The 57,541-nt window shown below is 72.2% G+C and carries 48 protein-coding genes and 1 pseudogene (2 of these 49 running past the window's edge); 24 read left to right on the top strand and 25 right to left on the bottom strand.

The genetic code is table 11. The features are described from left to right. A protein-coding gene (locus tag ACY34J_RS04515; protein ID WP_462725163.1) for a citrate synthase 2 crosses the window boundary here: on the top strand, positions 1-369 show its end. Its footprint begins 735 nt before the window's first position; only the last 369 of its 1,104 coding nucleotides appear in the window; its start codon lies off the left edge, out of view; the stop codon is at positions 367-369. A 55-nt stretch (positions 370-424) separates the two neighbouring features. Here the strand turns inward: ACY34J_RS04515 and ACY34J_RS04510 are convergent, their stop codons facing one another. From ACY34J_RS04510 to ACY34J_RS04485, 6 genes are all read right to left on the bottom strand, one after another. Next, a complete protein-coding gene (locus tag ACY34J_RS04510; protein WP_462725162.1) occupies positions 425-1,048 on the bottom strand; it encodes a TetR/AcrR family transcriptional regulator in 624 nt (207 codons plus the stop codon). Continuing rightward, entirely contained in the window at positions 1,036-1,824 is a 789-nt protein-coding gene (locus ACY34J_RS04505) for an enoyl-CoA hydratase family protein (RefSeq protein ID WP_462725161.1), read from the bottom strand. The genes ACY34J_RS04510 and ACY34J_RS04505 overlap by 13 nt, the downstream gene beginning before the upstream one ends. Positions 1,825-1,866: 42 nt before the next feature. Beyond that, a complete protein-coding gene (locus tag ACY34J_RS04500) occupies positions 1,867-3,036 on the bottom strand; it encodes an acyl-CoA dehydrogenase family protein (RefSeq protein WP_462725160.1) in 1,170 nt (389 codons plus the stop codon). A 505-nt stretch (positions 3,037-3,541) separates the two neighbouring features. Further along, a complete protein-coding gene (locus ACY34J_RS04495; RefSeq protein ID WP_462725159.1) occupies positions 3,542-5,764 on the bottom strand; it encodes an acetyl/propionyl/methylcrotonyl-CoA carboxylase subunit alpha in 2,223 nt (740 codons plus the stop codon). 11 nt (positions 5,765-5,775) lie between these two features. After that, complete coding sequence (locus ACY34J_RS04490; RefSeq protein ID WP_462725158.1) at positions 5,776-7,374, bottom strand: acyl-CoA carboxylase subunit beta; 1,599 nt, start codon at positions 7,372-7,374, stop codon at positions 5,776-5,778. Then, positions 7,371-9,071: an acyclic terpene utilization AtuA family protein gene (locus tag ACY34J_RS04485; protein ID WP_462725157.1), complete on the bottom strand. Its 1,701-nt coding sequence runs from the start codon at positions 9,069-9,071 to the stop codon at positions 7,371-7,373. Before ACY34J_RS04485 ends, ACY34J_RS04490 begins: the two co-directional genes overlap by 4 nt. A gap of 153 nt (positions 9,072-9,224) precedes the next feature. Here ACY34J_RS04485 and ACY34J_RS04480 point away from each other — a divergent pair, with 153 nt between their 5' ends. After that, positions 9,225-9,512, top strand: coding sequence for a hypothetical protein (locus ACY34J_RS04480; protein WP_462725156.1), 288 nt, complete (start codon positions 9,225-9,227; stop codon positions 9,510-9,512). A gap of 193 nt (positions 9,513-9,705) precedes the next feature. Continuing rightward, positions 9,706-10,377, top strand: a complete 672-nt coding sequence (locus ACY34J_RS04475; RefSeq protein ID WP_462725155.1) for a DUF4389 domain-containing protein — start codon at positions 9,706-9,708, stop codon at positions 10,375-10,377. Positions 10,378-10,598: 221 nt separating this feature from the next. Here ACY34J_RS04475 and ACY34J_RS04470 read toward each other — a convergent pair whose 3' ends face one another. Both ACY34J_RS04470 and ACY34J_RS04465 read right to left on the bottom strand, forming a co-directional pair. After that, the gene (locus ACY34J_RS04470; protein ID WP_462725154.1) at positions 10,599-11,525 is read right to left on the bottom strand and encodes a S1 family peptidase; all 927 of its coding nucleotides are present in this window, start codon (positions 11,523-11,525) and stop codon (positions 10,599-10,601) included. 254 nt (positions 11,526-11,779) lie between these two features. Next, a complete protein-coding gene (locus tag ACY34J_RS04465; RefSeq protein ID WP_462725153.1) occupies positions 11,780-14,656 on the bottom strand; it encodes an FAD-binding and (Fe-S)-binding domain-containing protein in 2,877 nt (958 codons plus the stop codon). A gap of 134 nt (positions 14,657-14,790) precedes the next feature. Here ACY34J_RS04465 and serC point away from each other — a divergent pair, with 134 nt between their 5' ends. Next, the gene (serC, locus tag ACY34J_RS04460) at positions 14,791-15,909 is read left to right on the top strand and encodes a phosphoserine transaminase (RefSeq protein ID WP_462725152.1); all 1,119 of its coding nucleotides are present in this window, start codon (positions 14,791-14,793) and stop codon (positions 15,907-15,909) included. Between the two features lie 259 nt (positions 15,910-16,168). Here the strand turns inward: serC and ACY34J_RS04455 are convergent, their stop codons facing one another. Next, positions 16,169-17,173 (bottom strand): hypothetical protein, encoded by a 1,005-nt coding sequence (locus ACY34J_RS04455; RefSeq protein WP_462725151.1) that lies wholly within the window; start codon positions 17,171-17,173, stop codon positions 16,169-16,171. A 128-nt stretch (positions 17,174-17,301) separates the two neighbouring features. Next, positions 17,302-18,468 (bottom strand): helix-turn-helix domain-containing protein, encoded by a 1,167-nt coding sequence (locus ACY34J_RS04450; RefSeq protein ID WP_462725150.1) that lies wholly within the window; start codon positions 18,466-18,468, stop codon positions 17,302-17,304. A 163-nt stretch (positions 18,469-18,631) separates the two neighbouring features. Between ACY34J_RS04450 and ACY34J_RS04445 the strand changes: the two genes are divergently transcribed. After that, positions 18,632-18,859, top strand: a complete 228-nt coding sequence (locus ACY34J_RS04445; RefSeq protein WP_462725149.1) for a hypothetical protein — start codon at positions 18,632-18,634, stop codon at positions 18,857-18,859. Positions 18,860-19,088: 229 nt separating this feature from the next. Here ACY34J_RS04445 and ACY34J_RS04440 read toward each other — a convergent pair whose 3' ends face one another. Continuing rightward, a complete protein-coding gene (locus tag ACY34J_RS04440; RefSeq protein ID WP_462725148.1) occupies positions 19,089-19,436 on the bottom strand; it encodes a hypothetical protein in 348 nt (115 codons plus the stop codon). A 312-nt stretch (positions 19,437-19,748) separates the two neighbouring features. Between ACY34J_RS04440 and ACY34J_RS04435 the strand changes: the two genes are divergently transcribed. Further along, positions 19,749-20,450, top strand: coding sequence for a GDSL-type esterase/lipase family protein (locus ACY34J_RS04435; protein WP_462725147.1), 702 nt, complete (start codon positions 19,749-19,751; stop codon positions 20,448-20,450). A gap of 82 nt (positions 20,451-20,532) precedes the next feature. Then, on the top strand, positions 20,533-21,555 hold the full coding sequence (locus tag ACY34J_RS04430) for an aldo/keto reductase (protein WP_462725146.1): 1,023 nt from the start codon (positions 20,533-20,535) through the stop codon (positions 21,553-21,555). Between the two features lie 194 nt (positions 21,556-21,749). On the opposite strand, the gene thpR is transcribed toward ACY34J_RS04430, so the two are convergent. From thpR to ACY34J_RS04415, 3 genes are all read right to left on the bottom strand, one after another. Then, complete coding sequence (thpR, locus tag ACY34J_RS04425) at positions 21,750-22,313, bottom strand: RNA 2',3'-cyclic phosphodiesterase (RefSeq protein WP_462725145.1); 564 nt, start codon at positions 22,311-22,313, stop codon at positions 21,750-21,752. A 95-nt stretch (positions 22,314-22,408) separates the two neighbouring features. Beyond that, a complete protein-coding gene (locus ACY34J_RS04420) occupies positions 22,409-23,779 on the bottom strand; it encodes an MFS transporter (RefSeq protein ID WP_462725144.1) in 1,371 nt (456 codons plus the stop codon). 39 nt (positions 23,780-23,818) lie between these two features. Further along, entirely contained in the window at positions 23,819-24,253 is a 435-nt protein-coding gene (locus ACY34J_RS04415; protein ID WP_462725143.1) for a MarR family winged helix-turn-helix transcriptional regulator, read from the bottom strand. A gap of 139 nt (positions 24,254-24,392) precedes the next feature. Here ACY34J_RS04415 and ACY34J_RS04410 point away from each other — a divergent pair, with 139 nt between their 5' ends. After that, positions 24,393-24,575, top strand: a complete 183-nt coding sequence (locus ACY34J_RS04410; RefSeq protein ID WP_462725142.1) for a ribbon-helix-helix protein, CopG family — start codon at positions 24,393-24,395, stop codon at positions 24,573-24,575. A gap of 3 nt (positions 24,576-24,578) precedes the next feature. Here the strand turns inward: ACY34J_RS04410 and ACY34J_RS04405 are convergent, their stop codons facing one another. Beyond that, entirely contained in the window at positions 24,579-26,042 is a 1,464-nt protein-coding gene (locus ACY34J_RS04405; protein WP_462725141.1) for an NCS2 family permease, read from the bottom strand. Positions 26,043-26,989: 947 nt separating this feature from the next. Between ACY34J_RS04405 and ACY34J_RS04400 the strand changes: the two genes are divergently transcribed. Further along, positions 26,990-27,277, top strand: a complete 288-nt coding sequence (locus tag ACY34J_RS04400; RefSeq protein ID WP_462725140.1) for a DUF2530 domain-containing protein — start codon at positions 26,990-26,992, stop codon at positions 27,275-27,277. Between the two features lie 313 nt (positions 27,278-27,590). Here ACY34J_RS04400 and ACY34J_RS04395 read toward each other — a convergent pair whose 3' ends face one another. After that, positions 27,591-30,959: a sacsin N-terminal ATP-binding-like domain-containing protein gene (locus tag ACY34J_RS04395; protein ID WP_462725198.1), complete on the bottom strand. Its 3,369-nt coding sequence runs from the start codon at positions 30,957-30,959 to the stop codon at positions 27,591-27,593. A 738-nt stretch (positions 30,960-31,697) separates the two neighbouring features. Further along, positions 31,698-32,627, bottom strand: coding sequence for a DUF3027 domain-containing protein (locus ACY34J_RS04390; protein ID WP_462725197.1), 930 nt, complete (start codon positions 32,625-32,627; stop codon positions 31,698-31,700). Positions 32,628-33,012: 385 nt separating this feature from the next. On the opposite strand from ACY34J_RS04390, the gene ACY34J_RS04385 reads away from it, so the two are divergent. From ACY34J_RS04385 to ACY34J_RS04370, 4 genes are read left to right on the top strand one after another with little or no spacing between them, the layout of a single operon-like run. Then, the gene (locus ACY34J_RS04385) at positions 33,013-34,488 is read left to right on the top strand and encodes an MFS transporter (protein WP_462725139.1); all 1,476 of its coding nucleotides are present in this window, start codon (positions 33,013-33,015) and stop codon (positions 34,486-34,488) included. A gap of 26 nt (positions 34,489-34,514) precedes the next feature. Further along, complete coding sequence (locus tag ACY34J_RS04380) at positions 34,515-35,036, top strand: hypothetical protein (RefSeq protein WP_462725138.1); 522 nt, start codon at positions 34,515-34,517, stop codon at positions 35,034-35,036. 35 nt (positions 35,037-35,071) lie between these two features. After that, complete coding sequence (locus ACY34J_RS04375; protein ID WP_462725137.1) at positions 35,072-35,905, top strand: futalosine hydrolase; 834 nt, start codon at positions 35,072-35,074, stop codon at positions 35,903-35,905. Beyond that, on the top strand, positions 35,902-36,783 hold the full coding sequence (locus ACY34J_RS04370) for a 1,4-dihydroxy-6-naphthoate synthase (protein WP_462725136.1): 882 nt from the start codon (positions 35,902-35,904) through the stop codon (positions 36,781-36,783). The genes ACY34J_RS04375 and ACY34J_RS04370 overlap by 4 nt, the downstream gene beginning before the upstream one ends. A gap of 21 nt (positions 36,784-36,804) precedes the next feature. On the opposite strand, the gene ACY34J_RS04365 is transcribed toward ACY34J_RS04370, so the two are convergent. Beyond that, a complete protein-coding gene (locus tag ACY34J_RS04365) occupies positions 36,805-37,188 on the bottom strand; it encodes a cold-shock protein (RefSeq protein WP_462725135.1) in 384 nt (127 codons plus the stop codon). Positions 37,189-37,357: 169 nt separating this feature from the next. Between ACY34J_RS04365 and ACY34J_RS04360 the strand changes: the two genes are divergently transcribed. Continuing rightward, entirely contained in the window at positions 37,358-37,606 is a 249-nt protein-coding gene (locus ACY34J_RS04360; RefSeq protein ID WP_462725134.1) for a hypothetical protein, read from the top strand. On the opposite strand, the gene ACY34J_RS04355 is transcribed toward ACY34J_RS04360, so the two are convergent. Then, positions 37,585-38,229 (bottom strand): HAD family hydrolase, encoded by a 645-nt coding sequence (locus ACY34J_RS04355; RefSeq protein ID WP_462725133.1) that lies wholly within the window; start codon positions 38,227-38,229, stop codon positions 37,585-37,587. The two genes, ACY34J_RS04360 and ACY34J_RS04355, sit on opposite strands and share 22 nt — an antisense overlap. 34 nt (positions 38,230-38,263) lie before the next feature. Then, positions 38,264-39,322, bottom strand: coding sequence for a hypothetical protein (locus ACY34J_RS04350; protein WP_462725132.1), 1,059 nt, complete (start codon positions 39,320-39,322; stop codon positions 38,264-38,266). Between the two features lie 197 nt (positions 39,323-39,519). On the opposite strand from ACY34J_RS04350, the gene ACY34J_RS04345 reads away from it, so the two are divergent. The 3 genes from ACY34J_RS04345 to ACY34J_RS04335 all read left to right on the top strand — a co-directional run bounded on the left by ACY34J_RS04345 (position 39,520) and on the right by ACY34J_RS04335 (position 46,901). Next, positions 39,520-42,255: a helicase-associated domain-containing protein gene (locus tag ACY34J_RS04345; RefSeq protein ID WP_462725131.1), complete on the top strand. Its 2,736-nt coding sequence runs from the start codon at positions 39,520-39,522 to the stop codon at positions 42,253-42,255. Between the two features lie 181 nt (positions 42,256-42,436). Beyond that, complete coding sequence (locus ACY34J_RS04340) at positions 42,437-45,163, top strand: hypothetical protein (protein ID WP_462725130.1); 2,727 nt, start codon at positions 42,437-42,439, stop codon at positions 45,161-45,163. An 88-nt stretch (positions 45,164-45,251) separates the two neighbouring features. Then, positions 45,252-46,901 carry a DNA repair helicase XPB gene (locus ACY34J_RS04335; protein ID WP_462725129.1) on the top strand — a complete coding sequence of 550 codons (1,650 nt, stop codon included), beginning with the start codon at positions 45,252-45,254 and terminating at the stop codon, positions 46,899-46,901. Between the two features lie 12 nt (positions 46,902-46,913). On the opposite strand, the gene ACY34J_RS04330 is transcribed toward ACY34J_RS04335, so the two are convergent. Together ACY34J_RS04330 and ACY34J_RS04325 are read right to left on the bottom strand one after the other, a co-directional pair. Continuing rightward, positions 46,914-48,137 (bottom strand): glycosyltransferase 87 family protein, encoded by a 1,224-nt coding sequence (locus ACY34J_RS04330; RefSeq protein WP_462725196.1) that lies wholly within the window; start codon positions 48,135-48,137, stop codon positions 46,914-46,916. A gap of 175 nt (positions 48,138-48,312) precedes the next feature. Continuing rightward, entirely contained in the window at positions 48,313-48,504 is a 192-nt protein-coding gene (locus tag ACY34J_RS04325; RefSeq protein ID WP_462725128.1) for a hypothetical protein, read from the bottom strand. Positions 48,505-48,762: 258 nt separating this feature from the next. On the opposite strand from ACY34J_RS04325, the gene ACY34J_RS04320 reads away from it, so the two are divergent. Beyond that, entirely contained in the window at positions 48,763-50,847 is a 2,085-nt protein-coding gene (locus tag ACY34J_RS04320; RefSeq protein ID WP_462725127.1) for a HelD family protein, read from the top strand. Positions 50,848-51,123: 276 nt separating this feature from the next. On the opposite strand, the gene ACY34J_RS04315 is transcribed toward ACY34J_RS04320, so the two are convergent. Then, entirely contained in the window at positions 51,124-51,804 is a 681-nt protein-coding gene (locus ACY34J_RS04315) for a copper homeostasis protein CutC (protein ID WP_462725126.1), read from the bottom strand. A 70-nt stretch (positions 51,805-51,874) separates the two neighbouring features. Here ACY34J_RS04315 and ACY34J_RS04310 point away from each other — a divergent pair, with 70 nt between their 5' ends. Both ACY34J_RS04310 and ACY34J_RS04305 read left to right on the top strand, forming a co-directional pair. Continuing rightward, a complete protein-coding gene (locus ACY34J_RS04310; protein ID WP_462725125.1) occupies positions 51,875-52,531 on the top strand; it encodes an HD domain-containing protein in 657 nt (218 codons plus the stop codon). A gap of 72 nt (positions 52,532-52,603) precedes the next feature. Then, the gene (locus tag ACY34J_RS04305) at positions 52,604-53,818 is read left to right on the top strand and encodes a Cmx/CmrA family chloramphenicol efflux MFS transporter (RefSeq protein WP_462725195.1); all 1,215 of its coding nucleotides are present in this window, start codon (positions 52,604-52,606) and stop codon (positions 53,816-53,818) included. 118 nt (positions 53,819-53,936) lie between these two features. Here the strand turns inward: ACY34J_RS04305 and ACY34J_RS04300 are convergent, their stop codons facing one another. Continuing rightward, positions 53,937-54,197: a DUF4031 domain-containing protein gene (locus ACY34J_RS04300; RefSeq protein ID WP_462725124.1), complete on the bottom strand. Its 261-nt coding sequence runs from the start codon at positions 54,195-54,197 to the stop codon at positions 53,937-53,939. A gap of 2 nt (positions 54,198-54,199) precedes the next feature. Then, positions 54,200-54,565: a hypothetical protein gene (locus ACY34J_RS04295; RefSeq protein WP_462725123.1), complete on the bottom strand. Its 366-nt coding sequence runs from the start codon at positions 54,563-54,565 to the stop codon at positions 54,200-54,202. 138 nt (positions 54,566-54,703) lie between these two features. Here ACY34J_RS04295 and ACY34J_RS04290 point away from each other — a divergent pair, with 138 nt between their 5' ends. The 4 genes and pseudogenes from ACY34J_RS04290 to ACY34J_RS04275 form a co-directional block, all read left to right on the top strand. Continuing rightward, positions 54,704-55,624 carry a MurR/RpiR family transcriptional regulator gene (locus ACY34J_RS04290; RefSeq protein ID WP_462725122.1) on the top strand — a complete coding sequence of 307 codons (921 nt, stop codon included), beginning with the start codon at positions 54,704-54,706 and terminating at the stop codon, positions 55,622-55,624. Positions 55,625-55,697: 73 nt separating this feature from the next. Then, complete coding sequence (gene murQ / locus ACY34J_RS04285) at positions 55,698-56,636, top strand: N-acetylmuramic acid 6-phosphate etherase (RefSeq protein WP_462725121.1); 939 nt, start codon at positions 55,698-55,700, stop codon at positions 56,634-56,636. 50 nt (positions 56,637-56,686) lie between these two features. Then, a pseudogene (locus ACY34J_RS04280) lies at positions 56,687-56,853 on the top strand (PTS transporter subunit EIIB); the annotation flags it as partial. Between the two features lie 127 nt (positions 56,854-56,980). Continuing rightward, positions 56,981-57,541, top strand: partial view of a hypothetical protein gene (locus ACY34J_RS04275; RefSeq protein WP_462725120.1) — the 5' portion only. Its footprint extends 276 nt past the window's final position; 561 of the gene's 837 nt are visible here — the first part of the coding sequence; its start codon is at positions 56,981-56,983; its stop codon lies off the right edge, out of view.

The raw sequence follows: 57,541 nt of genomic DNA, 5'->3' as shown, positions 1-57,541 counted from the left end.
CGCGTCTACCGCGCCGAGGACCCGCGGGCGCGCGTGCTGCGGCGTACGGCCAAGGAGCTGGGCGCCCCGCGCTACGAGGTCGCCGAGGCGCTGGAGAGGGCGGCGCTGGAGGAGCTGCACAACCGGCGTCCGGACCGCGTGCTGGCCACGAACGTGGAGTTCTGGGCGGCCATCACGCTGGACTTCGCCGAGGTCCCGGCGCACATGTTCACCTCGATGTTCACCTGCGCCCGCACCGCCGGGTGGAGCGCGCACATCCTGGAGCAGAAGCGCACGGGCCGTCTCGTACGCCCCTCCGCGCGCTACGTCGGCCCCGGGCCGCGCAGCCCGCGCGAGATCGAGGGCTACGAGGACATCGTCCGCCGCTGAGCCCCCGCCTCAGTCCGCGCCTCGGCCTCCAGGGTCGGGGCGCGGTTGGTGTCCGCTACCGCAGGACGCCGTCCAGAATGCGCGCCCACTGCTCCACCACGCCCGCGCGGCGCGGGCCGTCGTCCGTGAGCAGATTCGCCAGCCCCAGGCCGCGCGCCATGTCCAGCAGCCCCTGCACGGTCTCCCGCACCCCCGGCACGCTCTGGTCCGCGCCGAGCAGCTCCACCGCCATGCGGTGGGTCTCCCGGCCGATCCGCGCCTCCAGGTCCGTCACCCGCGGACGCAGCTGCGGCTCGTTCGAGGCGGCCACCCACAGGTGCAGCGCCGCCCGGAACAGCGGGCCGGTGTAGAGCCCGACCAGCGCCTCGACGACCGCCCGGGTACGGGCCGGGGACGGGGATTCGGGCAGCGTCCCGACCAGTTCCCGCAGCGCCGCCGAGCGCTCCTCCGCGACGTGCTCGACCGCTGCGGTGAACAGGTCCTCGCGGGTCGGGAAATGGTGCTGGGCCGCGCCGCGCGAAACACCGGCCCGTTCGGCGACCACCGTGACCGTACTGCCGCTCCAGCCGTGCTCGGCCAGGCAGGCCACGGCGGCCTCCAGCAGCCGCCGCCGGGTGGCGCGGCTGCGGTCCTGCTTGGGGGCCGACCCCCGGGCGGGCCCGGCGGTCACCGCGCCCATACGGGGTCCCTCCGCTCCAGGAAGGCCGTCATCCCCTCGCGGGCCTCACCGGAGGCGAACAGACGGGCGGACAGTTCGGCCAGGGCCTCGGTGTCCCGGTCGAAGACCCGCAGCACCTCGCCGGTGACCAGCCGCTTCGACTCCGCCAAGCCCTGCGGGGAGCCTTTGCGCAGCCCGTCGAGGACCGGCTCCAGCGCCTCGTCGACGGCGCCGTCCGTCGCGATCGTCACCAGTCCGATCCGGGCCGCCTCCGCCGCCCCGAACCGCTCGCCGGTCAGGTAGTAGCGGGCGGCGGCCCGCGCATCGAGGCGGGGCAGCAGCGGCATCGAGATCACAGCGGGCGCGAGACCAAGGCGCGCCTCGGTGAAGGCGAAGCTCGCGCCCGGTCCGGCCACCGCGATGTCGCAGGCACCGAGCAGGCCCAAGCCGCCCGCCCGTACGTGCCCGGTGACGCGCGCGACCACCGGCTTCGGCAGCTCGACGATGGTGCGCAGCAGCCGGGCGAGCCCCAGCGGCGCGTCCGTCGGGCCGTCCGACGCACTCACCTCCGACAGGTCGGCCCCTGCGCAGAAGGTGTTTCCGGTGTGGGTGAGCAGTACGGCCCGGCTGCCAGGGTCCTCGGCGGCCTCGGCCAGCGCCTCGTACAGCTCGCCGACGAGCCGCGCCGACAGCGCGTTGCGATGGTGCGGAGAGTCGAGGGTGAGGGTGGTGATGCCGCGCTCGGCACTGCACCGCACCACGCGTCCGCTCTGCTCTGTGGCTGCTGCTTCGTGCATATGGCTGGAACTCCCTTCGCGCGCCTTACCGTACTGGCCTGGTCAGTAGGACTTGGGCAGGCCCAGGGACTGGTGCGAGACGTAGTTGAGGATCATGTCGCGGCTCACGGGCGCGATGCGGGCGACCCGGGCCGCGGTGATGAGGGAGGCGAGGCCGTATTCACGGGTGAGGCCATTGCCGCCGAGGGTGTGCACGGCCTGGTCCACGGCCTTCACGGCCGCCTCGGCGGCCGCGTACTTCGCCATGTTCGCGGCCTCGCCCGCGCCCATGTCGTCGCCGGCATCGTAGAGGTGGGCGGCCTTCTGCATCATCAGCCGCGCCAGTTCCAGCTCGATGTGGACCTGGGCGAGGGGGTGGGCTATGGCCTGATGGGCACCGATCGGGTCCTTCCACACGGTCCGGGTGCGGGCGTAGTCCACGGCGCGGGAGAGGGCGTACCGGCCCATGCCCAGCGCGAAGGCGGCCGTCATGATGCGCTCGGGGTTGAGCCCCGCGAACAGCTGCAGCAGACCGGCGTCCTCGTCGCCGACGAGCGCCGGAGCGGGCAGCCGCGCATCATCCAGCGTCAGCTCGAACTGCTTCTCCGGAGCCGCGAGTTCCATGTCGATCGGGCGGCGGCCGAAACCCGGCGTGTCGCGGGGGACGATGAACAGACACGGCTTGAGCTTGCCCGTCCTGGCGTCCTCGGTACGGCCCACGATCAGGGTCGCGTCGGCGATGTCGACACCGGAGATGAAGACCTTGCGCCCGCTGAGGATCCAGTCCTCGCCGTCGCGGCGGGCGGTGGTGGTGATGCGGTGCGAGTTGGAACCCGCGTCGGGCTCGGTGATGCCGAAGGCCATGCGGAGGCTGCCGTCGGCGAGACCGGGCAGCCACTGACGCTTCTGCTCGTCGGTACCGAAGCGGGCGATGACGGTGCCGCAGATGGCAGGCGAGACGACGAGCATGAGCAGCGGGCAGCCGGCGGCGCCGAGCTCTTCCAGCACGATGGACAGCTCGGCGATGCCGCCGCCTCCGCCGCCGTACTGGGTGGGCAGGTTGACGCCGAGATAGCCGAGCTTGCCGGCCTCGGCCCACAGCTCGTCCGGGTGCTTGCCGTCGTGGACGACATCGACGGCGTACTGGCGGCCGTAGCGACTGCCGAGCGCGGCGACGGCGGCGCGCAGGGCGCGGTGCTCGTCGGATTCGATGGTGGTGGTGACGGGGGGCATGTGCGGCTCCTTTTGTTGGACGGGCGGTGCCGGGCCGTACGGGACGCCGTACGTGGACGGCAAGCGGGCCGTGCCGGGCCTGGCGCGGAGCGGGGCGTTCGTACGCCGAGCCGCGGCCGTCTGCAGCTCGGCTGCTTGCGGGGCCGTGCCCGGCCGTACCGGACGCCGTACGTGGACGGCGAGCGGGCGCTGCCGGGCCTGGCGCGGAGCGGGGCGTTCGTACGCCGAGCCGCGGCCGTCTGCAGCTCGGCTGCTTGCGGGGCAGTGCCGGGCCGTACGGGACGCCGTACGTGGACGGCGAGCGGGCCGTGCCGGGCCTGGGGCGGAGCGGGGCGTTCGTACGCCGAGCCGCGGCCGTCTGCAGCTCGGCTGCTTGCGGGGCAGTGCCGGGCCTGGGGCGGAGCCGGGGCCTCCGGGGTGGGGGTCCTGGACTGCGCGCCCTCGGGCCTGGCGGCCCTGGACACACTTTTACGTCCAGGACCCCCACCCCTACGACCCCGTCTCCTCAAGTCCATTGCCGGGTGCCGGTCTGTTCCGGCGAGGCATCGTCGGCTACGACCGCGAGCAGGGCGCCGACCTCCACCTGTTGGCCGGGGGCAGCGTGCAGGGCGGTGAGCGTGCCGGCGGCGGGAGCGGAGACGCGGTGCTCCATCTTCATCGCCTCCAGCCAGAGCAGTGGCTGCCCGGCCTCGACCCGATCCCCCACGGCCACGTCCGCGACCCGGACCACCGTGCCGGGCACCGGCGCGAGGAGGGACCCGGGCTCGGTACGGGCGGTGGGGTCAGGAAAGCGGGGTAGGGCAGTGAACGCATACGCCCCAAGTGCCGAATCCACGAACACCTGCGGATGCTGAGTACCGGGGTATGCGGCGACGTCGAAGGCCCTGCGTATCCCTTCGACTTCAAGGACCACGTGGGCTGGATGGGCCTCCAGGAGCCGTACGTCCGGGAAGTCGTCGGTCACCAGACGGTCTCGGGTGAGGCGATAGCGGACCTCGAGCTCGGTGCCGTCCGGCTCGGAGCGATATCGCTTCGACTGGGGTCGGGAGGGCACGTTGCGCCAACCGCCGAGCCGGGAGACCGCGCGGGTGGCACTCATCCGCGTCGCCGCGTCCGCAAGGGCCGCGGCCAGGGCCACGATTCGCTCGGCGGACTCGTGTCCAGGGGCCGTCAGCTCCGAAAGGTTGCGGTCGTAGAAGCCGGTGTCCAGGCGGTCCGCCGCGAACTCCGGGTGGCGCAGGGAGCGTACGAGCAACTCCCGGTTGGTGACCGGGCCATGGATACGGGCCTTCTCCAGGGCTTTGGCCAGGCCGCGGACCGCCTCCGCGCGCGTGGGTGCCCAGGCGATGACCTTGGCGAGCATCGGGTCGTACTGGGGACCGATGACGTCCCCGTCGCCGTAACCGGAGTCCACCCGCAGTCCCCCGGCATTCAGCGAGTCGATCGACATCCCGCCATCCCCACCCGCCGGATATGCCCCAGAACCACCGTGAACCGGGTCGACCGGCCCGCCACCCCGGACGGCCGGGTGGCTACGGGAGGAGTCGGGGTCGTAGGGGGTGGGGTCCTGGACGTAAAAGGGTTTGCAGGGCCGCCAGGCCCGAGCAGGCCCAGTCCAGGACCCCACCCCCGGAGGCCCCGGCTCCGGCACCACACCCCAGCCCGCACCCGGAACTCCCGGGAAATGAAACCTCCGCAGCACCCCCGTCTGCGGTTGCCACTCCCGCGAGGGATCCTCCGCATACAGGCGGGCCTCTACCGCATGGCCATGCGGAGACGGCCGCTCCGGGGCCAGCCGGTGCCCCTCGGCCACCCGCAGTTGAAGGGCCACCAGGTCAACGCCGTACACGCACTCCGTGACGGGATGCTCCACCTGCAGACGGGTGTTCATCTCCAGGAAGTACGGCCGCCCGTCCCGCGAGAGCAGGAACTCCACCGTTCCCGCGCCCACATAACCGATCGCGCGGGCAGCCTCTACGGCAGCGCCGTGGAGTTCGCTCCGCAGCTCCTCGGAAAGCCCCGGTGCCGGGGCCTCCTCGATGACCTTCTGGTGGCGGCGCTGGAGGGAGCAGTCGCGCGTCCCCAAGGCCCAGACCGTGCCATGGGCATCGGCGAGGATCTGCACCTCCACGTGCCTGCCGCGTTCGACGTACGGCTCGACGAAGACCTCGCCGTCACCGAAGGCCGACGCCGCCTCCGAGCGGGCAACGGCCAACTCGGCTGGCAGGTCTGCCAGTTCTCGCACAAGCCGCATGCCGCGTCCGCCGCCGCCCGCAGCCGCCTTCACGAGCAGGGGCAGGTCCCGGGCCGTGGCCCGGTCGGGGTCCACCGGTGCCAGCAGCGGGACCCCGGCCGCGGCCATGATCTCCTTGGCCCGCGTCTTGGACGCCATCACCTCGACAGCCTCCGGCGGCGGCCCGATCCAGACCAGCCCGGCGTCGCCGACGGCACGGGCGAAGTCCGCGTTCTCGGAGAGGAAGCCGTAGCCGGGGTGAACGGCGTCCGCGCCGGCAGCCAGGGCAGCCTTGATGATCAGGTCGCCGCGCAGATACGTGTCGGCCGGAGCGTTGCCGGGGAGCCGTACGGCCGCGTCCGACTCCCGTACGTGCAGGGCATCCGCATCGGCGTCCGCGTGGACGGCCACGGTGGCGATGCCCAGTTCGCGGCAGGTACGGAAGACGCGGCGGGCGATCTCTCCGCGGTTGGCGACAAGGACAGACTCGATCACGGGTGATCCCCTCACATCCGGAAGACGCCGAAGCCGCCCCGCGCGCCCTGGATCGGCGCGCCGTGGACGGCCGACAGGCACAGGCCGAGGATGGTGCGGGTGTCGCGCGGGTCGATGACCCCGTCGTCGTACAGCCGCCCCGACAGGAACATCGGCAGCGACTCCGCCTCGATCTGCTGCTCGACCATGGCGCGCAGCGCCGCGTCCGCCTCCTCGTCGTACGGCTGCCCCTTCGCCTCCGCCGCGGCGCGGGCCACGATCGACAGGACGCCCGCGAGCTGCTGCGGGCCCATGACCGCGGACTTGGCGCTGGGCCAGGCGAAGAGGAAGCGGGGGTCGTACGCGCGGCCGCACATGCCGTAGTGCCCTGCGCCGTACGACGCGCCCAGCAGGACGGAGAGATGGGGAACGCGGGAGTTGGAGACCGCGTTGATCATCATCGCGCCGTGTTTGATGATGCCGCCCTGCTCGTACTCCTTGCCGACCATGTAGCCGGTGGTGTTGTGGAGGAACAGCAGGGGGATGTCGCGCTGGTTGGCGAGCTGGATGAACTGCGCGGCCTTCTGGGACTCGGCGCTGAACAGGACGCCCTGGGCGTTGGCGAGGATGCCGACCGGGTAGCCGTGGATGGCCGCCCAGCCTGTCGCCAGGCTGGTGCCGTACAGCGGCTTGAACTCGTCGAAGTCCGAGCCGTCGGCGATCCTCGCGATCACTTCGCGCGGATCGAAGGGCACCTTGAGGTCGTCGGGAACGATGCCCAGCAGCTCGTCCTCGTCGTACTCCGGCGGCTGGGCGGGGGCTGGATCGGGGTGCGCCTTGCGCCAGTTGAGGCGGGCGACCACGCGGCGGGCCTGGCGCAGCGCGTCGGGTTCGCCGAGCGCGAAGTAGTCGGCGAGCCCGGAGGTACGGGCGTGCATCTCGGCGCCGCCGAGCGACTCGTCGTCGCTGGTCTCTCCGGTGGCCATCTTGACCAGCGGCGGGCCGCCGAGGAAGACCTTGGAGCGCTCCTTGACCATGATCACGTGGTCGGACATGCCCGGTACGTACGCTCCGCCCGCCGTCGAGTTGCCGAAGACGACGGCGATGGTCGGAATTCCGGCCGCGGAGAGGCGGGTGAGGTCTTTGAAGAGGGCCCCGCCCGGGATGAAGATCTCCTTTTGGCCGGGCAGGTCGGCGCCGCCCGATTCGACGAGGCTTACGACGGGCAGGCGGTTGGCGTAGGCGATCTCGTTCGCGCGCAGCGCCTTCTTCAGCGTCCAGGGGTTGCTGGCTCCGCCTCGTACCGTCGGGTCGTTGGCGGTGATCAGGCACTCCACGCCCTCGATCACCCCGATACCGGTGACGATCGAGGCGCCGACGGTGTAGTCGCTGCCCCAGGCGGCGAGCGGCGACAGCTCCAGGAACGGGGTGTCGGGGTCGAGCAGCAGCTCGATGCGCTCGCGGGCGAGGAGCTTGCCGCGCTCCCGGTGCCGTGCCACGTACTTCTCGCCGCCTCCGCCGATCGCCTTGGCGTGCTCGGCCTCGAGTTCGGTCAGCTTGGCGAGCATCGCGCCCCGGTTCGCGGCGTACTCGGGGCTCGCGGTGTCGAGGACGGACGCCAGCACGGTCACAACAGCACCTCCGGTATCTCCAGATGACGGGAGCGCAGCCACTCCCCGACGGCTTTGGCCTGGGGGTCGAAGCGGGCCTGCGAGGCGACGCCCTCGCCGAGCAGCCCTTCGACGGTGAAGTTGAGGGCGCGCAGGTTCGGCAGGACGTGGCGGGTGACCGGCAGGTCGGCGGTCTCCGGCAGCAGTTCGCGGAATCGTCCGACGGTCAGGTCATGCGCCAGCCACCGCCATGCCTCGGCCGTACGCGCCCAGACGCCGACGTTCGCGCTGCCTCCCTTGTCGCCGCTGCGGGCCCCGGCGACCAGGCCGAGCGGCGCGCGGCGAGTGGGGCCGGGCGGCAGCGGCTCGGGCAGCGGCGGGGGCTCCACCTCGGCCGGCGGGCGGGTGCGCGGGGCGGCCGGAACGGGGATGCGGCTCCCGTCGGGCAGGACGGCCGTGTGCGGGACGCGCGCCGGGTCCACGTACACCGCCTCGAACACCCCGTACGGCGCGCCCTTCTCGGGCGGGGCGGTGAGATGGAAGCCGGGGTAGCCGGCCAGGCCGAGTTCGACCGCCGCGCTGCTGACCGCGCGGCCCACGGGATCCGGGTCGGGGTCGCGGACGACGAGCCGGAGCAGCGCACTGGCCTCTTCCTGTACGGGCGCGTCGGCGCGGTCGGTACGGGCCAGGGTCCACCGCACCTCGGCCGGGCGCCTGCCGCGGGCCAGAGCGGCCTCCATCTGGTCCCGTACGAGCGCCGCCTTGGCCTCGATGTCGAGACCGGTGAGGACGAACACGACTTCGTTGCGCCAGCCGCCGAGCCGGGTCAGGCCGGCCTTGAGGGTTGGAGGCGGGGCCTCCCCACGGACGCCGGCGACCCGTACCCGGTCGGGGCCCTCCTGGGTCAGGCGTACGGAGTCCAGCCGGGCCGTGACGTCGGGCCCGGCGTAGCGCGCGCCTGCCGTCTCGTACAGCAGCTGTGCGGTGACGGTGCCGACGGTGACGGCGCCCCCCGTGCCGGGGTGCTTGGTGATGACGGAGCTGCCGTCGGGGTGGAGTTCGGCTACGGGGAAGCCGGGGTGGCGTACGTCGTGCTCGGTGAAGAAGGCGTAATTGCCGCCGGTGGCCTGGGCGCCGCACTCCAGGACGTGCCCGGCGACGACGGCGCCGGCAAGGGCGTCCCAGTCGTCGGCTGCCCAGCCGAAGCGGGCGGCCGCGGGGCCGGTGACAAGCGCGGCGTCGGTGACGCGGCCGGTGATGACGACGTCGGCACCGGCGCGCAGACACTCGGCGATGCCCGCGCCGCCCAGGTAGGCGTTGGCGGTGAGGACGCTGTCGCGCGCCGGCAGGGGGGATCCGGGCTGGAGCAGGTCGTCGCCCTCGACGTGGGCGACGCGTACGGGCACGCCGACTTTCTCGGCGAGTTCGTGTACGGCGCCGGCGAGCCCGGCCGGGTTGAGACCGCCGGCATTGGTGACGATCTTCACGCCCCGGTCGGCGGCGAGTCCGAGGCCGTCTTCGAGCTGGCGCAGGAAGGTCTTGGCGTAGCCGCGGCTGGGGTCCTTCAGGCGGTCGCGGCCGAGGATGAGCATGGTCAGCTCGGCGAGGTAGTCACCGGTGAGGACATCCAGCGGCCCGCCGGTGAGCATCTCGCGGACGGCGTCGAAGCGGTCTCCGTAGAAGCCGGAGGCATTGCCGATGCGCAGCACCTCGCTCATGTCGCTCCCCTCTGGGCGTGGCTCGCGCCGAGAACGCGGCGCGTTGACGAGCTGTCAGCGTGCCGGGCGTCCGACAGCGTGGCAGCCCCGCAAGAAACAAGCAAGCGTGCTTGCATGATTTTTTGAGCCCGCGGCTGCTTCACGCCAAGGTGTGTGATTACATCGCCTCTGACTCTTGTCGAGGCGTACGACGGCCGGGTCTCCGAGCGACGCTGGGACTGGGTCATCTCCCGCATCCGTGTTGCGGAGATCGGAAAAGAAGAGGCCCGTCGAGCCCGCAGGCTCCTGGCCGACGTGGGTCTGCACGGCCACAAGTACGCCATCGATGCTCTGCTGGCGGTCGTCGCCCTCCAACAGCCCGGACACGTCACCGTCTTCACATCGGACGTTGACGATCTGGAGAAGCTGCTGCCGAAGACCGTGCTCGTTCGGGCGGTCTGACCTTGGGCGGGGCACGCCTGTCGGTGCGGGCTGCGGCGTCGCGGGATGGCCGGCTGCCGGCCGTGAGCTGAGTGGTGGGGTTCGGCACTGCGTGCCAACCTGGATTCGTGGTCGGGCATCGCCGGGCGACCCCGCCGGCCACGATGATCGCCGCGTGCCCACGGCGTCTTCTCGGACCGCTCCGCGGAAGGAGATGGCCGCGATGAATCCCGCTCCCACCTACCCGCTGCGCGTCGAGGCGGCGCTGGATCCCCGGCTGTCCCGCTGGCTGTGGCTGGTGAAGTGGATCCTTGCCCTGCCGCACTACATCATTCTGTTCTTCCTGTGGATCGCGTTCCTGCTCGTCAGCATCGTCGCGTTCTTCAGCATCCTGATCACCGCCCGCTATCCCCGGCCCCTCTTCGACTTCAACGTCGGCGTCATTCGCTGGAGCGCACGTGTCAGCTACTACGGCCGCGCGGTGCTCGGGACCGACAAGTACCCGCCGTTCACACTCGGCGATGTGCCCGACTATCCGTTCCACCTCGATGTCGAGTACCCCGAGCGGCTGTCCCGGCTGCTGGTCCTGGTCAAGTGGTGGCTGCTGGCCATTCCGCACTATGCGGTCGTCGCGATATTCGTCGGCACCGGCTGGGGGCACCACCACCACTTCGGGCTGATCAGTCTGCTGTCCCTGATCGCGGTGGTGATTCTGGCCGTCACGGGAAGCTATCCGCGGGCCCTGTACGACTTCCTCATGGGTCTTGTCCGCTGGACGCTGCGGGTGCTCGTCTACGCGGCCCTGATGACCGACCAGTATCCGCCGTTCCGGCTGGACATGGGCGGCCGGGAGCCCGTCGCCGAACAACCCCCGCCCGGCGCTTGAGTTCCAGCGATCATCGCAACTCCAATCTTGGGGGACCGATGCTTGAGGCAGTGGCTGCGGCTTCGTCGCGCTGGTGCTGCCGATGCGCCGCAGGCGATCGGCAGGACGGTGAGGCGCGCCCATGCACCCGTCGAGCGGCGTGAGCCACCCAGCCAATCGGGGCCGGGTGGCTCACGCACAGGACGTCAGCGGCAACCGCCGGTCAGCCGCCCGGCCGCCGGTCAGCGGCCCAGCTTCGCCTTCAGCTTCTTGCCCTCCGGCGACTCGCTCAGGGTGTTCCACAGCTTCGCGGAGCTGGTGGAGGTGTACACACCCGGGGCACCCTGCGCCGCGCAGCCGTCGCCGTAGGAGACGACGCCGATCTGGATGCGCTCCTGGCGGCCGGGCACCGTACGGAACATCGGGCCACCGCTGTCACCCTGGCAGGAGTCCTTGCCCTCGACGCCCGCACAGATGTTGACCTTGGAGTTGTACTCGCCATAGCTCACCTTGCACTCGGCGTGGGAGAGCAGCGGCACCTTCACCTCGCGCAGCCGGTCGGGGAAGTTCGGCATGTCGGTGTCGGTGTTGCCCCAACCGGTGACGGTGGCCTTCGCGCCGGGCCGGATCAGCGCGTCGGTGCCCGGCGTCGGGAGCTTGATGGGCGCAATGCCCGTGACCGGCCGGGCCAGTTCGAGGAATGCCACGTCATAGGCGTCCTGCCCCTTGAGATAGCGGGGGTGGACGACAATGCCGCCGGGGTCGCCCTCGCCGAAGGACTTTCTGACGTTCCGCACCTGGCCCTGCCGGGAGTTGGACAGCACGGTGCGGCCGACGGCGACCTGAATGTCCTTCGGGTCGGTGTCCACGACACAGTGAGCGGCGGTCATGACCACGTCCTGGCTGATCAGGCTGCCACCGCAGAACTGCCGCTTGAGCGCGCTGCCGGGCCCCTTGGTGAGCAGTGCGGTCATGAACGGGTACGCGTCGCTCGACACGTCGCCGCCGCCGATGATGCGGGCGCTCGGACGCGAACGGTCGGCGGACGGCGCCGCCTGTCCGGCCTGGGCCGCCGGGGCGGCCGCCGCGAGCAGGGCGACGGCCGCGCCCGAGGCAAGGCCGGCGGCAGCTATTCGCTGCACGCGACGCCGGGAGAGAGAAAGCCGCATGGGGGGTGATCTCCTCTGGTAGGAAATGAGACTCCGACAGGCGTAATCGGGCGCACCCGTTCAACCCAACTTGCCTGCGCAGTAGCGACGTTGGCCCACGATAGAAGTCATATCGAGATCACGTCAAAGAATTCCGAAGAATTTTCGGCAGGCATGGTTTGGGAATTGACGGAATGCAACCCACGCCAATCGTTCAGACGTCGAATCCGCCGCCGAGGTTTATCGCGACCCGCAGTTTCTTTCGCGAGCCGGCATCACAGCCCGTCGGAGGTACGGCCGGTCAGCCCCTCGGCCAGGACCTCGGCCAGATGACGTGCGCGCCGCCCCGCCAACTGGTCCAGCTGCGTACGGCAGGAGAAGCCGTCCGCCAGCACCTCCGTGCCCTGTGCCGCGGCCCGTACGGACGGCAGCAGCTGCTCCTCCGCGCAGGCCACGGAGACCTCGTAATGCCCGTGCTCGAAGCCGAAGTTACCGGCCAGGCCACAGCAGCCGCCGCTCAACTCGCCCGTGAGGCCCACTCGCTCCCGCAGCTTGCGTTCGGCCGCGTCGCCGAGGACCGCGTGCTGGTGGCAGTGCGTCTGTCCGGCCACCGGGCGTTCGATGCGCGGCGGTTGCCAGCCCGGCGCGTACTGGTCCAGCGACTGGGCGAAGGTGACGACGGCACCGGCGAGGCGTTCCGCCCGCGGATCGGCCGCGCCCAGCAGCTCGGGCAGGTCAGTGCGCAGGGTGGCCGTACAGCTCGGTTCCAGCCCGACGACCGGCAGGCCGGCCTCGAGCGCCGGCGCCATGACGTCCAGGGTGCGGCGCATGACCGTACGGGCCCGGTCCAGCTGTCCGGTCGACACCCAGGTGAGACCGCAGCACACCGGGCGCGGCGGCAGGAGGACCCGCAGCCCGGCAGCCTTCAGGACTGCTGCCGCCGAGTGGCCGACCGACGGCGAGAGGTAGTTGGTGAAGGTGTCCGGCCACAGCACGACGGAGCCGCGGGCATCCATGTCCGAGGGCCAGGAGGCACGGTTCCGGCCGCGGGTGAACGGCTCGGTGGCGAGCGCCGGGATCGACCGCTCCGGAGCGATCCCGGCCAGCCGCTTGGCGACCGCGGCGGCCGGCCGGATCCGCACGGCCGCGCCCAGCAGCGGCGTCAGGCGGGCCGCGGCCGCGGCCCGCAGCCAGACCGGCAGCCATCCCATCGCGTAGTGCGCGGCGGGCCGCACCCGGCCCGCGTAGTGGTGGTGCAGGAACTCGGCCTTGTACGTGGCCATGTCGACCCCGACCGGGCAGTCGCTGCGGCAGCCCTTGCACGACAGGCACAGGTCGAGCGCCTCCCGCACCTCCTCCGAGCGCCAGCCGTCCGTCACGACCTCCCCGGCCAGCATCTCGTGCAGCAGCCGCGCCCGCCCGCGCGTGGAGTGCTGCTCCTCGCCGGTCACCCGGTACGACGGGCACATCACGCCGGTACCGACCGTGGGATTACGGCACTTGGCGACACCGACGCACCTGCGCACCGCGGCGGAGAAGTCCCCGCCGTCGTGCGGGTAGCCGAACTCGACATCCACCGGCTGCTTCGGCAGCACCGCGAAGCGCAGGTTCTCGTCCAGCCGGTGCGGGCGGGCGAGCATCCCCGGGTTCAGGCCGCCCGCCGGATCCCACAGGTCCTTGAACTCCTCGAAAGCCCGGACCAGTTCCGCCCCGTACATCCGCGGCAGCAGCTCGGCCCGCGCCTGACCGTCTCCGTGCTCCCCCGACAGCGAGCCGCCGTGGGCGACCACCAGGTCGGCCAGGTCGGTGGAGAACTCCCGGAACCGTCGGATGCCCGCGTCGCTGAGCAGGTCGAAGTCGATCCGGACGTGGATGCAGCCGTCGCCGAAGTGCCCGTACGGCGTCCCGCGCAGCCCGTGTTGCGCCAGCAGGCCGCGGAAGTCGCGCAGATACGCCCCCAGCCGGGCGGGCGGCACCGCGCAGTCCTCCCAGCCCGGCCAGGCCTCGCTGCCGTCGGGCAGGCGCGTCGCCGTGCCCGAGGCGTCCTCGCGCAGCCGCCACAGGGCGCGCTGCCCTGCGGGGTCGGTGACCAGGGCGTGGTCGGTGGTGCCGTCGGCGGCGGCCCGGCACAGCTCCTCGGCACGCGCCCGCGCCTCCTTGGGGCTCTGCCCGCCGACCTCGGCGAACAGCCAGGCGCCGCCCCTCGGCAACCGCGCCGCCGCGGCCCCCGGAACCAGGTCCGTCGCCATGCCCTCGACCGTCAGCGGCCGGAACGGGAGCAGCGTGTGCGCGGCATCTGCGGCGGCGCTCTCGTCGGCATAGCCGAGGACGGCGAGGACCCGGGCACCGGGGACGGGTACGAGCCGTACGGTCGCCTCGGTGAGCACGCCGAGCGTGCCCTCGCTGCCGGTGAAGGCCCGCGCCCAGTCCGCGCCCTTCTCCGGCAGCAGCTGGTCGAGTGCGTAACCGGAGATCCGGCGCGGCAGATCGGGGAACCCGGTGCGCAGCAGGGCCAGCCGCCCGGCGACCAGGGCCTCGGCGCCCTCCCGCAGCCGCTCCGGCAGGCCCTCCGTGCGGTTGCCACGGCCGAGCCGGGCGCGCTCGCCGCCGTAGGTCAGCACCTGGAGCTCGTGCACATTGTCGGCGGTGGTTCCCCAGGCGACCGAGTGGGAGCCGCAGGAGTTGTTGCCGATCATGCCCCCGAGGGTGCAGCGGGCGTGCGTGGACGGGTCGGGACCGAAGGTCAGCCCGTGCGCGCCGGCCGCCGCGCGCAGATCATCGAGGATCACACCGGGCTGGACTACGGCCGTCCGCGCCTGCGGGTCCACGGAGACGATCCGGTCCATGTGCCGGGTGAAGTCCAGCACGACCCCGACGCCGGTGGCCTGCCCGGCGATGGACGTGCCGCCGCCGCGCGGCACCACCGGGACACCGTGCTCGCGGCACACGGCGAGCGCGGCGGCCACGTCGTCGGCGTCGCGCGGGGTGACGACCGCGTCCGGAACCCGCCGGTAGTTCGACGCGTCCATGGTCATCAGCGCCCGGCTCGCCGAGTCCGTGCGGACCTCGCCCCGTACGGCCGCCCGCAGCGCCCGCTCCAGCGCCGGGGCATCCGGCCGCGTGTCCCGCTGTGCGTCCCGAAGATCAGCCATGCGCATAGCCTGCCCACTGCCCGGCGGCCCATCGCAACCCCTGGCGCCGCGTATCCCGGGACCCGACGGCGACATCTGTCTCACCCGGTGGACCCGCACCCGGATGCCCCGCCCGGACGGATTACGCTGCATCCGTGGCTGAGATCCAGATTCCCGCTGACATCAAGCCCGCCGACGGTCGATTCGGCTCGGGCCCGTCCAAGGTGCGTACGGAGGCGCTCAGCGCCCTGGCTGCCACCGGTACCTCGCTGCTCGGCACCTCCCACCGCCAGGCCCCGGTCAAGAACCTGGTCGGCCGGGTCCGGGACGGTATCCGCGCACTGTTCGCCCTGCCCGACGACTACGAGGTGGTCCTCGGCAACGGCGGCTCCACCGCCTTCTGGGACATCGCGACCCACGGCCTGATCGCCCGCAAGTCGCAGCACCTGTCCTTCGGCGAGTTCTCGTCGAAGTTCGCCAAGGCCGCGAAGCTCGCGCCGTGGCTGGAGGAGCCGACGGTGATCTCCTCCGACCCCGGTACGCACCCGGAGCCGCGGGCCGAGGCGGGCGTGGACGTGTACGGCTTCACGCACAACGAGACCTCGACCGGTGTCGCCGCGCCCATCAAGCGGGTGGCGGGCGCCGACGAGGGGGCGCTCGTCCTGGTGGACGCCACCTCGGGCGCCGGCGGCCTGCCCATCGACATCACCGAGACGGACGTCTACTACTTCGCACCGCAGAAGTGCTTCGCGGCGGACGGCGGCCTGTGGCTGGCGGCCTTCTCCCCCGCCGCCCTGGAGCGCGCCGCCCGCGTCCACGCCTCGGGCCGGCACATCCCCGAGTTCTTCTCGCTGCCGACCGCGATCGACAACTCGCGGAAGAACCAGACATACAACACCCCGGCGCTGGCCACGCTCTTCCTGCTGGCCGACCAGCTGGACTGGATCAACGGGCAGGGCGGCCTGGAGTGGGCCGTGCAGCGCACCGCGGACTCCTCCGCGCGGCTGTACGGCTGGGCGGAGAAGTCCTCGTTCGCGACCCCGTTCGTCACCGACCCGGGCAAGCGCTCGCAGGTCGTCGGCACGATCGACGTCAACGATGACATCGACGCCGCCGCCATCGCCAAGACGCTGCGCGCGAACGGCATCGTGGACACCGAGCCGTACCGCAAGCTGGGCCGCAACCAGCTGCGGGTGGCGATGTTCCCGGCCGTCGACCCGGCCGACGTCGAGGCGCTGACCGCTTGCATCGACTACGTCGTCGACCGCCTCTGACGGATCTGTAGGTATGTGACTCCGCTCCCCCACCACCGGCTGAAGCCGCTGGTCCCAGACTGATGGGCGCGGCCCCGGCGGCATGCCGGGGCCGCGTCTTCGCTCTCGGCTCGCCTCCGGGCTCCCCCTGGGGGCACTTCCCCAGCTCCTCCTGGAGGTATCCCCACCCGGGCCGTCAGGGCCCAGGAGGACGACCGCTGGGGGATTTCGACACCGGCGCGCCCTTCTGGCTCGCTCGCTGGTACGCGCTGTTCGGCCGTCAGCGGCGGCGGAGCGCCCTGCGGGCGCCCATGATGAGCAGGGCCGCCGCGGCAATCGTCAGCACACCGACGGAGAGGTTGTGCTGCCCGAAGACGGACTCGTCACCGGCGCCTCCCGCATGCGCCGGGCGGTTCCGCTCCCGGTCCTCCTTCGCCGCCGAGTCCGGGAGCAGATCGTGCGGCAGCGACACCCGCGTCACCTGGCCGCGCACCCCCTCCGTCCCGTACATCAGCGCCCGCCCGTCGGTAGTGAAGGTCACCGACTCGCCCTGCGGCTGCACCGGCATGTTCGGCTGGCCGATCCGCTGCGGCTTCCCGTCCTGCCAGCGGTACATGGCGGCGGAGAAGTAACTGCGGACCACCAGCCTGCTGCCGTCGGGTGAGAAGGCGCCGTCGGTCGCCCACAGGTCGATGTCGGCGATCCGCCGGAAGGTGTTGATCCCGGAGCTGGACAGCGACGCCGGGCCCTCGTACAGCGCGCCGCCCTTCTCGTTCTTGCTGACGATGTAGACCCGGCCGGTCTTCGGATGGACCATCAGCGACTCGGCGTTCCGCGGGCCGCCGTCGTAGCGGACGGTGTAGCGCTCCGGGGTGACGGTGGTGTCCCGCAGCTCCCCCGGCTCCGGGAAGCGGTAGATCCACACCTCCGGCCAGCGGCCGCCGAGGTTGTCGCCGATGTCGCCGACGTAGACCTGGCCGTCCGGGCCGACCGAGATCGCCTCGATGTCCCGCGGCTCTACGCCTGCGAGGGTGACGGTCGCGACCGTACGCCCGGTACCGCTGTCGACGGCGTAGACGTACGGGCCGTCGTCGCTGTCGTTGTGCGTCCAGAAGATGCCGGGGTGCGCATGGCTCGCGGCCAGCCCGCTGGACTCCTTGATCCGCGGGTCCGTCATGGTGAAGGAGTGCGCGGAGCCGCCGCCGGCGGACGTCGGTGGTGCGGGGGCAGCGGCCGGGAGCAGAGCGAGGGCGGCGGCACCGAGGCCGTGAGCTAGCGAGCGCATGACCCCAGCCTGCCACCGGTCGGAGTGCGGAGCGTCACGTCGTAGTCCAGCCGCGTCACGACCCTCCGCCGTGTACCTGATCCCCGGCCGGTGACGGCCCTCCCGGAAGAGGGGCCCGGGTGAATGGATCAGAGGCTGATGCCGGCCTTCTTGGTGAGCCTGGTGAGCCTGGGATTGCTCCTCTTGTGGAGGGAAGTGAGCACCCGAAGCAATTCCTGGCTGGTCGGATGGACCTTCGCCATCTGCGGGGCGGCTTCCCAAGCATCATCCAAGGAGTCCAGGGCACCTTCCCTGTCATGCAGGGCCAGCTTGGCCCTGGCGACATTCATGTGCAGGGGACCGATCCGAGTCGCAGGAAGTGTCAGACCCTGACGAGTGAGGTCTTCCGCCGTTCCGAGTGCTTCCCTGTTCTGCTCAAGGTCCACGTCGGTGGCGACAGCGTGAATGGCGGTGTTCTCGGGCCCGAAGTGGATGCCGTGGTCGTCCGTATCGGCGTCGAACTGCTCTGCGGCTTTCCAAGCCGCCTTCTTGTGCCGCTTGGCCTCCGCCTTGTCCCTCAGGCGCCCGGCGAGGGTCAGGCCCCGGAGATGGAGCAGGCCCAGGCCCAACGCTTTGTCGCGCCCTGCGAGGTCCGCTTCGGCCTGCACAATGGCCCGATCGACGATGGCGAGGCCGCCGAGGAAGTCTCCGCCGTTGAGGAAGGTCCCGGCTTCGTCACGGGCCGCGATCGCCGCCATCAAGGGAGTCGCTCGCTCGGCGGCACGGGCCTGCTTCATCACGGCCAACTCGGCGAGCACCATCCAGCGGTGCCGGGCAGCCAGCCAGTAGACCGTGCTGTACACGTCGGCGACCACGCCCCAGTCCTCAGGTCGGCCGGTGGCGTGAGCATGGTTCTGCGCTTTCGAGAGCAGCCCGGGGAGCTTGTACATCACCCCGCGTAGATCAGCCTCGCCACGGAGCCTGAAGATTTCCGCCAGCTCGAACCTCAGAGTCTCCGGGGCAGCGGGAGGCTCGCCAGGGAGGTCGAAACGCCGGATGACCTGGCCCAGCTCGTGAAGCTGTCCCTCTTCATCGGGCCGTACGGGTGCTTTGCCGAGAAGCTCGTCCAGGGTGATGCCCATAGCCGTGGCGAGTGCGGCAGCTACACCCTGGCTGAGTGCCCGGTCTCCGACTTCCATCTTGCTCAGCAGAGACGTAGACACACCAGCCTTGCGGGCCAGCTTCTCCTGACTCATGTCGCGGGCCTTGCGCAGGAGGGCGACGTTCCTTCCGGGTCCAGGGGTCTTCGTCGTCATAGGTCAAGTCTTCCCTGAGGCGGTTCCCTTACAGCCATGGTCGCAGGACGGCGTGCAGTGCGCTGTGCGTGTGTGCAAGAACTGTGCAAGTCCACCTGGACTCACCGTAGTTGACTGTGCAGCAGGCAGTGAACGAGCCATTCACAACACAGGGGAGTCGAGAATGCCCGGCACCGCAGACAGCCGCACCAAAGCGGAAAGCGGCGAGGTGATCGCCGCGAACGCGGCGAAGGAACTGCGAGAGAGCCTGTCGCTCATCGGAGTGAAGTTCCCGTCCCTGCGTGGTGATGGGGTCGCTGGTGGCGATTCGCCCATGGTGTGGCTCGGCGGCTGCAGGGCCGAAGAGGCCTTCACTCTGTCGAACTGGATCAGAAGGAAGCTCACCGGATAAGCCGCACTCCATGGTCCGCCCTCCTCGCGCGGAAGGCCCGACCGGCCTCACACCGTCGGGCAGTGGTCCCCCGTCCCTGCGCGGGGAGGGCTCTCAAGTCCCGTGCCCGGTCGTGCCCCCCTGAGAGGACAGGTCGAGCGGCCGGGGGCGGCCGGCACGGTCCAATCGCCCTCAACCAGGAGAACCCGCCCGAAATCTCCTCGGTGAAGATAATCGCTGTCGGCATACGTCAGCCCGAACGAGAATGAAAACGTCCCCATTGGTCTGCGATGAGCGGATCCGCTCCTACCCAGCGAACCGGCAGCGGAAAGGGATCCTGCAATCTGCGAAATCTCTCCTCGGCGCGCCACTGCTCCCGCACTGCCGCTGCCAGGTCTTCGGTGGCCTGGCTCAAGCGATCAGAGAATTCCTGGGCAGGCGCCTGAGGCTCAGTATGCACGAAGCTTGGAAGCAAGCCGATGAGGCCGACGAACAGAGCCAAAGCGCTGGCCCACTTGTCGATCCTGTCCAATTCTCTGAGCGAGAAGAAGAATATGGTCGTGCCCAATACGGCGCAGATCCGTACGGCCTTGACCACTCGTGGCGTCCACCGCCATCTCATGGGATCACTCCGTCACGCCACAGTTCGCTGCTGTCAGCAAGCCTCCACCAGGGCATCGGTTGATGTCCCACGAAGACCAGAAGTGACCGCCCTTTGCTGGATATGACAAGGCGCCCTCCCGAGCCTGAATTCGATCGCATGCCGGAGCCACTGACGCAAGGCCGCTCGAGCGGATCCCAGTCCGTACGGCGCTGGGCACATCGGGCACCGTCACCGAGGCCGGCGGCATCAAACGGAGTGCGGAGCGTCACGTCGTAGTCCACCCGTGTCATCGGCGATGATGTGCGGATGCGGATCACGCTCGTCGGCGACTCGATGACGATCGGAAGTGCCGGTGAGCACACCTGGCGCTATCGGCTGTGGCAGCACCTGGGCCGGGTGCCCGGCGGACCGTACACGATCGTGGGCCCGCGGTCCGGGCTGTACGACAGCGGCACCGGCGCGCCGTCCTCCCATGACTACGCCGACCCCGCCTTCCCGGCCGACGCCCGCCGCCATCTCGCGGGCTGGGGCGAGGGCTGGCTGCACATGGCGCCGCTGATCCGCGAGGCGGTCGCGGAACACCAGCCCGATCTGCTGCTGATCTCGCTCGGGCTGATCGACCTGGGCTTCTACACCGACGCCGCGCAGACCGTGGCCAACGTCCGTCGCTTCATCGCCGAGGCGCGCGAGGCCAACCCGCGGATCCGGATGGTGCTGCTGCCGGTGATCCTCAATATCCGCGCCGAATCCGACGCGCCGTTCGCCGCGGAGTGCGAGCGCTTCAACGAACTGCTCGCCAAGGCCGTGGCCGACCTCGACACTCCCGCGTCGCCCCTGCTGCTGGCGTCCCGTCCGGCCGGCTACGACATCCACCGCGACACCTACGACGGCACGCACCCGAACGCCTCGGGCGAGCACCGGCTGGCAGCGGCCTTCGCCGACGCGATGCACCAGGCGTGGGGCCTGGGCGGACCGTACGAGCTTCCGAGCGACGCAGCAGCCCGCTGACCAACCGGCCGGCTGGCGGTGCCTACGGGCAGCGCCCCAATCCCTTGCTTCGAGCGCGCTCCAAGGCGTTGGCTAAGTCTCCATGGAGTACACGCAGCTCGGACGCACCGGACTCAAGGTCAGCCGACTGGTCCTGGGAACGATGAACTTCGGCCCCCGGACGGACGAGGCCGACAGTCACGCCATCATGGACGCCGCGCTCGCCGCGGGCATCAACTTCTTCGACACCGCCAACGTCTACGGATGGGGCGAGAACAAGGGCCGCACCGAGAAGATCATCGGATCGTGGCTCGCGCAGGGCGGCGGGCGCCGCGAGAAGGTCGTGCTCGCCACCAAGGTGTACGGGAACATGGGCACCGAAGGTGAGCCCTGGCCCAACCAGGACAAGCTCTCCGCGCTCAACATCCGCCGCGCCGTCGATGCCAGCCTCAAGCGGCTCGGCACCGACTACATCGACCTCTACCAGTTCCACCACGTCGACCGGGACACCCCCTGGGACGAGATCTGGCAGGCCATCGACGTCCTCATCCAGCAGGGCAAGATCCTGTACGTGGGCTCGTCCAACTTCGCCGGCTGGAACATCGCCCAGGCCAATGAGACCGCCGGCCGCCGCGGCACCTACGGGCTGGTCAGCGAGCAGTGCCTGTACAACCTCGCCGAGCGGCGCGCCGAGATGGAGGTCATCCCGGCCGCACAGGAGTACGGCCTCGGGATCATCCCCTGGTCGCCGCTGCACGGCGGGCTGCTCGGCGGCGCGATCCGTAAGGTGGGGGCAGCTCCCGGCGGTAGCCGGGGGAAGGAGGGCGGCGGCGACCGCAGCGTGACCGGACGGTCGGCGGACGCCCTGCAGAACACCCGGCAGCGCGAGCAGGTCCAGGCGTACGAGGACCTGTTGGAGAAGCACGGGCTGGAGCCCGGCGAGGTCGCGCTCGCCTGGCTGCTGACCCGCCCCGGCGTGACCGGCCCGATCGTGGGGCCGCGCACCGTCGGTCAGCTGGACTCGGCGCTGCGCGCATCCGAGCTGGAGCTGTCGCAGGAGCTGCTGGCCGCGCTGGATGAGATCTTCCCGGGACCGGGGCCCTCGCCGGAGGCCTTCGCCTGGTAGTGCCCTTCCGGCAGGAAACTGTGCCGGGGACGGTGCATCCAGTGCACCGTCCCCGGCACAGTTGCGGCGGGCTCAGCCGAGCGCGGCAGCCACTGCTACAACGATGAGCATCAGCACGAGCGCGCCGCTCACAATCCGGGTCCTGGTCTTCGCGTCCACCCTTCGAGGTTAACCGGGCGCGTCGGAGCCGCCTTTCACGCCCCCAGTCGCCAGGTCGTCAGCGTCTCGTACCTGGGCCGCTCGCCCGCCACCCCCGGCGTCGGCAGATTGCTGCGTATCAGGCACAGCTCCCCCGCGGTCCACTCGCTGCCCGCGAAGTCCGCCAGCGCGGCGACGTAAGGGCGCAGATTCACGGTCGTACGGTTGCGGGCGATCGTCAGATGCGGGGTGTAGCGACGGTGCTCCTCCATCTCGAGGCCGGTCCGGCGGCCGGCGGCGCCGGCTGTGCCGGCCAGCCGTTCCATCCCGCGCACCGCGCCGTCGGCTCCCACCCACAGCGCCCGGCCGCCGAAGTGCCCGCCGCCTGCCAGCCGCAGGTCGTACGGCTCGTGGCGGTGGGCCCCGCGCTCCAGCCGCTCCTGGAGCTCGGGGACCACCTCGTCCGGCACCTCGCCGTAGAAGGCGAGGGTGAAGTGCCAGCCGTCATGGCCGGTCCAGCGCAGCCGGTCCGCGCCCGACAGCTGGTGCAACGCCTTGACCTCGGCGGCCAGCTCGTTGAGCGCTGTCTCGGGAGGCAGCACAGCGGCGAAGAGTCTCATGCGGTCAGTGTCCCGCACCGAAAGATCGGAAACCGGCGATAAGAACGGGGCTCGGGCGGAAAACGCGCCGGGCCCCGGAACGGCCCAGGGCCCGGTTACCCCACCGACGCCAGCTGCTCCTGCTCGGCCGGGGTACGGGGGACGACCGACAGATGCCGGTGCCCACGGCGCAGGTCGATCTTGATCCGAAGGCCGCCCGCCCGGACCAGCATCAGCCCGACGCCGATCGCCGCGGCCGCCGCGATGAGGCCGCCGGCCAGGAAGCCGACCCGGGCACCGAAGGCGTCGGTGACCCAGCCGACGATCGGTGCGCCCAGCGGCGTACCGCCCACGAAGACCATCATGAACAGGCTCATCACACGCCCGCGCATCGTCGGATCCGTGGCGAGCTGGATGCTCGAGTTGGCCGTGACGTTGATCGTGAGGCCGAACATCCCGATCGGCACCAGCAGCACCGCGAACAGCCAGAAGGCGGGCGAGAGGGCGGCCGCGATCTCCAGCACACCGAAGACCAGCGCCGCGCCGACCAGCAGCCGCAGCCGGGAGGTGCCGCGGCGGGCGGCGAGCAGCGCGCCGGACAGCGATCCGGCGGCCATCAGGGTGTTGAGCAGGCCGTAGGTGCCGGCGCCCGCGTGGAAGACGTCGTCGACAAAGGCGGTCAGCCAGATCGGGAAGTTGAAGCCGAAGGTGCCGATGAAGCCGACGAGGACGATCGGCCAGAGCAGGTCGGGGCGCCCGGCGACGTACCGCAGGCCCTCGCGCAGCTGGCCGGCGCTGCGCGGTGCGCGCTCCACCTGGTGCAGCTCGCTCGGGCGCATCATCAGCAGGCCGATGATCGGGGCGAGGAAGGACAGACCGTTGAACAGGAACGCCCAGCCGCTGCCGACAGCCGTGATCAGCACACCGGCGACGGCCGGGCCGATGAGCCGGGCGGACTGGAAGTTGGCGGAGTTGAGGCTGACGGCGTTGCGCAGGTCCTTCGGCCCGACCATCTCGGTCACGAAGGCCTGGCGGGCCGGGTTGTCCACGACCGTGAACAGGCCCAGCAGAAAGGCCATCAGATACACGTGCCAGACCTGGACGCTTCCGCTGAGGGTCAGTGCGGCGAGGGCGAGGCCGGTGAAGGCCATCGCGGACTGGGTGATCAGCAGGAGCTTCCGCTTCGGGAAGCGGTCGGCGATCACGCCGCCGTACAACCCGAAGAGCAGCATGGGGAGAAACTGCAGCGCGGTGGTGATACCGACGGCGGCGGAGGAGCCGGTCAGGCTGAGCACCAGCCAGTCCTGGGCGATGCGCTGCATCCAGGTGCCGGTGTTGGAGACGACCTGGCCGGTCGCGAACAGCCGGTAGTTACGGACCCGCAGCGAGCTGAATGTGCCACGCCGGGGCTCGGTGTGTATGGGTGCGGTGGTGTCGTCGTCGGGGTTCGGTGCGGGTGCGGAGTCTGCTCCGGGTCCCGTACTCAAAGGGGTTCGCCTCCTTGTCGTGGCGTTATCGTCCGTTTCTCACATGTGCGCGAGCTTCTCCAGGACGGGGGCGGCGGCGCGCAGTGCGGCCCACTCTTCATCGTCGAGCCCGCTCACCAGTTCGGCCAGCCAGGCATTACGGCGGCGCCGGCTCTCCTCGAGCATGGTCTCGGCCCGCTCGGTGGGGGTGACCACCTTCTGGCGGCGGTCCTCGGGGTGCGGCTCGAGCCGGACCAGCCCCTTGGCTTCCAGCATGGCCACGATGCGGGTCATCGACGGCGGCTGGACGTGCTCCTTGCGGGCCAGCTCACCCGGGGTTGCGGAGCCGCACCGGGAGAGGGTGCCGAGCACGGCCATCTCGGTGGGGCTGAGCGATTCGTCGACCCGCTGGTGCTTGAGCCGTCGCGACAGGCGCATCACGGCGGACCGAAGGGCGTTGACGGCGGCAGCGTCGCCGCCGGACAGTTCCGGCATGTTTCTTAGGATATCTCATTACCCTGCCTAAAGACCATTCGGGGTCGGGTGGGCAGGGCAAACGTGAGATCACCCGTACGAGTGAGGTAAGTCCGGAAAGCGGCCCGCGCGGGCCCAGCCGCCGGGGACCGTACGGGGCATGGGATCGACAGTGCTGAGCCTGCGGATAGATGGTGAGCTTCTCGACCGCATCCGGCAGCATGCCGCCAGACGCGGAATGAGCGTCCAGGACTATGTGGTCCGGACGCTCATTCGCGACGACTTCGACGAGCGCTTCAAGGCAGCGGTCGACGAGACGGAGAAGTTTTACGGGGTCGCGTAGTGGTCACTTGACCCCGAGCACCTGCTCGATCGGGCCGAGCAGGAAGTACACGAGGAAGGCCGCGCCGACCACGTTCAGCAGCCACGGCACCGTACGGATCCGGCCCGTCGCCGCACGGAGCAGGATGAAGAACAGCACGCCGATGCCGATGCCATTGGTGATGCTGTACGTGAACGGCATCGAGATCATGGTCAGGAACGCCGGGGCGGCCAGCGTGGGGTCGCTCCAGTCGATGCCGGTGACGTTGGACGCCATGATCAGGAAGCCGACGACGACCAGTGCCGGAGTGGCCGCCTGCGAGGGGACGACCGTCGCCAGCGGGGTGAAGATCAGGGCCAGCATGAACAGCCCGCCGGTCACGAGGTTCGCCAGACCCGTACGGGCGCCCTCGCCGACGCCGGCCGTGGACTCCACGAACGCCGTGGTCGCCGACGCCGAGCCGAAGCCACCGGCCGCGACTGCCGCGCTGTCGACCATCAGGATCTTGCCCATGTTCGGCAGCTGGCCCTGCTCGTCGGTCAGGCCCGCCTCCTCGCCGACGCCGATGATGGTCCCCATCGCGTCGAAGAAACCGGACAGCAGCACGGTGAAGACGAAAAGGCAGCCGGTCAGGAAGCCGACCTCGTGGAAGCCCCCGAAGAGGCTGACCTTGCCGATCAGACCGAAGTCCGGGCTGGACACGATCTTGGTCGGCAGCTCCGGGACGGTCAGACCCCAGGCCGCGCCGGGGATCTTCACGGCCCCGTCGATGATCATCGCAAGGCCGGTCGTCGCGACGATGCCGATCAGGATCGCGCCCCGCGTCTTGCGGATAACCAGGACGAAGGTCAGGGCGAGGCCGACCACGAACACGAACACGGGCCAGGTCTCGAGCCTGCCGCCGGTGCCGAGGCCGAGCGGAACGGTGGTGTGGGCCTGGTCCGGGTTACGGGTGACGAAGCCGGCGTCGACCAGACCGATCAGCGCGATGAACATGCCGATACCGATGGCGATCGCGCGCCGCAGGCTAGCGGGGATCGCATCGAGCACACGTTGCCGCAGCCCGGAGGCGACGAGGATCATCAGCACCAGACCGGCCAGAACCACCATGCCCATCGCGTCCGGCCAGCTCATCTTGGGCGCGAGCTGCAGCGATACGACGGCGTTGATGCCCAGCCCGGCGGCGAGCGCGATCGGGACATTGCCGATGACGCCCATCAGGATGGTCGTCAGACCGGCGAGCAGGGCGGTGGCGGTGACCAGCTGGGCGGTGTCCAGGTGGTGGCCGTACTTGTCCGCGCTGGAGCCGAGGATGATCGGGTTCAGCACGATGATGTAGGCCATCGCAAAGAACGTGGCCAGTCCTCCGCGGATCTCGCGGGGAATGCTGGACCCCCGCTCGGAGATCTTGAAGAACCGGTCAAACGCGTTTATGGGCGATGACGGCGGCTGCTTGGCGTCGACCGGAGCGGTGGCCGAGGAGGGCATGAACGTTGGACCTCAGTCGTGGGGAGCCGGGAAGGCCGGGGTGGCCTCACGGCAGCGAACAGAACTACTGGGTCGGATTGGATATTCAAACGAAAGAATCCAGTCAGACCCAGACCGATTCAGTATGAATGTATGAGCCAAAGATCACCAATCTCCGCGCGTAGACCGTCCGCTCGCCGCGGGGCCGCTCCGCGCAAGGGCCGCCCCGGGCGGGGCGGGCGCGCCCCGGTTGGCGGTCGGCGGGCTTCCAGCCCCCTGCACGCAGACCGGTCCGCCCAGCCCGGGGCCGCTCCGCGCAAGCGCCGCCCCCGGGCGGGGCGGGCGCGCCCCGGTTGGCGGTCGGCGGGCTTCCGGCCGCGCCGGGCGGTCGCCGGGAGGGCGTCCGGCTCCACCGGCCAGGGGCCCGCTTCGCCGGCGCCCAGGGCGACCTGGCCACTTCAGTACGGGAAGAGGGGCGTGGAAGAGGCGAAGCTGCGCGCCACCAGAGCCACCCGGGGGCAGGGCTTCTGAGTCTGGACGCGGCGGGTCGCGCCTGCGCGGCGTGGTGGTGGGTGCCGGGGGCCCGGGGGCCTCGGGGGTGGAGGTTCTGGACTGCGCATTCTCGGGCCTGGCGGCCCTTGGGGCACCTCCTGGGGGCACCCCCAGCAGTCCCCCCTGGGCCTGGCGGCCCGGGTGGGGGTACCCCAGCGGTAGCTGGGGAAGTGCCCAAAGCGCCCTTCGCGCCGTCCTCCTGCGGGCGCCCGACGCTTGCACCGCCGCAACGGGCGCCGGAGGGGATAGGGCGCGGCGGGCTTCCGGCTGGCGCGCAGGGGAGGCCATGGGAGCGGGTTGCGGTGACGGCGCCAGGGACGACGCGTGGAGCAGGCTCCGACCAACCCGTATCGAAAGCCGAGGGGGCGGGGCGCCTAAGCTGTCGGGGACGGGGATCGAGGGAAAGGCCGGGGACGATGGGTAAGTGGACCCCCACACACGAAGCACCGGAGCCCCTCGAGGGCAATGTCGTCGCCACCATCACCGGCGGCACCATCGTGTGGTTCGCCCTCTTCCTTCTCCAGCTGCCCTTCTACGGCTGGTTCGACGCCCACGGCCACCTCTGGTGGCTGTGGACCTGCCTGACCGGGGGCGGACTCGGCCTCATCGGCATCTGGTACGTCCGCCGGCGGGACGCCGCCCTCAAGCGCGAGGCCGTAGCCGAAGCTGCCGCGGTGAAGCCCGAGCCGGGCAGCACCGTCTGACCGCCACTCCCCCAGCCGAAGGCCAGGGGCGCGTGGGGGTCCTGGACGTCAAGGCATACCCCGCAGCCGCCGACGGGACGGGAGGGGGCCGGGTGTCGTTGGGGTTCCCCATGCCGAAGGCCAGGGGCGGGTGGGGTCCTGGACGTAAAGGCGGATTCAGGGCCGCCAGGCCCGAGAATGCGCAGTCCAGAACCCCCACCCCGGAGGCCCCGGCCCCCGGCACCCACCCACCGGGCCGCGGGGCGAGGCCAACGCGCGCCCACGCGCCTGCGGCGCGCCGACAACGGAGCGGAGCGGCCCGGCCGGCGAGGCACTAGTCGAACCAGCGGGCCTCGGCCAGTTCCTCCGTGCGGGACAGGTCCTCCAGCAGCGCCGCCACTTCGAAGCGCCGCGGCCACGCACCCGCCGCCCACGCCAGGCCCGCCGCGACGCCCTCCAGGGTCGCCGCGTGCAGCACCCCGTCCGGCGTCCGGCGCCAGTCCACCTCAACGCCGTCGACGCGCAGATCCTCGTACTCGACGTACATCGTCGGCGTGTTCGGGCCGAGCAGTGTTCGTACCGCCTCCGGAACCTCGCGGGTCTCGCCGTCCGCGGACTCCACCCGCCCCTGGTACACCTCGCCGAGCCGCCGCACTTGCAGCAGCTCGGCCAGGTCAGCCGCCTTCCCGGGCTGTACGGGCAGCAGGGCCCGGCCCGTGGCCAGCGGCAGCAGATCGGGCACGTCGGCGACCAGCGCTTCAGCCGCGTCCACGACCCGCACCTGCCCGTCCACGACCGCCCGCAGCTCGTCCGGCAGGGTCACCTGCTCGGGGTCCAGCTCTGCCAGCGCCCCGTAGAGGCCGTGCAGCTGAGCCGCCGTCACCGGCCGCTCCGGATCGGTGAGCCGGGCCAGCAGCTCCGCGGCCCCGCCCGGCTCGTCGAGCAGCGCCGCGACGGAGGTACGGACTCCCAGCGCCCGCAGCACCTGCTCGTCGTGGAAGCCGGAGGCGTCGGCGGCGTCGTACAGCCCGGCGAGCAGCGGATCGCCGCCCGCGGCCCGCAGCCCGGCCGGCCGGCGCCCGTCGAGCACCGGGTGGCCGCGCAGCCACCAGGCGGTGTACGGGCGGACGGTCTGCGTCGTGCCGTCGGGCAGCAGTACGCGTACCCGCGAGGTCAGCGCGTCCCGCAGCGGCGGCTGGGCGAGCAGCGCGAGGGCCTGCGGCCAGGCGTCGTCGTCGACGAGGTCGAGGTCGCGGACGCCGACGATCTCCGTGGCGACCGGCGGCACCGGGGTCTCGGGCAGCTGGTCGAGCACGTCCTCGCACCACACGTCCACGGAGTCCAGCAGCCCGACGTCGTCGGGCTCGGCGAAGTCCCCGTCGCGCGGATCGAGTTCGTCCGGGTCCAGGACGACGTCGGCGGCCCGTACGAGCGCGAAGTTCGCCTGCACGCCGACGGCAGTGAGGGGCAGCTCGCCCCAGCGCTCGGCGAGTTCGGGGTCGCAGGCGGCCAGCTCGCCCTCGCGGATCACCTGCTCGAACGGGCTGCCCGGCAGGACGAGTTCGCCGGCCGGGGCGAGTTCGCCTTCGTCGTCGGGCAGGGCGAGGGCGGCGAGCCACGGCTCGTCGCCCGGCTCGAGCCGGGCGTCCCGTACCAGCCCGAGGACGGCTTCGGCGAGTTCCTCCGCGTCGAGACCGGCATCCTCCCCGACGTCGTCGTACCAGATCTCCTCGCTGTCGAGGGAGTTGGCAACGGCCGCTCGTACCTGAGGGGTGGTCAGAATGGCGCGGGGGGTGGCGGGCGTCGCGCCGAGCTTCTCGAGCAGGGGGTGGGCGGCGTCCGGGTGGGCGATCTTCAGGCCCAGGCGGGAGAGAGTGGCGGCGGCGGGTGCCGACTCCTCCGCACCCGGCAGCGGCAGCAGGACCTGCCGGGGGCCGATGGTCATACGGGCTCCCCCGGAACCACCATCCCCGGCGAGCGGCACGGGCAGCCCGCCGAGCCGGTCGGGGTCCGTGCCGGCGAGGCTCTCGTACAGCTGCCGCCACCAGGAGGGGGCGCGCTCGACGCCCGCGAGCCGGTCGATGGCCTCGCCGAGCGGTACGCGCGTGACGCCGAGAGCACGCAGCTCGCCGCGGCGTTCGAGCCCTGCGGGCAGCAGGCCGCGGAACAGTTCGGCCAGCACGCGGACGGTCTCGGCCCCGGCGCCTTCAATCAGTTCGGCGTCGATGGGCCGCAGTGCGTGCGGTTCGCCCGCGGGGCCGCTGGGCGCCGGTGCCGTATCCCACGCCTCGTCGCCGGACGTGGCGGCCACCGGCCCGCCTGCCCCGGACCCGGCATGCGAGGCCCCGCCCCAGGGCGGCGCGCCGGAGGCTCGGCCGCCCGGGCCGCCGGCCGCATCCGCGGCCGCCTCCCAGTCGGCGGGCTCCCCGGCGGGGCCGAGGCCGCCTTCGGCGCCCGCGGCGAGTGATGCCGCAGTGGGGAGGAACGGCACGCGCGGCAGCAGCTCGAGGATCTTGGTGCGCAGCCGGCCGTCGAGCTCGCCCTTGCCCAGCGGGCCGGGCACCAGGTCGATCGTGCCGAGGCCGACGGGCCGCCAGTCCCGTACGAGCGCCGCGTAGGTCTCCGCGGCGCGCTCGACCAGGAAGTCCGTCAGGGGGCCGGGCGCCGCGTGCCGGCGGGTCGGCTCCAGCGGGAGGGAGGCGATCAGCAGCGCGGGCAGGTCGAGCGGTTCGTCGGTGGGGGTGGGTGCATGGACGACGGGGGCGATGGCGGGCCGCTTGGGCGCGCCGTCCGACTCTCTCGCGGGTACGGCCCAGGTCACCGACCACCACGGGCGCAGCCGCTCCTCCACGGGGCGGTCGGCGAGCAGCGCCGCGTCCAGCTGTCCGCCGGCGGTGGCGATGCGCCAGCGCGTCGTTCCCAGCGCGCTGTCGTCGATCACGACGTACGGGCCGTCCTGACGGCGCGTCAGGGTCCGTACGCCCTCCGGGGTCTCCACGACCACCTCGGCCAGGCCGGGGAGGGTGAGCAGCAGCGCGTCGTCGATGCCGTCCAGCAGGCGGATGGCGAGGTCGGCGGCCGCGCCGTCGCGCAGCGGGAGGACGACGGCGGTGTCGTAGCCGACGGGGGCGGAGCCCTGCGCGGGCAGCGGGAGCCGCAGCAGCGGTACATGGCCGTCGCGGCGGCGCAGTTCGTCGGCGAGGCCGGGGCTCTTCTCGGCCGCGGTCACCGCGAGGTCGCGGGCCTCGGCCAGGGACCAGCGGACGCCGCCGGTGCGGCCGACGAGAGCGGGCTCGTCGCTGACGGCCAGCACGGCGGCGAAGCCGACGCCGAAGCGGCCGACGGCGGCCCCGGCGTCCTCGTCGCGCTTGGCGGAGGCACGGAGGGTGGACAGCGATTCGACGCCGACGGCGTCCAGCGGGGCGCCGGTGTTCGACGCGACGAGGACGCCGGGGCCGCCGTCCTCGGCAGGGTGGAGGGTCAGCCGGAGCCGGCCGGCGACACCGGAGCGGGCGGCCGCGTCGGCGGCGTTCTGGGCCAGCTCGACCACGAGCCGGTCGCGGTAGCCGCCGAGGGCGAGGTCCTCCTCCGCGTTGGCGTCCTCGCGGAAGCGGGCGGGCGACGCGGCCCACGCGTCGAGCACGCCGCGCCGCAGCCGCGCCGTCCCGAACGGGTCCGCCCCGTCGGCCGTCGCCCGCACCATCGCCGTGCCGCTCACGTGTCGTCTCCTCCCACGCCACTTCTGTCAGGGCTGAACGTACCGCTTGCGACGCGTACCCGGCTGAGTCACCCCAGCACATGCCGGTCCGGCCGCCCGGCCTGCGGCTCGCCCGGCGGGCCTCCTGCCGGGCGGACACGCGGGAGCTGGGTGAGGCACGCCCGCGCCACCTGCGGAAACACCATGTGAACGGGCTCTCGGACGCCGCCTGCGACGGCCGGACTGGTTCACCGCGCGGCAGCCGGCGGGAGCGGGGCCGCCACCCCGCGCTGCACACACGGCCTCGGCCGTGGTGCGCAGCGGGTGCACCGTGGGTCGGGCGCCGGGGCCTCCGGGGTGGAGGTCCTCGCCCTCGGGCCTGGCGGCCCTGGACACACTCTTACGTCCAGGACCCCCAGCCCTCCGACCCCGTCGCCCTCGACGCCGTGGGCGGGCGACCGCTGTCGCGAGACCAACTCCTCTCGCCCCGCCACGGCGGCAGCGGCTCCGAGACCCCAGTGGCCCACAACCCACCGCTGCCCAGTGGACACGGGACAGCACGTCGCAAGCCCCGGCCCGCCCGGATCAACGCAGGGCCCGCGCGGCGCGCGCGGTCCCCACGGCTGTGAGCAGAAAATCCGTGGTGGCGGCGGACCTGGCCCGCCCGGCGGGCGGGCCCGGCCGGCGTCCCCGCGCGGCAGCGGCCCACCGGCGAGGTCAGCCGCAGTGGCCCGACCGGCGAGCTCAGGAGTGACCCAGTTCCTCTTCCGGACCCGTGTCCGCCACCGAGCCACCCGTCCGGTCCGGACGCAGCGGCAGCGGGTCGACCTTCATCTCGTCGACCACCGGCGGCGCCGGGCGGGGCGTCTTCGGCATGACCGCGGCCTCCGAGTGGGCGCCGCAGCCGAACGACAGGGAGACGACCCGGCCGTCCGCCGGGGAGAACTCGTTCGCGCAGACCCCGAACGCCTGCCGCAGCGAGCCCGCCAGCGGCACCAGGAATCCACAGGTCGCGCAGGTCGCCGGAGCGGCCTGCGCCATCGGCGTCTTCGCGCCGAACGCCTCGTCCCAGCGGTCGGCCGCCGAGTGCAGCCCGTAGCGCGAGAGGACTCGGGCGCGGGCCATGCCCAGCTCCTGCGCGACCGCCGCGATGCTGCCAGTGGCGGGCGGCGGCACCACCGGCTGTGCCGAGAGCGCACCCGCGGACACGTCCGCGTCCTCCTCCTCGGCCAGTTCCTCCAGGTCGTGCGAGAGCTTGGCCTCCTCGGAGAGCACCGAGTTCGGCGGCGGGACGTCCTCGCCGGAGAACCCCGGTTCCAGCCGCAGGTCTTCGGCCTCCGTGGGCAGCAGGTCCCCCGGCCCCAGGTCGCCCGGCCGCAGCCGCTCGCTCCACGGCACCCACTCCGGTGCGAGCATCGCCTCCGGCCCGGGCACCAGCACGGTCTCGTCGAGGGTGACGACCTTGGCGCGGGCGGCGCGGGCGACGGTGACCGCCCAGCGCCAGCCCCGGTAAGCGGGCTCCTTGCAGGCGAAGTAGTGAGTGACTACGCGGTCACCATCCGCGACGACTCCCAGGTGCTCGCCGACGGCGGCCTCACCCGCGGCTTCCACGGCCGCGGCGTGGGCGAAATCGACCGCCTCGGCACACAAGCGGTCAGGTGTACGGCTTCGCATCGTCGCAGCGCTCACAAGAATCGATTCTCTCCTACCCCGTCTCACACGTGCGCCGGCCGACCGGCCGAGCGACCGGAAAGGCAGTGACCGGAGGGGCGACGGGCGGAGCGGACCGTGGGGCCGCGTCAACGTCCGCGCCCGATCGGATGCCTCGGCTCGGGCGCACCTGCTACCAACCATTCTGCGGGATCGCGGACAGGCGCGCGGCCACGGTCGACCGCTGGTGACGCGCTACGCACGCTACCCCCATCCGGGGTGCCGGGCCCACCCTCCCCGCACGCTCTTCTCGATCGCTTCCCGCATTCCCGCATTCCCGCATCATGTACCTCTCGGCAGGCCGCGCGTACGAAACCATGTCAGGGACGAGTTGGGGCAGTATGACGGCGTGGCAGCCGCCCGCTCCTACGGCACGAGAGGCCCACTCCGCCGCGTCGGCGGCGCGGTGGGCCGCGCCGCGCACTTGCCGTTCACGGCCACTGCTCGCGGCATCCGCCGCGCCACCCACGCCCACGGGGCGGGCGAGTCCGGTCTCGCCAAACTCATCGAGCTGCACTCCGTGAACGGTGCGGGCGACATGATGATCACCGTCGCGCTCGCCTCCACCGTCTTCTTCTCCGTGCCGACCGACGAGGCCCGCGGCCGGGTCGCGCTCTATCTGGCCGTCACCATGGCCCCCTTCACGCTCCTCGCCCCGGTCGTCGGCCCGGTCCTGGACCACTTCCCGCACGGCCGCCGCGCCGCCATGGCAGGCGCGATGCTCACGCGCGCGCTGCTCGCGCTGGCCCTGTCGGTCTCCGTCACGACCGGCGGCCTGGAACTGTATCCGGAGGCGCTGGGTGTCCTGGTCGCGTCCAAGGCGTACGGGGTCGTACGGTCCGCGGTCGTACCGCGCCTCCTCCCGCCGCGGATCTCGCTCGTCAAGGCCAACTCGCGGGTGACACTGGGCGGGCTGCTGGCCACGGGTGCCGCGGCGCCGGTCGGCGCCGGGCTGCACGCCATCGGCCCCTCCTGGCCGCTGTACGGAGCCTTCGCCGTGTTCTGCTTCGGCGCCTTCCTGTCCTTCACGCTGCCGCACAAGGTCGACTCGGCGAAGGGTGAGGCGAAGGCCCGCTTCGCCTCACCCCACGGCCTGCGGACCCCCGGGCACGTCGGCGAACTCGGCGTGATGGGGGCCGGGGCCACGCGGGTGCCGCGGTTCGGCCGGGCGTCGCGAAGCGCCACCGTACGGGCCCGGCAGGCGCGGGCTCGTACCCGGCCGCGGCGGCCTGGCCTCCGCACCGTCGGGCCGTCCGTGCTGCACGGGCTGGAGGCGAACGCCGTCCATCGCGCGCTGTCCGGCTACCTCATCTTCTTCCTCGCGTTCCTGCTGCGTGAGCATCCGCTGGGCGGGCAGAGCGCGGCCGTATCGCTCGGGATCGTCGCCGTGTCGGCCGGTACGGGCAATGCGCTCGGCACCGCACTGGGAGCGTGGCTCAAGGCGCGCGCCCCAGAGGTGATCATCGTCACGATGCTGTGTCTCGCGCTCCTGGCGACCCTTACGGCCGCCTTCTTCTTCAGCCCGTTCGCGGTGGCCGTGGTCGCCGGCGTCGCCGGGCTCTCGCAGGCACTGGCCAAGCTGTCGCTGGACGCGCTGATCCAGCGGGACGTGCCGGAGGAGGTGCGGACATCGGCGTTCGCCCGCTCCGAGACCGTGCTGCAGATGTCGTGGGTGGTGGGCGGGGCGATCGGTATCTCGCTGCCGCTGAACGGCGTGGTCGGCATGTCGGTGGCGGCAGCGATGATCGGCGCCGGCCTGGCGGCGACCGTACGGGGGCTGCTGACGGCGGCCCGGCGCGGCACGCCGCACCCCCGCGTGGCCTGACGGAATCGGCCAGATAGCCTGCGCCCATGACCGTTGCCCAGCGGCCGAGCCGCACTTCCATGCAGTCCAGGAGCACGACTCGCCGCGCCGTGGCCGCCGGCGCCGTGGCCCTCGGGATCCTTGCCCTCGCCGCGTGCGAGAAGCCGACTCCCCGGGCGACCGTCACGGTGGGGTCGGACACCGTGTCCACCGAGGCCGCCTGCTACACCGAGGGCGAGAAGCTGTCCTCCGCGGAGCTGAAGCGCTGCATCGGCAAGAAGTCCGAGAAGACCCTGACGGTGGACGACGGCGAGCGGGTCCGCATCGGTGTCGACCCGGAGATCGCCAAGACCGGCTGGGCGATGGTCGTCAACGGCCAGGGCACGATGGCCGAGGCGAGCAAGGCGCAGTACCGGAGCTTCGACTTCGACCAGGTCTTCGCGCCGCAGCAGAGCCCGATGGGCGGCGCCTCGGTGCCCAAGACGGTGAAGCTCACGATCATCGAGGTCAGTGAGACGGGCCAGGCCAAGGGGGCGTGGCAGTTCACCCTGAAGCGGGCGTCGTCCTGACGGACGGTCGTCTCCGACCTGCGGGGGCCCGGCTGATGCGTGTGCTCGTCGTCACCGCCGTTCAGGCGGAGTCCGACACCGTGGTCGCCGGGCTGCGCCGCCACCTGCCTGCCACCGCCGAACTCGCCGTGCCGGGCGCCACCCTGCACCGCTGCACGGCCGCAGCCCCGGCGCCGGCCGAAGACCGGGATTCGCCGGGCACGGCGCCACTCCGTGCCGGACCGCGGGCCGGTGGCGGTCCCGTGCCCACCAGCGGGCTGGTCGTCGATGTGGTGGTCGGCGGTGTCGGGCCCGCTGGGGCCGCCGCCGGTGCATCCGCCGCACTGACCGCCGCAGCGCTCCGCGGGAAGCCGTACGACCTGGCCGTCTCCGCCGGGATCGGCGGCGGCTTCACCGGAATCGCGCCCCTCGGGGCAGTGGTGGTCGCCGACGCGATCGTCGCCGGCGATCTGGGTGCCGAGACCCCCGACGGCTTCCTGCCCGTCACCGCGCTGGGCTTCGGCACGAGCGAGCACCTGCCGCCCCCCGGCCTCTCCCGCGCCCTCGCCGACGCCGCGGCCGCCACAGCCCAGGCGACAGTCGTCCGCGGGGCGGTGCTCACCGTCTCCACCATGACCGGCAGCGCCGCGCGGGCAGCCGAGCTGCTCCGGCGTCACCCGCGTGCGGCCGCCGAGGCCATGGAAGGATTCGGTGTCGCGGAGGCCGCCGCCGTCCATGGTCTGCCGGTGCTGGAGATCCGGGCAGTTTCCAACGCCGTGGGCCCGCGCGACCGCGCCGCCTGGCGGATCGGCGAGGCACTGGCCGCGCTCACCGGCGCCTTCACCGCACTCGTGCCCGTACTCGACGACTGGGAGGGGCCCATCTCATGAGCGACGGCCTTGAACCGCTTGAGCCGCTGAAGATCGCCTACTCGCCGTGCCCGAACGACACCTTCGTCTTCCACGCCTGGGCACACGACCTGGTCCCGGGCGCGCCGGCGCTGGACGTCACCTTCGCGGACATCGACATCACCAACGCCATGGCGGAGCGCGGCGAGTTCGACGTACTCAAGGTGTCGTACGCGGCCCTGCCGTGGCTCCTCGACCAGTACGCACTGCTGCCCTGCGGCGGGGCACTGGGCCGCGGCTGCGGACCGCTGGTGCTCACCAGCCGCCCAGGGCAGCCCGCCGACCTCGCCGGGAAGACGGTGGCCGTGCCGAGCGAGCGCTCCACCGCGTATCTGCTGTTCCGGCTGTGGGCCGCGGCGGAGGTGCCCGGCGGGGTGGAGGAGGTGCTGGTGCTGCCGTTCCACGAGATCATGCCGGCCGTGCGCGACGGCAAGGCCGACGCCGGGCTCGTCATCCACGAGGCCCGCTTCACTTACGGCGACTACGGCCTGCACTGCCTCGCCGACATGGGCGAGCACTGGGAGCGGACCACGGGCCTGCCGATCCCGCTCGGGGCGATCATCGCGAAGCGCTCGCTGGGCGCCGCCCGGCTGCGCGAGCTCGCCGAAGCCGCCCGTGCCTCCGTACGTATGGCCTGGGACAACCCCGAGGCCTCACGCCCATACGTCCTGGAGCACGCCCAGGAGATGGACTCGGACGTCGCCGACCAGCACATCGGGCTGTACGTCAACGAGTTCACCGCCGACCTCGGCGAGGACGGCTACGCCGCGGTGCACGCGCTGCTCACGCGTGCCGCGGCCGAGGGGCTCGTACCGCCCCTCGGCCGTGACGCGCTCCTGATGCCGCCTGAGCCGGCCTGACCTTCCGACCCTTCGGGCCGGTCAGACGTCCAGCTGGTCGGCCACCGCGCGCAGCATGCCCGCGATCTTGCGGCCGTGGGCCTTGTCGGGGTAGCGGCCCCGCTCGAGCTGCTGAGAGACGCTCTCCAGCAGCGTGGTCAGGTCCTGGACGATCGACGCCAGCTCGTCCGGCTTACGGCGCTGCGCCGCGGCGACGGAGGGGGCCGGTTCGAGCACGGTCACCGACAGGGCCTGGTCGCCGCGGTTGCCTGCCACCACACCGAACTCGACGCGCTGGCCCGGCTTGAGGCTGTCCACTCCGGCCGGAAGCACGGAGGAGTGCACGAAGACGTCGCCGCCGTCGTCACGGGAGAGGAAGCCGAAGCCCTTCTCGCTGTTGAACCACTTGACCTTGCCGGTAGGCACGACCGTCCTCGTTCTCGTACTCGTCGGGAAATAACCAACACAACAGCTCTGGATAGCAGTACAGCGGGTCGTCAGACCCGCCACCTCCAAGGCTAACGGTCCCGTACCTGGTGACAAGACGTCGCCGGGTGGTTCCAGTCCGCTTCTGAACCCGACCTACCCTGTTCCAGTGAACTCACAAACCCAGCAGACCGCCACGGGGGCCGGGGACCGGCTCGTACGGATCGGCGCGATCGTCTTCCTCGTCGGGGCGGTGGCCACCATTGCCACGATGGCGCCTTTGTTCCTCGGCGGGGATCCGCTGCCGCCGGCCGCGTACTTCGTGTGCATGCTGATGGGCCTCGGTTTTGTGATCGCCGCGGCCGGGGTGCTGCGCTCGGTCGTCGTACAGAGGCGTCAGGCCGAGTCGGCGGAGTAGCCGCCGCGCTCCGTCACGTAAGCCTCGAGCCAGGCGGGGAACACGGTGAGGTCGGAGAGCACCGTGTCGGCGCCCGCCGCACGCAGTTCGTCTACGTCACACGGCCCGGTGGGGACCGCGACGGACAGCGCACCGGCCGTACGCGCGCCGCGGACGTCCCCGGTGTGGTCCCCGACGTAGACCGCCGCGCCGTGCTCGCGCAGCGCCTCCGCCTTGGCCTCCGCCCACAGCCAGCCGATGACGGCGTCCGCCTCGATGCCGAGGTGGGTGAGGTGGAGCTTGGCGTTGGGCTCGTGCTTGGCGGTGACGACGATCGCGCGCCCGCCGAGCCGCCGCACCGCGTCGACGGCCTCGCGGGCACCCGGCATCGCGAGCGTCGGGGCGATGGCGTGCGTGGGGTAGAGCGCGCGGTAGCGGTCCCCGATGGCCGGAACCTGCTCCTCCGGGAACCAGTGGGCCAGCTCATCCTCCAGTGGCGGTCCGAGCCGGGTGATGGCGAGATCGGCGTCGATGTACGTGCCGGTCTCGGCCGACAGCGCTTCGTACGCCGCCTTGATGCCGGGCCGGGAGTCGATCAGCGTCATGTCGAGGTCGAAGCCGACCGTCAGAGGATGCGTGAGCATCCCGCCATTGTGCCGTCCCGCCGGCCCGCCGCTTTCAGCCCGGTGGACGGCGGCGGGCTCGCCACACCAGGTAGAGCGCCGAGGCGACGGCTGCCGCCCGGAGCGCCACCGGCCAGGTGTCGGTGAGCGCCGCCGCCATCTGGCCACGCGGTATCGGGTCGCCCCAGCGCTCGTTGACCCGCCCCCACAGCCAGACGATCGCGCCGGCGGCGACCACGCCGGGCAGGCCGAGCACCGCCCACTTGGCCTCGGTACGGGAGAGACGCCGAGAGGCGTAGGCGATCAGCCAGCCGAGGCCGAGCGGAACGAGGGAGCCGAGGACGGCGCCCGCGACGAGCAGCGCGGCGGCCAGGAGCAGTGACGGGTTGAGCGGGAGCCGTGCCGTACCCGCGTCGGCGGCAGCGGCCGTACGGGCGCGCCGGGCGAGCATCCGGCGCAGCAGGCTGGGCCGCTGTTCCGCGCCCTGCTCGCCTTCTGTCACTTCCGGCTCGTCGCCGGTCCTCTCGACGGGGCCGGGCTCGCGCGGCGGCGGTTTGAGTATCTCGGGGATCTCGATCCCGCCGACGAAACCGGGCACGGTGTCCCCCGGGCCGTACGGGCCGGGCTCGATCCGCCACCAGTCGGGGGCGGCGTCTGCCGGCCCGAGCTCCTTCTCGCCCGCGAGGTGCGGGGGCTTCGGGCCCTGAAGCGGGACGGCCGGGGCGGGGCCTTCGGCCTCCGGCGCGGGCAGCTGACCGGCCTCCGTGCGCGGGGCCGGCACCTTTCCGCCGAGCAGGCCCTTGCGCGCGGTACGGGAGGGCGGCTGCCGCGATGGTTCGGGCCTCTCGGGCGCGGGTCCCGGAATCTCGGGCGCGGGCGCCGCCTGCTCCCCGGTACCGGCCGCGTCCACCACCTCCGCGGGCGTCCCCAGCCTGCGGAGGATCCGCTGCACGGCGGCGGGCGTGTCCGCCGCCCCGGTACGCCGCTGCTCGATCTCCGTTCGCAGCCGCGCGACCAGGCGCATCCGGTCGCCGGAGGGCAGCTGCCGCTGCTGAGCCAGGTCGCCGACCCGGCTCAGATAGTCGTAAACGAGCTTGTCGCTCTCGATCCCCACCAAATCCCCTGCGGGCGCGCGCATTTCATGACGGGCACTGCCCGACGGTACCGGCTCCACCCCCGACAGGCCGCTACCACACGCGACCCCAGCTCCGGGCAGGACACCGGCAGAGCGCGCGGGCCCGCCGAGCGCTCACGCTGTCACCGCTGCAGCTCTCTCCTGCCCCTGCCGCCCGAGCGGCTAGTGTGGGGCGGATGGCCACCGAGCGGAACCGGGAGGATCGCGTGCCGACACAGCCCCGCCACGGCGGCGGCACCCGTCGCAGCCCCGGTCGCGACCGCAGCGCCGCCGCACCGGCCCCACGCACGCTCGCCGAGGAGCTGCGCACGCGCCCCGACGAGGACATCGCCGCGCTGCTCCGCGCCCGGCCCGACCTGCTCACCCCCGTCCCCAGCGACCTCACCCAGCTGGCCACCCGCGCCGGCACCCGCGCCTCCGTCGTACGGGCCCTGGAGCGGCTCGACCGGTTCGCGCTGCAGACGGCTCAGGCGCTGGCCGTCGCCCCCGACCCCTGCCCGTACGACGCGCTGCTCGCCCTGATGACCGGCGACACCGTCGATGCGACTGCCGAAAACACCGCCCGGGAGCTGCCGCGCGCCGTCGCCGAGCTCCGCGCGCAGGCGCTGGTGTGGGGCGGGGATGACCGTCTGCGCCTGGTCCGTACGGCCCGTGAAGTGCTCGCCCCGTCCGCGTCCGCGCCCTCGCCCACCGGACTCGGCCCGACCGTCGCCGAAGCGACCGCCGGAATGTCGCCGGGCCGGCTCCAGGAGATCATCGCCACCGCCGGGCTGCCGACCACCCACGACCCGGTGACGGCCGTCGAAGCGCTCACCGCTCTGTTCCGCGACCGGAAGCGGATGGCCGCGCTGCTCGCACAGGCGCCGGAGGAGGCCCGCGAGACGCTTGGCAGGCTCGTCTGGGGCCCGCCGTACGGCACGGTACCCGCGCAGCCGTCCGCGCCCGTGCGCTGGCTGCTCGACCGCGGGCTGCTGCTGCCGTGCGGGCCCGGCCGGGTCGTCCTGCCGCGCGAGGCGGCACTGCACTTGCGCGGGGGACGGGCACACCGGGTGCCGGAGCCGCTGCCGCCGGCCGTGGCGGTGGCGGCGGAGCACAGTGCGCAGACGGTGGATGCGACGGCGGCCGGGCAGGCGTTCACCGCGCTCGCCACGGTCGAGGAGTTGCTGCAGCAGTGGAACCAGGGTGGTCCGCCCGTCCTGCGGGCGGGCGGCCTGAGCGTCCGCGACCTCAAGCGGACGGCCGCCGCCCTGGATACGGGCGAGCCCACCGCCGCCTTCTGGCTCGAACTCGCCTACGCGGCCGGGCTGCTCGCCTCCGACGGCGAGGCCGATGAGCGGTACGCGCCCACACCGGCGTACGACGAGTGGCTGCGGCTGCCCGCGGAGGAGCGCTGGGGCGCACTGGTCGTGGCGTGGCTGGCGGCGACCCGTACGGCCGGGCTCGTCGGCGGCCAGGACGCCAAGGGCCGTACGCTCTCCGCTCTCGGCGACGGCCTGGACCGCTCCGCCGCCCCAGGGGTCCGCCGCCGCACGCTGGAACTCCTCGCCTCCCTTCCGCAGGGCGCCTCCCCCACCCCGGACTCGCTGCTGGACCGGCTGCGTTGGGAGCATGGCGCGGGCGCAGCCACCACGGCGGGCAGGGCGCGCGGCGCCGCCGGACGGGGCCCGGGCGGCCGCGTGGGCGGCCCATCCCCCGCGTCCTCCGGGGGGCTCGCCGAGGACCTCCGCTCACGGATCGCGCTGTGGACCCTCACCGAGGCCGAACTCCTCGGCGTCACGGGCCGCGGCGCCCTCTCCGCCCACGGCCGCGCCCTCCTCGGCCCGCACGCCCCCGAAGCCGGCCCGGCAGCACGCGCCGGCGCGACGGCACCCGAGCCCTCAGGCCGCTCCCGGGCGCCTTCCGCCACCGAGGTCGCGGCGGCAGCCGCCCAGGCCGCCGCGCTGCTCGCCCCGAAGCTGCCGCAGCCGCTGGACCATGTACTGCTCCAGGCCGACCTGACCGCCGTGGCCCCCGGCCCGCTGGAGCGGCCGCTCGCCGAGATGCTCGGCGTCCTGGCCGAGGTGGAGTCCAAGGGCGGGGCGACCGTCTACCGCTTCACTCCGGGCTCCGTACGTCACGCGCTCGACGCCGGGCAGACCGCGGCCGACCTGCACGCCTTCCTCGCGGAACACTCCCGTACGCCCGTGCCGCAGCCCCTCAGTTATCTGATCGACGACGTGGCCCGCCGGCACGGCCGGCTGCGCGTCGGGGCGGCCTCCGCGTACCTCCGCTGCGACGACGACGCGCTGCTCGCCGAGATCCTGGCCGACCGCCGCTCGTCCGGCCTGCGGCTGCGCCGACTCGCCCCGACCGTGCTCGCCGCCGAGGCGGCCCCCGACGTGCTGCTGGAGCGGCTGCGCGAGATGGGGTACGCGCCCGCCGCCGAGTCCGCTGAGGGCGATGTGCTGGTGACCCGCGCCGCCGCGTACCGCACCGCGCCGCGCACAGCGCCCACCCCGGTGCCGGGCGGCCCGCCCATGCCCGACGACACCCTGCTGGGCGCCGCGGTCAAGGCCATCCGCGCGGGCGATCTCGCCGCCACCGCGGCCCGCCGCCCGCCCGGCGAAGCAGCCGCCGAAGAGCCCACTGCCCCCGCCCCGGCCGAAGGCGGCCGCCTGCCGCGCACCTCCTCGGCCGAGACCCTGGCCACCATGCAGGCCGCGGCGCTCACGGGCAGCGCGGTCTGGATCGGCTACGTCAACGCCGACGGCGCGGCCAGCCAGCGTGTGATCGCGCCCGTCCGCGTCGAGGGCGGCTTCGTTACGGCGTACGACCACACCGCCGACGAGGTCCGCACCTATCCCCTGCACCGGATCACCGGCGTCGCCGAGCTGGCCGACGAGTCGCCCTGGCACGATCAGCACCCCCAGTAAGGCCCCGCCATGACTCGGCGCATCCCTCGCCCCCGCCCCCGCCCTCGCCCCAGAGCGCTTCCGCCAGTTGGAAATCGGCTTGTCAATTCCCTTCTCACACCCACCAGTTGAGCTCCTATAGTGCTCCACCTGCTCAACGTCAGACGGGGACACTGGGGACACAGCGGGGACGGGGAGTGCAGTGGAGCAGCAGCTCGACGCGGTGCTGGCACAGCTGACGGTCAGAGACAGGCTCCGACGGCGGAAGGTCCGGTTCAGGCACCGGACGGGAGCGCTGATCCTGCAGGTCGAGGCCGCGGACGACACCGTACGCAGGGCGTGGCCCGCGCGGTGCTACGAGAGGTACCGGAGGATTCTGCCGGTCAACAATCCGGCCGAGGTGCCGACGGAGCGGACCGAGGAAAAGCAGGTCGTCACCGAGCTGCTGGCCATCGCCCAGGGCATCGGCTACCACGGGCGGCCGGCCTTCCGGCTGCCCATCGTCTTCCCGCGCTTCGAGGCCGCCCGCACCGCGCTGTATGTCTGGCAGCCGGACGAGGGCGCCACCGAGGCCATGCAGGTCGACGCGCTGCAGCGGCTGGTCAAGCCGGCGATCGCCGAGGCGCGCCGCTACACCCTGCAGGAGCTGCGGATACGGGCGGGGGAAGTGGCGACCGCCGAGTACGTGGGGCAGCAGCTGAACGGGTTCGTCGGAATCCTCACCCGGTTGATCAACGCCTTCCGCTTCCCGCACCGGCGAACCGTGCTGTGGTATCGCAGGAAGCGGTTCGCCGGCCTGCGGCTGCGGACCGACAGGGACGTCTTCACCGAGCTCCGCCTCTGGCACGGCAAGAGCCCGGAGGAGAAACGGCAGCTGCTGGTCGAGGCGCTGCTGGCGGACATCAACGCCCACTACGGCGGGTTCCGGCGGCTCAACAGGGCGCGCAGGCCGATGATCCTGCTGGCCGATGTGGACACGCACCCCGCCCGGCGGGGTATCCGGGACGCTCTGCTCACGGCATACGACGGCGAGTCCCGCGGCTTGCGCGTGCACCCCGTCGTCATCACCACCTCCAAGCCGGGTGCCGCCCCGCCCCCGAAGGGGGAGCGCGAACCGGTGCCGGCGGCCGGACTGATGGACGCGGTGCCCGCGCGGTTCCAGGCGCGGGAGGAAGCGGCGGAGCAGTGGCGGCGCGGGGAGGACGTACCGCTGCCCAGCAGGCTGCTGCAGGTGACGCTGCGGCCGGACCAGGATCCGGGCGGCGAGGCGCCACCTGACCACACGGCCGACGGTCCGGTGGCCGGCAGAAGGCCCGGCCGGCTGGGGCCGGTGACCGTCTCGGTGCTGGTGGCAGCCGCCATCACCGCCGGGTACGCCGTGTGGGACCTGGGCTTCCGCTCTCCCCCATCCTGCGGTGCGGGTCTGGAGGTGCACGGCAAGGACTGCGTGGGTGTCTCGGACGGCACCGGGGTGCTCATGCCGGACGTCGACGGCATGCCGGAGGTGTTCTCCCGTATCGCGGAGGAGAACAAGCGGATCGTGCACAAGAAGCACGCGACCGTTGCGCTGATGATCCCCATGGAGTCGGGTGACCCCGCCGTACAGCGGCAGATCCTCAGCGAGCTGCAGGGGGCGTACCTGGCACAGGCACGGGCGAACACGGCTGACGCTCCGAACCCGCCGATCCGGCTGGTGCTGGCCAACCCGGGGCGCTACTACCGGCTGTGGGAGCACACCCTGCAGCAGCTGATGGACCAGGAACCCGGTCTGCGCCTGGTCGTGGGCTTCAATCTCAGCGTGTCGAAGGCACGGGACGCCATCGCCGACCTGACGAAAAAGCGGGGGATCCCGGTCGTCGGCGGTCTGGTCACCGGCAGCGGCTTCGCCAACCCCGAGGCCCGCGACCGGGACACATACCCCTTCCCCGGGCTGGCGCGGGTGGTCTCCACCGCCCGGGACCAGGCCGACGCACTGATCAGTTTCGACCCGGACCTCGTCGGCGCCGAGACCGCGCTGGTCGCCGACACCCGTCCGAACGACGACTACGACAGGTCGCTCTGGGACGCGTTCACCGAGGCCAGGAGCCGGAAGCTAGGCAAGGGCGAGGTGAGCGCCGGGGTCCAGGACATGACGTTCGAGTCGCCCGGGCTGGAGTCGGCGGGACACACCGCGAACGAATTCGAGGACTTCGCGCAGAACATCTGCGAGTCCAACGCCCGCGTCGTCTACTTCGCCGGACGGGCATTCCATCTGCGGCTGTTCGTCAACAAGCTCGCCGGAACCTACTGCAGCAAGAAGAAGTCGTACACGGTGATCACCGGATCCGACGCGACGACGCTCAACCAGCGGCTGAGCGCTTCCGAACGCGGTCTGCTGCGCGGCGACGCGGGCGCCGGAAGGCCCTCCGTAGCCGTGCGCTACGCCGCACCCGCGCACCCCGGCATGTGGGACGCCGAGATCAAGAAATGGGAGCAGCGGAACACCCGCCACGGTCAGCCGCCGAAGCGCGCGGAGTGGCCACGCCATCTCGCCGAGCCCAAGGAGGCGATGGACCGGCTGAAGGCGGACGCCGCCCGCCCGGAGGCCGGGGACATCGGTCCGACGGATCTCACGGACGGCCGGACGATCATCACCCACGACGTCATCCTGACCGCCGCCGAGGCCCTGGCCAGGTCGGTGGCCAACAGCGGGGCGGACATCCCGACGGCTGACCGGATAGCGCGCGACCTGCCCAAGCTGAACGCCGCCCACCGGGTCATCGGGGCCAGCGGCTGGATCTGCCTCACCAACGCCGGCAACCCCTACGACAAGCCGCTCTCCGTCGTCCGCTGGGACCCGGCCTCCGAGAGGCTCACCCTCGAGGGCGTGGCCTGGCCCCGGGGCGAGGCCCCGAAGAACCGCTGCGTCATACCCCAGCAGGCTCCGTAGCTCCGCCGGGGCCTCAGGCAGCCGCGCCGATGCGGCACACTGGACGTTTGGCCGCCCACACCGTGCAGCCGTGCAGAAAGGGACGCACGTGACCGGACCCCTCATCGTGCAGAGCGACAAGACGCTGCTCCTGGAAGTCGACCACGAGCAGGCGGACGCGTGCCGCCGCGCCATCGCGCCCTTCGCCGAGCTGGAGCGTGCACCCGAGCACATCCACACCTACCGGGTGACCCCGCTGGGGCTGTGGAACGCCCGCGCCGCCGGACACGACGCCGAGCAGGTCGTCGACGCACTGGTCCAGTTCTCCCGCTACCCCGTGCCGCACGCCCTGCTCATCGACATCGCCGAGACGATGGCCCGCTACGGGCGGCTGCGCCTGGTCAAGCACCCGACCCACGGCCTGGTCCTGGAGACCACCGACCGCCCGGTGCTCCAGGAGGTCCTGCACTCCAAGAAGATCCAGCCGCTGGTCGGCGCCCGTATCGACCCCGACACGGTCGTCGTGCACCCCTCCGAGCGCGGTCAGATCAAGCAGGTGCTGCTCAAGCTGGGCTGGCCGGCCGAGGACTTCGCGGGGTACGTCGACGGGGAGGCCCACCCGATCGAGCTGCACGAGGACGGCTGGGCGCTGCGCCCGTACCAGAAGCACGCCGTGGATGGCTTCTGGCACGGCGGCTCCGGCGTGGTGGTCCTGCCGTGCGGCGCGGGCAAGACGCTGGTGGGGGCGGGCGCGATGGCGACCGCCAAGTCGACCACGCTCATCCTGGTCACCAACACCGTCTCGGCCCGCCAGTGGAAGCACGAGCTGGTGCGGCGCACCTCGCTCACCGAGGACGAGATCGGCGAGTACAGCGGCGCCCGCAAGGAGATCCGGCCGGTCACCATCGCCACGTACCAGGTCCTGACCACCAAGCGGAAGGGCATCTATCCGCACCTGGAGCTGTTCGACTCCCGGGACTGGGGCCTGATCATCTACGACGAGGTGCATCTGCTGCCCGCGCCGGTCTTCAAGTTCACGGCCGATCTGCAGGCCCGCCGCCGCCTGGGCCTGACGGCCACGCTGGTCCGGGAGGACGGCCGCGAGTCGGACGTCTTCTCGCTGATCGGCCCCAAGCGCTTCGACGCCCCGTGGAAGGAGATCGAGGCGCAGGGCTATATCGCGCCCGCGGACTGCATCGAGGTTCGGGTGAATCTGACCGACTCCGAGCGGCTGGCGTACGCGACCGCCGAGACGGACGAGAAGTACCGCTACTGCGCGACGACCGACACCAAGCGCCGGGTCACCGAGGCGCTGGTCGAGCGGCACCGCGGGCAGCAGACCCTGGTGATCGGCCAGTACATCGACCAGCTCGACGAGCTCGGCGAGCACCTCGGCGCGCCCGTCATCAAGGGCGAGACCACCAACGCCCAGCGGGAGAAGCTCTTCGAGGCCTTCCGGCAGGGCGAGATCAGCGTCCTCGTCGTGTCCAAGGTCGCGAACTTCTCGGTCGACCTGCCGGAGGCGACGGTGGCGATCCAGGTGTCGGGCACCTTCGGCTCCCGCCAGGAGGAGGCGCAGCGCCTGGGCCGCGTCCTGCGCCCGAAGGCGGACGGCCACCCCGCGATCTTCTACTCGGTGGTCGCGCGCGACACGATCGACCAGGACTTCGCCGCCCACCGGCAGCGGTTCCTCGCCGAGCAGGGGTACGCGTACCGGATCGTGGACGCTGGCGACCTGCTGGCGGGCGAAGAGGTCTGACGGCAGCCGGGCTCAGTACGCGCGCGTGCTGAGCCCCGCACCCCGGCGGTGGTCGGAGCGTGGCGCCGGCACCGGGAGCGTTCCGGCCGGTGTCGGCTGCCCGTACCGCAGCCGCCAGGCCGCCACGCCCAGCAGGGCCAGGCCCAGCAGCGGGTAGGGCGAGGCGAAGGGCTGGTGCCACCACGGCAGGTGCAGGTCCAGGTCCTCATCGTGCGGTACGAGCCACATGGTGCGGGCTGTGAAGGCAACCGCCAGCGCCCACACCGCCGCGCGGGCCCAGCGGTCCCAGGTCAGCTGCCGCAGCCGCGCCGACTCCGCCTCCGCCGCGCACACCGCCAGCAGCGGCACGCACCACACCCAGTGATGGGACCAGCTGATCGGCGAGACGAGCAGCGCGGTGACGGCCGTGCACAGCACGCCCCAGCTCTCCAGGCCGCGATGCACCACCGCATACCGGGCCAGCGCCAGTCCGGCGACGGCGACCAGGACCGCCGTGACCTGCCACACCAGCCCGGGGTCGGGGGTGTGCAGCAACCGGGCGACCAGGCCCTGAAGGGACTGGTTGTCGATGATCCAGGCCTTCCCCACCCGGTCCGTCTCGTACAGCCGCCGGGTCCAGAAGTCGACACTGGCCTGCGGCAGCACAAGCGCACCCAGCAGCACCGTGCAGGCGAGGCCCGCGAGCGCCGAGAGCCCGGCCCGCACCCGGCCGGTGAGCAGCAGATGCACGGCGAAGATCGCGGGGGTGAGCTTGATGCCCGCGGCGACGCCGATCGCGAAGCCCTTGCCGAGGGCGTCGTCCGGGCGGGAGAGGTCCCAGAGCACCAGGCAGGCCAGGGCGAGGTTGATCTGGCCGAAGAGGAGGGTCTGAAAGACGGGTTCCAGCCACAGGCCGAGGGCGGTGGCGGCGAGTACGACGGCGGGCCGCAGGCGCGGCTGCCGGGGCACGTTCGCGAAGCGCAGCGAGAGATGCACCAGCAGCGCGAGGAAGGCGACGTTGCTCACCATGACGGCGGCCTTCAGCGTCTGAAGGGGCAGCAGCGCCGTGGGGACGAACAGGATCGCCGCGAAGGGCGGATAGGTGGCGGGCAGGTCCCATTCGGTGACCCGGAAACCGTAGAGGTCGGTGCCGTCGACGACGGCCGAGCCCTCGGCGCGGTAGACGACCGCGTCGACCATGGGCGTCGGCTGCAGCAGGACCAACGCGGCGAGCGCGCCGAGGGAGAGCGCGAGCAGCAGCAGCGCGGCGGCGACAGCGGTACGGGACGATGTCGGGCGGACCGTCGCGCCGGAACACGTCGCACCAGCCACCCGCCCGTCCCTCCGATCACCTGTCCGGCCGCGACCCTAGTCCAAGGGGAGCCTGCCCGGACAGCAGGTAAATCGCCATACGACACGTCACCCGGGTGCGTCACCAGCCGTGGTCAGAATCCCGTTCGGCATATTCACCGAACACGGCCACGCTGAACGCCGCTCCGGCGAACACCCGGACCGCGCGCAGCGCATCGCCGAGCGGATGCCGGTGCCGGGTAGCACCGGCGGACAGGGCGGTACTGCCCCGGCCGGGGTGGGGCAGCCCCGAAGAGATCGGTGCGGTGCTCATGCCTTCCATGATGCGATTCATGCTTTTGCCGCACATCGGTCCTCGGCCCTAGCCCGTCAGTAGGGGTGCGCGGGGGGAAATTCGATCGCCGAGCCCCGAGCCGGTGGCTACAATCGCCGTCTCTCGGACCTGGTCCGGGGCCCCTTCCGCCTCCCGAACCGTGATACCGGCGTGTGCGCCGGCAGCCGGGGGAGAGCCATCGGCCGGACGGAAACCGGACGATTTCTCACTCGTTCTCGCACACCCGGAGGCAGAGCCGTGCCCGCGCACGCCCAGGACCACGACAACCCCCTTCAGCGCGAGCGCGCCCACCTCGCCGCGTCCCGCGCCGCGCTGCGCGCCATGCGCGCCGACGTCGAAGCGCTCGACATCTCCGACGTCACCGCGAACTGGGTGAACGCCGAGGTCCTGCAGCACCAGATCGACGAGCGCATCAAGGCGCTCGCCGACCACGCCAGCACCCCGCTGTTCTTCGGCCGTCTCGACTATCTGCACTCCCCGGGGGCGGACAAAGCGGAGGGCGGCGAGGGTGAACAGTTCTATATCGGGCGGCGGCACGTCCACGACGCCGACGGCGACCCCCTGGTCATCGACTGGCGCGCCCCCGTCTCCCAGCCCTTCTACCGGGCCTCGAAGAAGGACCCGATGGACGTCCGGCTGCGCCGCCGCTTCGGCTACACCGGCGGCGAGCTGACCGCGTACGAGGATGAGCACCTCACGGACCCTCCCCCTGGGGGGACCCCCAGCTCGGCGGAGCAGGGCGTCGCCGGCAAGCTGCTCCAGGCCGAGATCGAACGGCCACGCGTCGGCCCGATGCGGGACATCGTCGCGACGATCCAGCCCGAGCAGGACGAGATCGTACGAGCCGATCTGGCCGGCACCGTCTGCGTCCAGGGCGCGCCCGGCACCGGCAAGACGGCGGTCGGTCTGCACCGGGTGGCGTATCTGCTGTACGCCCACCGGGAGCGGCTGGTGCGCACCGGCACGCTCGTCATCGGCCCGAACCGGTCCTTCCTCCACTACATCGAGCAAGTGCTCCCGGCGCTGGGTGAGTTGGAGGTCAGGCAGTCGACGGTCGACGACCTGGTGGCCCATGTCCCGGTGCGCGGCGAGGACACGGCCGACGCCGCCCGGATCAAGGGCGACGCGCGGATGGCCCAGGTGCTGCGGCGCGCCGCCCGCTCCGGCGTGACGATGCCGACGGAGCCGTGCGTCGTCGTCCGCGGCTCACGCCGCTGGCGGGTCCCGGCCTACGAACTGGGAGAGCTCGTCCGCGAGTTGCTCGACCGGGACATCCGCTACGGCGCCGCGCGCGAGGCCCTGCCGCAGCGCATCGCGCACGCCGTCCTCGTACGGATGGAGGCAGCGGGCGAGGCGCCGGACGACCGGGTGCAGGACGCGGTGGCACGCAACCCGGCGGTGAAGGCGGTGGTGAAGGCCCTATGGCCACCGGTGGACCCGGCGAAGCTCGTGCTGCGCCTGCTGTCCGACCCGGCCTTCCTGGCCGAGCAGGCCGAGGGCATCCTCACTCCCGACGAGCAGAAGCAGATCCTGTGGCAGAAGCCGGCCCGCGGCGTGAAATCGGCCCGCTGGTCCGCCGCCGACGCCGTGCTGATCGACGAGGCGGCGGATCTCGTCGAGCGCACGCCCTCGCTCGGCCATGTGGTCCTGGACGAGGCGCAGGACCTGTCGCCCATGCAGTACCGCGCGGTGGGCCGCCGCTGTACGACCGGCTCGGCGACGGTGCTGGGCGACCTGGCGCAGGGCACCACACCCTGGGCGACCGGCAGTTGGCCGGAAGCGCTGGCCCACCTCGGTAAGGCGGATGCGCGGATCGAGCAGCTGACAGCGGGCTTCCGTGTGCCGCGGGAGATCATCGCGTACGCCTCGCGGCTGCTGCCCTCCATCGCGCCGGGGCTGGCGGAGGCGACGTCCGTCCGGGAGTCGCCCGGCTCGCTGGACGTGCGTCAGGTAGCCCCGTCCGACCTGGACCGGGCCGTACTGGCCGCCTGCCGCGAGGCGCTCACCCACGAGGGCTCGATCGGCCTGATCGCGGCGGACGCCCGCATCCCGGCCCTGACCGAGGCACTGGGGGCGGACGGTCTGGCTCACCTCGCCCCCGGCGAAGAGACATCGGCACAGACCCGGCTCACGCTGGTCCCGGCATCGCTGGCCAAGGGCCTGGAGTACGACTACGTGGTCCTCGACGAGCCGGCCGCCGTGGTCGACGGCGAGCCGGACGAACGAACGGGGCTGCGCCGCCTGTATGTGGCCCTCACCCGGGCGGTCTCGGGCCTGGCGATCGTCCATGCGGTTGCGTTGCCGGGGCAGCTGAGCGCCTGACCGGTCGCCTCGCCGGCGGGGCCGCTCCGCGCCGGGGTGCGCTCGCGCGCCGCAGGCGCGTGGTGGGCACACGTTGGCCTCGCGCCACAGGGGGTGCGCGTTGGCCTCGCGCCGCAGGCGCGTGGTCGCCTCGCGCCGCAGGGGGTGCGCGTTGGCCGCGCAGTGCGGGTGCGTGGTGGGTGCCGGGGGCCGGGGTGGTCGGTCACGAGCAACCCGCCGGGAGGGCGGGCGGCGTGGCGCGCGGTCCAGGGGTCGAGCCACCTCGGCCCGGCGAGGTCAGAGGGATTCGCGCCAGGTGCGGACCGATGAGGTGTCGACTGGGGCGGACCAGCCGCCGGGGCGGGCCGCGGTGCCGATGTGGAAGGCGTCGATGCCTGCCCCGCGCAGCCGGGGCAGATGCTCCAGGCGGAGGCCGCCGCCAACCAGCAGCCTCGGCTCGTACCCCGCGTGCCCCCGCCGCGACGCCTCCTCCAGCAGCGTTGGCATGCCCTCGTCCACGCCCCCCGCCGCGCCGGCCGTCAGATACGTGTCCAGCCCCGGCAGGCTCGCCAGCTCCTTGCGCAGCGCATCGCGGTCGACCGCATGGTCGATGGCCCGGTGGAACGTCCACCGGCAGCCCTCGATCACCCCGACCAGCATCTCGACCGCTACCAGATCCGGGTGCCCCGCCCGGTCGAGGAAGCCGAGCACAAACTCATCCGCCCCCTCCGCGCGCAGCCCCTCCGCCGCCGCGCACAGTGCGTCCACATCACCGACGGCGAAGCCTGAGCACCCGCGCAGCATCACTCGCAGCGGGATGTCCACGGCGGCACGGATCTGCGCGAAGACCTCGCACGACGGGGTGAGACCGTCGGCCGCCATATCGGCGACCACTTCGAGACGGTCCGCTCCTCCGTCTCGCGCCGCGACCGCGTCCTCAGCGCTGAGAGCGATCACTTCGAGAAGTGGTCTAGACATATGTCCCACGATAGCCACAGGCGGCCCCCCACTGGAAGCCACCGTCGGCAACGGGCGCCACAATTGGCTCATGGCCGCCACCGCCACGCACGATCTTCTGCTCGCCCGCTGGTCAGAGCTGCTACGCCGCTGCCAGGGGAGGGCGGACGCGCCGGATCCGGCCCCGTACGGCGAGAACCTCCTCGTCCGCTGGGCCGAGCCGCAGCGTCGCTATCACACCACTGCCCACCTGTTGGCCGTCCTTGACCGCGTGGAGGAGCTGATCGTCCACGCCGACGACCCCGATGCCGTACGGCTCGCCGCCTGGTTCCACGACGCTGTCTACCAGCCGGACCGCTCGGAGAACGAGGAGCGCAGCGCCCGGCTCGCCGAGCGTGCCCTCCCCGAGGCCGGCGTGTCCCGGACCCGCACCGCCGAGGTCGCCCGGCTCGTACGGCTCACCGTCACCCACGACCCGGCGCCGGGAGACGCCAACGGCGAGGTGCTGTGCGACGCGGACCTCGCCGTCCTCGCCGGCCCTCCGCAGGCGTACGCCACGTACGCGGCGGAAGTCCGCCAGGAGTACGGCTTCGTGCCGCACGACGCCTTCCGGGAGGGCCGCGCGGCCGTACTGCGGCAGCTGCTCGAGCTGCCCAGGCTGTTTCGTACCCCGACGGGCCACGACCGCTGGGAGCGCACAGCCCGTTACAACCTCAGCACGGAGCTGGAGCTGCTGCGGGTGAGTTGACCGACTCAGGAATGCCCAAGCCTCTCACCGGCGTTGACGCATGGCATGTCCACTGCCGCCGAGCGCACTCGCATGCCCTTGTCCGTCTACGTCCTCGGCCTCAGCGTCTTCGCCCTCGGCACTTCGGAGTTCATGCTTTCCGGGCTGCTGCCGCCGATCGCCGACGACATGGGCGTCTCCATCCCCCGGGCAGGGTTGCTGATCTCGGCGTTCGCGATCGGCATGGTGATCGGCGCGCCCCTGCTCGCGGTCGCGACACTGCGGCTTCCGCGCCGTACTGCGCTCATCGGGCTGCTCTCGGTCTTCGGCCTGGGGCAGATCGGCGGCGCGCTGGCGCCGACGTACGAAGTGCTGTTCGCTTCCCGTGTCATCAGCGCGCTCGCGTGCGCGGGGTTCTGGGCCGTGGGCGCGGCGGTGGCGATCACGATGGTTCCGGTGACGGCGCGCGCCCGCGCGATGGCGGTGATGATCGGCGGGCTGAGCATCGCGAACGTGGTCGGGGTACCGGCCGGGGCGTTCCTCGGGGAGCACCTGGGCTGGCGGTCGGCGTTCTGGGCGGTGGGGGCCATGTCCGGCGTGGCGCTGGTCGGAGTGATCGGGCTGATCCCGCGCATCCCCGTACCCGAGGCCCGGCCCCGGCTCCGACGGGAACTGCGGATCTACCGTGACCGGCAGGTGTGGCTGAGCATCGTCACCATCGCCCTTGCGGCGGGCGGCGTGTTCTGCGCGTTCAGTTATCTGGCGCCGCTGCTGACGGATGTCGCCGGGCTCGCGGACAGCTGGGTGCCCACAGTGCTGGGACTGTTCGGCGCCGGCGCACTGGTCGGCACGACGCTCGGCGGCCGGGTGGCGGACGCGCACCTCTTCGGCGTGCTGTTCAGCGGGATCGCGGCGTCGACGGTGTTCCTCGTCGCGCTGGCTCTGACGGCGAGCAGTCCGGTGGCCGCCGTGGCCCTGTCCTTCCTCATCGGGGTGTCGGCGTTCTTTATGGCACCGGCCCTCAACGCCCGGATGTTCAACGTCGCGGGCGCGGCCCCGACTCTGGCCGGTGCGACCACAACGGCTGCCTTCAATCTGGGCAACACGGGCGGCCCATGGCTCGGCGGCTCGGTCATCGACGCGGGCTTCGGCTTCGCCTCCACGGCATGGGCGGGCGCGGCGATGTCGGCACTGGCGATCGCCGCCGTAGCCGTGTCGCTCCGATTCCACCGAGCACCCGACACCCCGTCCCGCGTCATCGCAACCTCCCCCACCCCGACGGACGAACCGGCCAACTCCCGCCGCTGACCCGCGGCCCCCCGCCCGGCACTCCCCACCATGCCCGCAGCGCCAGGCCAACGCGCACCCACCACCGCGCCACGCAGGCAAGCCCCGGCGCGGAGCGGCCACGCCGGCGAGGCGACCGTCACCGAAATTTCGGCCGCCGCAGCCCCGCCTCCGTCAGCCGCCGCATCAGCTCTTTGCTGCCGACCTCAATCGCCCCAAGATCCACCGCCGCCCGGTACCGCTCGCACGGCACGTCGTAGTGGTCCCGCTCGAAGGCCCTCGGCGGGCAGCCGATCCGCGCCGCGAACGCGTGCAGCTCCTCGTACGAGACATCGCTCACCAGGTGCGACCACATCCGCCCATGCCCAGGCCACATCGGCGGATCGATGTAGAGCGCCACCCCTAGCCGCCCTGGGAAACGGTGCCGAGCTGGCCCACCGCCGCGATGACCACGCCCACCTTCCCGCACACCCAGTGCGGATTCGGACCCAACTCCGGTTCCACGTCCAGCGCATGGGGGTCGCCGCCCTCCGTGCACACCGGACACAGCGGCCACCGCCCGTAGTTCTCCAACAGTGCGTCCTGCACGTCCTGGGCCACGAGTCCGGCCAGATAGCCGACGCCCTGCGGCCACTGCTCGACCCACCATCGCCGGTGCGCCACCGCGTCCTCGACGAGGGAGACGATGTCGGCCTGCGCGACGTCGCGCGCCGCCAGGTCGGCCAGTACGAGGGCGCGGGCGGCGTGCAGTGCCTGCTCAAGCTCCATGCCTCCCATTGTTGCCCCATTGCCGCGCGGCGGCCCGCCGATTGCTGCCGCGCCAACGCCACGCCCACGTCCGGCCATGTGGCTGCATGTGGCCGAAGGGGATTGACGGACTCCGGCCCGTGAAAATACGTTTCACATGTGAGCAGCAGCCTGAAGGAAACTTCCAGAAGCCGGAAGGCCCACCCCGCCCCCGCCGCCCTCGCCGCCAAGGTCCGCACCCTCGGGCCGTCGATGACCCGCTCCATGCAACGGGTGGCGGAGGCCGTGGCGAACGACCCGGCCGGATGTGCCGCGCTCACCGTCACCGGCCTCGCGGAGCGCACCGGCACCAGCGAGGCCACCGTGGTCCGTACCGCCCGTCTCCTCGGCTACCCCGGCTACCGCGATCTGCGCCTGGCGCTCGCCGGCCTGGCCGCGCAGCAGCAGTCGGGCGCCGCCCCCGCCGTCACCGCGGACATAGCGGTCGACGACCCGCTCCCCGATGTCGTGGCCAAGCTCGCGCAGGAGGAGCGGCAGTGCCTGGCGGACACCGCCGCCGGGCTCGACACCGCCCAGCTGGAGGCGGCGGTCGTCGCACTCGCGGCGGCCCGCCGCATCGATGTGTACGGCATCGGCGCATCCAACCTCGTCGCCCAGGACCTGGTGCAGAAACTGCTGCGGATCGGCCTCCTCGCGCACGCCCACGCCGACCCGCACCTGGCCGTCACGGGCGCCGTACAGCTGCGGGCCGGCGACGTCGCCATCGCCATCACCCACTCCGGCCGCACCGTCGATGTGATCGAGCCGCTGCGGGCGGCCTTCGACCGCGGGGCGACGACCGTCGCGATCACCGGCCGCCCGGACGGCGAGGTCGCGCAGTACGCGGACCACGTCCTGACCACCTCAACCGCGCGGGAGAGCGAGCTGCGGCCCGCGGCGATGTCCAGCCGCACCAGCCAGCTGCTGGTGGTCGACTGCCTGTTCATAGGCGTCGCCCAGCGCACGTACGAGACCGCGGCGCCTGCTCTCGCCGCCTCGTACGAGGCCCTCGCACACCGCCACAACCCCAAGCGCGCGTAGCACGAACTCCACGGCGCGCGCGTACGGGAACTTCCCAACCGACCCCTGGACCGTCACGGAGAGAACCCCCCTCATGTCCTCCTCCACCGCCGATCACGCAAGGCTGCGCGCCCAGCTGGACACGCTCACCACCGAGGCCTTCCGCAGCGACCTGGCCGACATCGACCAGCTGTCCACGCTCGAGATCGCGAAGATCATGAACGGCGAGGACTCCGCCGTCCCCGGTGCCGTCGCCGCGCAGCTACCGCAGATCGCCGCCGCGATCGACAGCATCGCCGAGCGGATGGTGCGCGGCGGACGGCTGATCTACGCGGGCGCCGGTACCGCCGGGCGGCTCGGGGTCCTGGACGCGAGCGAGTGCCCGCCGACCTTCAACACCGGGCCGGACCAGGTGGTCGGACTGATCGCGGGCGGTCCGCCGGCCGTGGTCACCTCCGCTGAGGGCGCCGAGGACAGCAAGGAGCTGGCCGCGGCCGACCTCGACGCGCTCGGCCTCACGGCACAGGACACGGTCGTGGGCATCTCAGCCTCGGGCCGGACCCCGTACGCCATCGGTGCCGTGCAGCACGCGCGCGGCCGCGGTGCGCTCACCATCGGGCTTTCCTGCAATGCCGGTTCGGAGCTCGCCGCGGCGGCGGAGCACGGCATCGAAGTCGTCGTCGGGCCCGAGCTGCTCACCGGCTCGACCCGGCTCAAGGCCGGTACGGCCCAGAAGCTGGTCCTCAACATGCTGTCGACCGTGACCATGATCCGGCTGGGCAAGACGTACGGGAACCTGATGGTCGATGTGCGCGCCTCCAACGAGAAGCTACGGGCGCGCTCCCGGCGGATCGTCGCCCTCGCCACCGGTGCCTCCGACGAGGAGATCGAGGAAGCGCTGGCGCAGACGGGCGGCGAGGTGAAGAACGCCATCCTGACGATTCTCGGCGGAGTCGACGGCCCGACCGCGGCCCGGCTGCTGGCAGCCGCGAACGGCCATCTGCGCGCCGCCCTCCACGCCGCCCGCCGCTGACGCCGCGGCATCGGCCCCCACCCCCACACGCACCACAGCGAGGCCTCCACATGGCAGATTCGCAGAACCGCGCCACGGCCGCCGCGATCCTCCCCCTCGTCGGCGGCGCCCCGAACCTCTCACTTCCGTCGCCCACTGCATGACCCGGCTCAGGCTGGGGCTGGCCGACCCCTCGATCGTCCAGGAGGAGGCGCTCAGAGCGCTCCCCCGGGTCATTCCGAAGTTCGAGCCGCCCTCCTCACACCCAACTCACTTGTTCAGCAGCCCGATTGGCCTCGTAAGCTGATCCTCCACAACGCAGCGCGTCTGGTTCCATAGCGCGGCTTCATTCGGGGGAGGGGACCATGGACAGCGGTACGAGACCGGCACCCGATTCCGGCCAGGCCCCAGCACCGGCCCCCGAGACCCCGTCCGCCACGCCGCCTGGGCGGGCCCGCGCCGCACTGCGGCGTATCGCCGCGCTCGGCACCGAGCACAAGCTGACGCTGGCCGGGCTCGTCATCGCTGCCATCGGTGTCGCCCCGGTGCTCGCCGGGCCGGTGTCCGCCGCATGGAACGCCCTGTTCCCGGATGAGTCGGTGGTCCTCGACGCGGTGCAGGAGAACAACCCCTGCTACAGCGACTGGATCCTGCGCAGCGGCAATTCGAGCCTGGAGCCGAGGCTGCGGCTGGGCGACGAGCGGCAGTTCGCCCGCTGGGAGCGGGAAGGCCGCATCCTGCACTGGCGAAGCGTGGCCTCAGCAGTCAGCATGCGCGGCAACACCGGCAAGGCCGTACAGATCCGTGATGTGACCGTCACGGTGACCCGCCGCTCCGCCCCCGCGTCCGGCGAGAAGGTGGCACGCCAACGCGGCTGCGGTGGCCCGGACTTCGTTGCGCCGGACGTCATGGCTGTCAATCTCGAT

The sequence above is a fragment of the Streptomyces sp. HSS9-12 genome, assembly GCF_054963655.1.
This window is presented reverse-complemented; position numbering and strand designations above follow the sequence as displayed.

Coding starts and splice junctions, on each gene's coding strand:
- ACY34J_RS04510 (WP_462725162.1), bottom strand. CDS start 1,048: ATGGGCGCGGTGACCGCCGGGCCCGCCCGGGGGTCGGCCCCCAAGCAG.
- ACY34J_RS04505 (WP_462725161.1), bottom strand. CDS start 1,824: ATGCACGAAGCAGCAGCCACAGAGCAGAGCGGACGCGTGGTGCGGTGC.
- ACY34J_RS04500 (WP_462725160.1), bottom strand. CDS start 3,036: ATGCCCCCCGTCACCACCACCATCGAATCCGACGAGCACCGCGCCCTG.
- ACY34J_RS04485 (WP_462725157.1), bottom strand. CDS start 9,071: ATGAGCGAGGTGCTGCGCATCGGCAATGCCTCCGGCTTCTACGGAGAC.
- ACY34J_RS04475 (WP_462725155.1), top strand. CDS start 9,706: ATGGCCGCGATGAATCCCGCTCCCACCTACCCGCTGCGCGTCGAGGCG.
- ACY34J_RS04470 (WP_462725154.1), bottom strand. CDS start 11,525: ATGCGGCTTTCTCTCTCCCGGCGTCGCGTGCAGCGAATAGCTGCCGCC.
- ACY34J_RS04465 (WP_462725153.1), bottom strand. CDS start 14,656: ATGGCTGATCTTCGGGACGCACAGCGGGACACGCGGCCGGATGCCCCG.
- ACY34J_RS04455 (WP_462725151.1), bottom strand. CDS start 17,173: ATGCGCTCGCTAGCTCACGGCCTCGGTGCCGCCGCCCTCGCTCTGCTC.
- ACY34J_RS04450 (WP_462725150.1), bottom strand. CDS start 18,468: ATGACGACGAAGACCCCTGGACCCGGAAGGAACGTCGCCCTCCTGCGC.
- ACY34J_RS04445 (WP_462725149.1), top strand. CDS start 18,632: ATGCCCGGCACCGCAGACAGCCGCACCAAAGCGGAAAGCGGCGAGGTG.
- ACY34J_RS04435 (WP_462725147.1), top strand. CDS start 19,749: ATGCGGATCACGCTCGTCGGCGACTCGATGACGATCGGAAGTGCCGGT.
- ACY34J_RS04430 (WP_462725146.1), top strand. CDS start 20,533: ATGGAGTACACGCAGCTCGGACGCACCGGACTCAAGGTCAGCCGACTG.
- thpR (WP_462725145.1), bottom strand. CDS start 22,313: ATGAGACTCTTCGCCGCTGTGCTGCCTCCCGAGACAGCGCTCAACGAG.
- ACY34J_RS04415 (WP_462725143.1), bottom strand. CDS start 24,253: ATGCCGGAACTGTCCGGCGGCGACGCTGCCGCCGTCAACGCCCTTCGG.
- ACY34J_RS04410 (WP_462725142.1), top strand. CDS start 24,393: ATGGGATCGACAGTGCTGAGCCTGCGGATAGATGGTGAGCTTCTCGAC.
- ACY34J_RS04405 (WP_462725141.1), bottom strand. CDS start 26,042: ATGCCCTCCTCGGCCACCGCTCCGGTCGACGCCAAGCAGCCGCCGTCA.
- ACY34J_RS04400 (WP_462725140.1), top strand. CDS start 26,990: ATGGGTAAGTGGACCCCCACACACGAAGCACCGGAGCCCCTCGAGGGC.
- ACY34J_RS04395 (WP_462725198.1), bottom strand. CDS start 30,959: ATGGTGCGGGCGACGGCCGACGGGGCGGACCCGTTCGGGACGGCGCGG.
- ACY34J_RS04390 (WP_462725197.1), bottom strand. CDS start 32,627: ATGCGAAGCCGTACACCTGACCGCTTGTGTGCCGAGGCGGTCGATTTC.
- ACY34J_RS04380 (WP_462725138.1), top strand. CDS start 34,515: ATGACCGTTGCCCAGCGGCCGAGCCGCACTTCCATGCAGTCCAGGAGC.
- ACY34J_RS04375 (WP_462725137.1), top strand. CDS start 35,072: ATGCGTGTGCTCGTCGTCACCGCCGTTCAGGCGGAGTCCGACACCGTG.
- ACY34J_RS04370 (WP_462725136.1), top strand. CDS start 35,902: ATGAGCGACGGCCTTGAACCGCTTGAGCCGCTGAAGATCGCCTACTCG.
- ACY34J_RS04355 (WP_462725133.1), bottom strand. CDS start 38,229: ATGCTCACGCATCCTCTGACGGTCGGCTTCGACCTCGACATGACGCTG.
- ACY34J_RS04345 (WP_462725131.1), top strand. CDS start 39,520: ATGGCCACCGAGCGGAACCGGGAGGATCGCGTGCCGACACAGCCCCGC.
- ACY34J_RS04325 (WP_462725128.1), bottom strand. CDS start 48,504: ATGAGCACCGCACCGATCTCTTCGGGGCTGCCCCACCCCGGCCGGGGC.
- ACY34J_RS04315 (WP_462725126.1), bottom strand. CDS start 51,804: ATGTCTAGACCACTTCTCGAAGTGATCGCTCTCAGCGCTGAGGACGCG.
- ACY34J_RS04310 (WP_462725125.1), top strand. CDS start 51,875: ATGGCCGCCACCGCCACGCACGATCTTCTGCTCGCCCGCTGGTCAGAG.
- ACY34J_RS04305 (WP_462725195.1), top strand. CDS start 52,604: ATGCCCTTGTCCGTCTACGTCCTCGGCCTCAGCGTCTTCGCCCTCGGC.
- ACY34J_RS04295 (WP_462725123.1), bottom strand. CDS start 54,565: ATGGAGCTTGAGCAGGCACTGCACGCCGCCCGCGCCCTCGTACTGGCC.
- murQ (WP_462725121.1), top strand. CDS start 55,698: ATGTCCTCCTCCACCGCCGATCACGCAAGGCTGCGCGCCCAGCTGGAC.